The sequence below is a fragment of the Brevibacterium sp. UCMA 11754 genome, from assembly GCF_021532275.1.
Lineage (GTDB): Bacteria > Actinomycetota > Actinomycetes > Actinomycetales > Brevibacteriaceae > Brevibacterium.
Window position 1 is genome coordinate 115344 of the sequence record NZ_JACBOT010000024.1, and the last position, 57671, is coordinate 173014.

Here is a 57671-nt window from a genome sequence, read left to right on the forward strand (position 1 = left end):
CCTGAAACAGCTCCGTTGCCGTTCACTTCTCCTACGGCGGCTCCACTGGCATCCGCGGATTCTTCTCCCGGAATCTTGAAGTCCTCGCGCCGTGCGAGCACGAGTTCCACGACCAGGGTTATGATCGCAGCGAGAAGTAGGGACGAGGTTGCCGAGAAGAAATAGGTTGCCACCGGTGTGATCGAAGCGCTTGAGTCGACCGTCTGGGCCGCGGCGGACGCCAGCGAGGAGCGGATCGCATCGGACGGCGTGACGAGCGGACTCGCATTGAAACCCGCGGAGACCGAAGCGTAAGCCACCATCACGCCAAGGACTGGACTACGTCCCGCAGCCTTGAAGGCCATCGCTCCCAGCGGGATCATCACCAAGTAGGCCGCATCGCCCATAATGTGAGCGATCATTCCGCTGAAGGCGATCGCGAAGGTCACCCACCGTTTGGGCAACCTGATGATCGTCAGCCTGATGAGTGCTTCGAGGACGCCGCTTTTCTCAGCGACGCTCACACCGAGCAGGACAACGAGTACGACTGCCAGGGGCGGGAAGGATGCGAAGTTGTCCAGAGCCGATTCGATAGCGTATTTGAGTCCATCGGTCGACAGCAGGTTTTTGACCTCGACGACCTCGTTGGATTCGGGCAACGTCACTGAGACGCCATTCGTCGAGAGTATCCAACTGACGGCGCCGAGCAGCAGAGCCATGATCCAGAACAGCCAGAACGGGTGCGGAAGCAGATTGCCGATACGCTCGATGAAGCCGATCGCTCGAAATAACAGTGGGAGCCGTTCCGTGGCATCAGGGTCGGCGGTGGTTCGTGAAGTCATCGGTCTCCTTTGATCGACGTGACGAAAGTGTTATTGATCGCCGAGCAGCAATGGCAGATTTACTCCGCCAGCTGTTGACGTGGCATTTTCGAAGCGGGTTGGGCGGAAGCTCTCGAGCAAGTCCTGTTGACTATCAGCGACAAGCTCCTCGGCAGCCAGGCGGCCGAGCAAGGGTCCAAGCGTGATCCCGCTGTGTGTGACGAGGCAATAGGTGCGTGATCGACCCGCTGCGAATCCGGCGATCGTGAAACCGTCTGCGGGCAGAGATCGATAGCTCACACGTAGATCGATCAGGTCGGGCGTTGATTCGTTCGTCACCGCGGTGAATCTCTCAGCCATTACGTTGGCGACTGGCCCTTCGGCTGCTGGCGGGACCGCGGGATCGATTCGCGGGTTTAGGTCGAGAGCCTGGACGACGATCGTACCGTCCTCCCCCGGTCGCAGATTCAGCTCGGGCGTGTGCACGACCGCCCTCACCCGCGTCGAATTCGTCCTCACGTAGCCGAGTAGACCAGTCACCGCCGACCCCCGACCGATCTCGTCGTTCATTGGAGTGTCGAACCCTGAGGCCTGTGCGAGCGCCTGAGTCCAGCGTCCTGTGGCGAGTACGACCCGATCTGCTGAGAGCACCCGTCCATCACCGAGGTGGACCTCGACCTGAGCGCAACCTTCGTCCACCTCGGTGACTGTTCCCCTAATCAGCTTCGCCCCGTGTCCGACAGCGCTCGCGCGAAGGTTGCGCAGAAGCTGTCCGGTGAGCACATATCCTTCTGACGGAAAATGCGCGATCAGTTCGATGCCCTTGGGAACTGAGATGTCCCCGGCGATCTCGCCTACGTGATCGGCTGAGATCAGCTCAGACGGATAATCGAGCTCGGTGAGGCGTGCGATCTTCTCCTCCAGCTGCGGTGCCTGGTGCGCACCGGCCATTTGCAGTCCGCCCGATCGATGGTACGTGCGCGGCCCTGGCAGAGTGTTGGCGAGTCGGGAGTGCTCTTCCATTCCAGCGATGTTAAGTTCGTGATAAGCCGGGTCGAGCTTTCCATTGGCGTTCGTCCAGGCGAAGCTCGTGCCGGAGGTGCCGGCGCCCAGATCTCGAGAATCTACGAGCGTGACGTCGATTCCTGACATGACCAAATTGTCGGCGGTGCTGAGCCCGAGCATCCCTGAGCCGATGACGATGATGTGCATATGCGGTCCCCTGTGATCGTTGTTTGTCAGTTGGCGGGCAGTTCGATAAAGAATTCGGAGGTTCCCGGTCGGACCAAAGTTGCTGTCGTCTCCAGTACTTGATCGTCTGGTGCACGCAGCTCACGGCGACGCCTTAGCGCCGGTGTTCCCGCCTCGCATGTGAGCAGCTGGGCTTCACGGTCGTTGATGAGTGTCGGCTCCAGATAGACGCGAATGGTATCCACATCGACATCATGGGACTGCAAGTGGTCAAGGATGACCAGGTCTTCGAGCTTTTCCCGAAGGATCGTAGGTGCTGCGGAAAACAGGATTACGTGTGTCTCGAGCGCATGCGGACGATCGAGAGCATCGAATTTCAGGCGGACGATTTCAGTGACTGCGGCGTCGGCTTCAGCTCCGGGAAGCGGCAGCAGTGCGTCGGAAGCGACGGTCACCTGGGCCGATAGCACTTCGTGCCGTCCGGGACCACCGTGACGGGCTACGGCCGGGTTTGTGAATGACAGCAGATTGATCTGCTTCCGCGAGGTCGACACAAATGACCCACGACCCTTCTGGCGCACGACCACTCCATCGGCGGCAAGCTCATTGAGCGCACGTTGTGCTGTCGGCCGACTCACCGAGTATTGCGCGCAGAGTTCATTCTCGCTGGGGAGTTTAGCTCCTTCGGGAAGTTCTCCTGAGCGGATCTGCTGTTGAAGGTCGCGCTGGATACTCCGAAACAAATCGTCCATAAGTTGATATTACATCTATCCACTTGTCCTATCAAGTGGACAATAAAAGACGCCGGAACATCGTTACCCAATGTCAAGCAGCACCGTCTTTGCAACGGCGAGCGCTTTCGTGCAGCCCCACGGCTGAACACTGATTTGGCCGCGTACGAGTTCGAAAAGAGAACGAGTTCTGCATGGCGAGCTCGTTGTGCTGACCAGCGAATACTCGGCTAGTGTGAATTGATTCGAACAACTCAAAGGCGAGTGCGCCGATCAATTCCGAGTTCCCTAGGAGACCACCGATGACGTTTGGATCCCAAGCTCAAATTCCTTCCACCGACAGAGCATCAGGCACCGGACCCTACCCCAGGCTCATCCTCCGCGATGCCATGATCGTCGACGGAACCGGCGCTGCCCCATACGGGCCGGCAGACATCCTGATCAAAGACGACAGGATCACCGGAATCTGGGAACCGAACGGTGCGAGTAGCCTCACCGAACGCCCCTCGTCCGACGGCGCGAAAGTCATGGACCTCAACGGCTCCTACGTCTTGCCGGGGCTTATCGACTCCCACGCCCACATCGGCAAACCCGAGCAGGCACCGAACGCCGACTATGTCTACAAACTCTGGCTCGGCCACGGCGTGACCACCATCCGCGAACTCGGTGCGTTCAACGGCCTCGACTGGACCATTTCCGAGGCCCGACGAGCCGCAGCCAACGAAATCGCGGCCCCGCGCCTGCACATCTATCCCGCACTGCGTGCCGGAACCCTCGACGGACCCACCCCGGTCACCGCTGACCAAGCAACCGCGTGGGTCAATGAGGTCGCCGACCGCGGAGCAAACGGAGTGAAGTTCTTCGGCACCTCCCCCACTGTGTTCGGCGCCGCCGTCGAAGCGGCACAAGCACGTGGTCTACGGACCGCATGCCACCACGACCAGCGTCGAGCCGCGCAGGTCAACGCCCTCACCTCGGCGAGGTGGGGACTGAACAGCATCGAACACTGGTACGGCATCCCCGAAGCGATGTTCCGCGACCGCACCCTCCAGCACGTACCCACCGACTACAACCACAACAGCGAACCCCAGCGCTTCAGCCAAGGCGCCCACCTGTGGCTGCAGACCGCCGAGCGCGGCAGCAACGCCTGGCAGGAGACACTCGAGGAGCTCCTCGAACTCGGAACCGCATTGAGCCCGACATTCAACATCTACATCGGGTCCCGCGACGCCGCACGAGTGCGCACCTCCGAATGGCACTCCGACTTCACCTCCCCCACCCTGTGGGAATTCTTCCAGCCCTCGGCCGACAAACACGGCTCCTACATGGGCGACTGGACAAGCGAGGACGAGATCGCCTGGCGCCACGCCTACGTCAAATGGATGTCCTTCGTCAACGACTACAAGAACCTTGGCGGCTTGGTCACGGCCGGATCGGACTCCGGATTCATCTACAAGGTCTTCGGATTCGGCCTCATCGAAGAACTTGAACTCCTCCTCGAAGCGGGGTTCCACCCCCTCGAAGTCGTCCGCGCCGCCACGCTGAGCAGCGCCGCGCTTCTCGGCATCGACGACGAGCTCGGCTCCGTCGAACCCGGCAAGATCGCCGACCTGCTCATCGTCAAGGACAACCCCCTCAGCAACTTCAAGGTCCTCTACGGCCACGGTCATCTCCGCGCCGAGGAGTCCGGCGTCAACCGCGTCGGCGGAGTCGACTTCACTCTGCGCTCCGGCATCGTCTACGACGCCCGGGAACTCCGCGAGCACGTGAAGTCAATGGTCGCCGAGGAGCGAGCGGAGCAGCACTGAGCGACATGGCTCGACTCCGGTCGGACTGAGATCCGACCGGGGTCGAGGTTGTGAGAGACGAAGTCCTCAGTGGCCGGCGGCCGCCTGAGTATGCCGCTCTGCAGCAACCGCGCGGATGTGTCCGCGCACGTGTGCCTGCAACACGGTGAGCGGGACGCTGCCCATCCCGAGCACCGTGTCGTGGAAGTCCCTGATCGAGAAGTCGCCACCCAGCGTCTCCTCGGCCTCCTGCCGCAGCTGCTGAATCGTCAACTGCCCCAGGTAGTAGGCAGTGGCCTGCCCGGGCCAGGAGATGTAGCGATCAATCTCCGTGACGATCTCGTGTTCGGCGATCGCCGTATTGTCCCGCAGGAAGTCCTGCGCCTGCTCCCGGCTCCACCCCAGCGCATGTATGCCCGGATCGACGACGAGGCGCACGGCCCGCCACATCTGGAACGAGAGCATACCCATGCGTTCGAACGGCGTCTCGTACATCCCCATCTCATCGCCGAGTCGTTCGGTGTAGAGGCCCCAGCCCTCGCCGAAGGCCGAGATGTAGAGCCGCCGGAAGTCGGCGAGTTCGAGCTCCTCGGCCAGCGAGATCTGGAACGAATGTCCGGGCGCAGATTCGTGCAGGGTCAGTGCCGGCAGGGAATACAGTGGTCGGGCCGGCAAGTTGTACGTGTTGAGCAGGTACCGGTCGGGAGCACCTCGGCCGAACGTGTCGAATTTCGCGATCTCCGCCGGTGTCTCCATGATGGCGAAGCGCTGCTGTGGCAGACGCCCGAAGTACTGATGGACCATCCGGTCGAAGGCCTTGCACGTGTATGCGGCTTCGGACAGCAATTGACGAGGAGTCGTTGCATAGAACTGCGGACCCGTGCGCATGAACTCGAACAGGCCCGACAGGTCGTCGGGATAGCCGAGTTCGACGGCGACGTCCTCCATCTCCTCCCGGATCTTCTTCACTTCGACCTGTCCGAGGTCGAAGATCTGCTGCGGGCTGAGGTCCGTCGTCGAATACTCCCTGATCTGGGACCGGTAGAACTCGAGACCATCCGGCTGGTCGACCGCTGCGATCGACTCCGGCAGATTCGGCAGATACTCCGTTGTCAGGAAGTCAAGAAGTTTCCGGTAAGCGGGCACGACCTCAGCCGAGAGCACCTGAGCGGCCGCCGCGTGGAGTTCGGTTCGAACCTGTTCGGGCACGACCGCCGGGATTCTTCGGAACGGTCCGAAGAACGACAGCTCGGTGACATCCTCGGCCTTGGCGACGACCCGCACCGGTTCCTCGCGTCCGCTCATGCACACTCTGGCCGGCCCAAAGCCTCGAGCCACCCCGGCCCTCATGTTCTCGATCTGCTGATCGAAGAACCGTGGGATGTCGCCGAGCAAGCTGATGTATGCCCGAGCCGAACCGACGTCTTCGAGCACTAGACGGTAGGCGTCGAAGGCGAGCGTGCGCCAGAAGGCAGAATCCGCCGTGGCAGGTCTTTCCCATATCCTGTATCTCTGCGCCTCGACCAAGGTGACCAACTGTTGGCGGTAGACATCGAAGTCGATAGTCTCTTCCACGGTGAGAGCATCGGTACTGACCGAATCGAGTTTGCCGAGTGTGTCCTCCCACATCTGCTGCCGCCGCAGTTGCGAGGCCTCACCGACATCCGGCAAGAAGTCGACGACGGAGGCCTTCTGAGACAATGATCCGAATTCGGCCTCTCTCCACGTCCACTCCGCATTGATGATGTCGGCGAGCTTCCTGCCTTCGGCTGAAGCCCTTGCATGTGAGCTGCCTCGATGATGGCTCTCGGGCACGTCGATTCTCCTGTTCTCGATGATGATCGTCTTGGTGTGTTGCCGACCAGCTCAGTACGCGTGAGTGTCCGGCTCAGATGGGTTGGTTCGACTCAGGCTTGTCACCGTCTCCGATCGACCAAGCAACGAAGTCTGCGATATCGCGCAGCTGCTCGACCCGGACCTGCTGGTCGACATACATCATGTGCCCGGCCGGGTAGTAGCGACGAACAATCTGATCATGGGACTCATCGGCAATGCGCAGGTGCGCAAGCACATGCTCCGAGGCGGCGAACGGCGTCGCTGAGTCGTGATACCCGAAAGCCACGTAGACCTTGAGATGCGGATTCATACGCATCGCGAAAGCGAGATCTTCGGCAGTGTTGACGGTGGAGTTCTCGAACTCCTTGTACGACCATGGATGGACTCTGGATGTCAGCACCTCGTAGGTGAGGTCCGATTCGTATCCGAGTTCGGCACGCAGCAGATGATTGATTCCCACTGTGTAGGGATACTGGATCGCCGGATACGAAGGGTCGTCGCCAAGCACTTCGGAGGCGACCTTCCCCGGATGCGCGGTGAAGCGAGAGTCCAAACGACCGATGCGCAGTCGCTGATCTCGGAGCAGTTCTGTGAAGAAGGTGAACTCGTCGATGCGAAGGTCGGCCAGTCGGACGAACTTCTCATCGATCCCGATGAGTTCGGCCAGCTTCGCAGCTATCCGGGAGTGTTCGGAGGCCTCGAGTCGGTGTCCGCGCGCAAGCGCTTGGCTGAAGTCCTCATGGGCAAAATCCGTCGCCTCTGCGACCACATCTTCGAGCTCGCGCCCTGGATGTTTGCCGTGATAGTGCGCGATGGCGGCAAACGTCGGCAGGTAGTGGATGTAGGGAGCTTCGTTGCCTTCCGCGAAATCGATCGTGGCGAAATCGAGGACGGCCGAGATGAGGAGGATGCCGTTGAAGGCGATGCCGTGGCGTTTGGCCAGATGTCCGGCCAGGGCCGCGGCACGGGTGGTTCCGTAGGACTCCCCGGCGAGGAACTTCGGTGAGATCCACCGATTGTTCCGTGTCAGCCACAGCCGGATCGCCTCGCCGACGACGTCGCGATCCCCAGTGAACCCGTGGAAGTCCTCCGGCTTCTCCCCCTCTGCGGTGCGGGAGTATCCCGTGGTCACCGGGTCGATGAAGACCAGATCGGCGTGAGCCAGAGTGGTCTCAAGATTGTCGACGAGACCGTAGGGCGGCGGGGTGCGATCATTGACGTCGTTGGCCACCACCCGCCGTGGACCGAAGAGGCCGATGTGCATCCAGGCCGATGACGATCCCGGGCCTCCGTTGAAGACGAAGACGACAGGACGTTGAGCATCCTGACCGTCGTCGGCACCCTCAGCGATGGCGGTGTAGGAGGTGAGGAAGATCTGTGCCTTGGGCTTGAGTCCGGCGAACACGCCTTCCTCGACGATTTCGGAGCCGATGACTATCCGGCCCGCCTGGGCCCGATACCGGAGCAGACCGGCGGGCAGCTGAAGTTCATGGACAGTGGTGACGAAGTCATCGACCGGCTGCGGTAGGTCTGCCGGCTGATTCGTGGGCTGTGACTGAGTCTGTGCATCAGACATGATGGAGGTTAGGTCCTTCACTGTGGGTGGAGATGGTGGAGAATCGGTGGTCGGTGACGATGCTGAGCGCCGAGGTGGTTGTGTCGGTCAGGAACGCTGACCCGTGTCCCAGCGAGGATCGATGCTCGGGACCGCGGAGAGCAGGGTCTTCGTGTATTCGTGCTGTGGGTCATCGAAGATCTCGTCTCGCGGCCCTTGCTCGACGATCCTGCCCTTCTGCATCACGGCGACCTTGTGGGCGATCTGTCGCACGACCGCCAGATCGTGGGCGATGAAGATGTAGGAGATATCGCGTTCGCGCTGCAGATCGACTAACAACTCGAGCACCTGTGCCTGAACCGACACGTCGAGAGCGGAGACAGCCTCATCGCAGATGACGAGCTTCGGTTCGACGATGAGTGCGCGAGCGATGCCGATGCGCTGGGCCTGCCCTCCGGAGAACTGTCGTGGATAGCGAGTGGAGTGGTCGGGGTTGAGTCCGACTCGCTCCATCGCCGCCTTGACCATGTTCCGGTAGCCGCCTGTGGCCGTCCGCTTCTGATAGCGGAGTGGTGCCGACACCACCTCATCGACGGTGTGACGAGGGTTGAGTGAGGAGTAGGGGTCTTGGAATACCACCTGAACCCCGCTGCGAAAGTCCCGCAAGGACGCACCGGAGCGTTGGGTGATCTCCTCACCTTGGAACTCCACCGACCCGGACGTGGGATCGATGAGGCGTGCGATCATCCGCGCCGTGGTCGACTTTCCCGAACCGGACTCTCCGACGATGCCCAGTGTCTGCCGCCGGTGGACATCGAAGGAGACTCCCTCGACTGCAGTGAATTTCTCTCTGCGGCCGGTGCGGAACTCCTTGCTCAGATCATTGGCTGCCAGCAGCGGCGTGGCGATGTCGCTCATGCTCAACTGCCCCCTTTCGTGAGAATGGGCTCGGGAAGATCGACGACGTCGTCGAGGCGCGGTGTCGCTGCGAGCAGCGCTTTGGTGTAGTCGTTGCCCGGGTTCGAGAAGATCTGCTCGGCAGTGCCCTGTTCGACGGTTTGGCCGAATCGCATCACCGTCACATGGTCGGAGATCTGACTGACGACGGCCAGGTCGTGGGTGATGAACAGCATCGCCGCCTGCGTCATCTCCTGCACCTCGGCGAGCAGGTCGAGGATCTGGGCTTGGACGGTGACGTCGAGGGCCGTTGTCGGTTCGTCGGCGATGATGAGGTCGGGTTCGCACACGAGCGCCATCGCGATCATCACTCTTTGGCGCATACCCCCGGAGAACTGATGAGGGTAGTATCCGACGCGGCCGGCGGCGTCGGGGATGCGCACTCGATCCATCGCCTCGGCGGCCTTCCTCATCGCCGCTGCCTTCGTACCTCCCTTATGAGCACGGTAGGCCTCGGCGATCTGGAAGCCGACCGTGTAGTAGGGGTTGAGCGAGGACAGGGGATCCTGGAAGATCATCGCGATCTGGTCGCCGCGGGTCCGCCGCATCGAGGCATCGGACCGGTGGAGCAGTTCATCGCCGTGAAATCGGACTGATCCTGTTGTCGTCGCCTCCTTCGGCAGGAGGCCCATGATCGCCAGCGAGGTCATCGACTTGCCCGATCCTGATTCGCCGACCAGTCCCATCGTCTGGCCCCGTGCGATGTCGAATGAGCTTCCGTCGACGACGACGCCGAGCGGAAATTCGATGCGAAGATCCCGCACGGACAGGACCGGAGCCTCACTTGCCGCTCTCGACGGGTGTGCGCTCATGAGGTGCTCACTCTCACTCGGGGGTCGAGCACCCGGTAGAGCAGGTCGACCACAATGTTGGCGATGATCACGGCGAAGGCTGCCACGAGCGTGACTCCCATGATCACGGGCTGATCGTTGACGGCGATCGCGTCGTAGGCGTATCGGCCGACGCCGTTCAGTCCGAAGACCGTCTCGGTGATGAGGGCTCCGCCCAGCAGGGTGGCGAAGTCGACGCCCAGGAGTGTGACGATCGGGGTCAGTGACGGACGCAGTCCGTGCCGGATGAGGACGGCGCTGCGTCCCAGGCCCTTGGCACGGGCCGTGCGCATGAAGTTCTCTCCCATGGTGTCGATGACATTGGTCCTCGTCAGCCGCGCATACATCGACGCGTACATGAGCGCAAGCACCATCCACGGCATGAGGTAGGCCTGGAACCACTGCACTGGGCTGTCAGTGAACGGGACCACCGTCGGGAACGGCAGCCATTGGAGCTGCACGACGAGGAGGTATTGCAGCACCAGGGCCACGAAGTAGTTCGGCAGGGAGATCCCGGCCAGGGCGAACATCATCGCTCCTTTATCCCACCAGGTGCCTTCCTTCACAGCGCTGATCACGCCTGCAGCCACGCCGGAGAGCAGCCACAGGACCGCGGCACCGACGGCGATGGTCACCGAGACGGGCAGACGATCGACGATCCCCTGCAGGACATCCTGATTGGTCTGGAACGAGTACCCGATGCACGGGGCGTTGCAGTGGACCACCGAGGCACCCGAACCGTAGTCGCGGCCGACGAAGATCGCGGCGAGGAACGTGAAGAACTGAGTGAAGAACGGTTCGTTGAGTCCCAGCTGGTCCCGGATCGCCTCGATCCTCTCCGGGGTGCAGGTCTGGCCGCAGATGCTGGCGGCCGGATCCGGTGAGAGTTGGAAGAAGATGATGAAGGTGAAGAACACGACGAGCAGCATGATGATCAGAGCCGCGAACAGTCGTTTGACGAGATAGATGGCCATCAGAGTCCTCCCGCCCAGATCTTCTGGAGGTTGTCACCGAGCACTGTGAACGACAGCACTGTGAGGAACAGGAACATACCCGGTATGGCGAAGAACATCGGATCGCTGGAGTACCAGGTCACCGCCGATGCGATCATCTGCCCCCACGAGGGATCGGGTGGAGTGATGCCCACTCCGAGGAAGGACAGTCCGGCCTCAGTGGCGATGAACGTCGGCACCGCCAGCGTGGCCATGACGACGATGGTTCCCGAAAGGTTGGGAAGCACTTCCCGGAATACCAGCGGAACCCAGCCGGCACCCGATGTCCGGGCCGCCTCGACGAATTCACGATTCTTCAGTGACAGAGTCTGGCCACGGATCACGCGGGCCGTGGCCGGCCAGGAGAAGAGGCTGAGCACGAGGACGAGGAGCAGAGGACGGTTCCCCTGCGGCAGGGCCGAAAGGATCGCGATCATGAAGATCAGTGCCGGGAACGCCATGAGAAAGTCCATCACCCGGGAGATCACGGCATCGACGAACCCTCCGAGAAAACCGGCGATCACGCCCATAACCACGCCGATGACCATGGTGATCGCGGTTGCGCCGATGCCGATGAGCATCGAGACACGCGCGCCGTAGGCGATCCGAGCGAAGATGTCACGGCCGTTCTGGGGTTCGACTCCCATCCAATGCTCGGCACTGATGCCACCGAACGCGCCGTGCGGCAACCCACCCAGTGCCGGGTCCACGGCTCCTTCGTCGAATTCGTAGGGGCTGTAGCCGGAGAGCTGAGTAATGAGCGGAGCGAAGATCGCGAGGAGGACGATGAAGACGAGGAACCCGGTGGACAGAATCACTGTCGGTTTGCGCAGGATCCGCTTCAAGGTTCCCAGCCCGGGGGAAAAATCCTCCCCCGGGCTGGGCCGACCGAAGTCCTCGACCTGATTCGAAAGCGAAGTAGTCACGAGTGAACTATCCTTCCGGCTTGAGTAGCCCCAGCTGCGAGTAGTCGATGTATCCGGTCTTGGACGGATTGGCGAACGCTCCGCCGACGTTCGAGCCAACGAGCTGCAGAGGGCGCGGGCGGACCAGAGACACGACGGGAGCGAGCTCGAGGACCTGTTCGTTGATCTCGGCATAGGCCGCTGTCTTGTCGTCGAGATCGGGCATGACTGCCGCCTCGGCGAGGGCCTTGTTCAGTTTCGGATCATCGATCTGGGACTGATTGAGGTTGCCGGTCTTCGTGATTCGCTCACCGTCGAACAGGGGTCCCAACAGCGGTTCGCCGGAGAACCAGCCATTGGAGCACCAGCCGGTGATCGCAAGCTCGTTCTGCTGGCTCGGTGTGGCCAGGACCTCGTAGAACTTCGCCTGGTCGATGACGTTGAGTTTGACCTCGATGCCGACCTTCTTCAGTGACTGCTGCACCGCCTCGGCCTGCGCCTGCCACATCGGCAGCGCACGTACGTCCATGGTCAGTTTGAGGTTCTCCGCGCCTGCTTCTTTGAGCATGGCCTTGGCCTTCTCAGGATCGCCCGTGTTTCCCTCAGTGGCGTAGGGATCGGTGTCGTCGTACTGCGGAACGCTGGGAAGCAGCTGGTTCGGTGCGACATCGGCCAGCTGTGGGCCGCCGCTGGCGTTGACCACGCTCGACTTGTCCACAGCCCAGTTGATGGCTTGTCGGACCTTCTTATCTCCCAATGGCTCCTTGGCGTTGTTCATGACCATGAAGTAATTGCAGGAGGGCATGCTCTGCACTGTGCGCTCAGAGAGCTTGGGATCCTGGGTGATCTTCGCGAGGTTGGCCGCGACCACCGGGTTGGTCGACGCCGAGACCGCGTTGGCATCGTCGCCCTGGCCGGAGATCATCCGCTGATCGATCGTGTTCTGATCGAGGCTGACTGTGAACTTGTAGCCGTCTGGATAGGCTGGGCGAATGTCGTCGGTCTCGGCATCCCAGTTCTCGTTGCGGACCAACGTCAGCGACTCGCCGCGCTTGTACTCGTCGACTTTGTACGGCCCCGACGAGATCGGATCCTTCTGGATCTGGTCGACCTTGGTCACCTTGTCCTTCGGGAACGGGGCTCCCGGTGCAGTGGCAACGACATTCGGGAAGTCGGCCATCGGCTTATTCGTCTCGATCGTGATCGTCCGATCATCAACGACCTTGATCGAGTCGAGGCCTTCAGGGTCCTCGAAGACACCCTCGTAGTCCTTGGCACCCTTGACGTAGTTCTGCAGATAGTCGAGGCCGATGGCAAGCGACGGGTCGAAGGCATGTTCGAAACCGAACTTCACGTCTTCCGCCGTGATCGGCGTTCCGTCTTCGAACGTGATTCCTTCTTTGAGTTTGAAGGTCCACTCGGTGGCGTCTTCGTTTGAGGTACCCGTATCTTCGGCCAGATCGCCGACGAGTTCGAGTTCTCCGGACTCTCGGTTGTATTTGTACTGAGTGAGGTTGCGGTAGAGGAGGTTGTAGAGGTTGAGGACGTTGCCGTCGCTGCCCATAGCAGGATCCAGATGAGAGAAATCGACTCCACCCAACACTTCGACGACGCCGCCCTTATGCGGATCACCGGTGTACGAGGCGAAGCCCGTCTTATCGTCGACGACCGATTGAGCGTCCCCGCCCTTGCTCGAACTCCCATTTCCACAGGCGCTCACAAGCATCGTGGCGGCAGCGGCGATCGCAACCATCGACATAGCTCGCTTGTTCATGAAAAGTCTCCTTCGACTGTTCCGTCATGATGCGTGGTTCAGAGTCCGCGAGTGACCGCACCCCACCTCCTGCAGTGTCTGTTGCAACCTCCGCCTCCATCATTACCGCTGTTATCAGCGATAAGACCGGAACTTTAGGCGCTCCAACCGCGAAGAAGTGACCTCAACCACATCTCGTATACAATCAGATCGCAACGTTCATTGCAATAGGAGATTCATAGTGGGAATCATCGCGACATGGCTGGAACACCTCATGTCTCAGCGCAAACTGTCCCCGGGGACAACGACAGTACTCAAGGCGATTGCCGACGATCCCGAAAGAGCTTCGTACTGCAGTGCTGCAGCACTCGCCGAGGCTGCTGGGGTCAACGTCGCCACTGTTGTCCGAGCTGCGCAGGCCATCGATTTCACCGGGTGGTCGGAACTGTCGACTGAGATTCGGAATCGATTTCTCTCGTCATTGGATGCCGACAAACATTTTGTTCGCAACACGACCATCGGCACGGGTCAGGCTGTGAAGTCGATTCGCAAAGATCTCGAGCTCCTCGGTCTTCTTTCAGAGTCACTCTCCGATGCATCAATCACAACAATTGCCGAAATGATCACTTCGTCGCGATCGACCAAGGTACTTGCCACTGGCGCATACGTGGCCCCGGGCGCAGTTTTGGCTCACAATGCACAGGGCCTGGGCTATAACGTGTCGCTCAGTGATGGTTCGACAACAAGCATGATCAACGACGTTCGCCTACTGCAGCCGGGCGACTGCCTGCTGACCTTTTCCATCTGGAAGACCAGTTCAAGCATCGTTCCACTGTGTGAACTCGCCAAAGAACGGGGGGTGCGGTTGATCGTCATTGCCGACCAGCATTCGCAACTGGCCGAACTCGCCGATCAACTCGTCCTTGTCCCTTCCGAAGGCGTCGGCCCGATGGCCTCAGTGACCTGCGCGGTCAGTGTCGCCCAGAGCATCGTGGGTGCGATTGCGAACGTCGACACACAGCATTCTGCCGCGATGCTCGAGGAGCTGCAGACCATGTGGTCGCGCACCCAAGCGGTGATCAGTGACTGACTGCGCGAAGTACGCAACTCCACGATGCCTCAAGGCCTTTCCCCTCACAGACAGGTTCAGTCGTATTTCTCCCGTGACAATCGCAATCAAGAGCACAGAGAATATTGCTGACAATACTCGCCGCCATCCACCATTGCCGACGTAGCTGCCGAATTTGCGTCGCCACACTTTGCCAAGCTGTCATTAGATCCTGGGTAGGGCCATGTTTTCCGATCGCTTGAATCCTGTGAAACTATGATGGCTTGAGGAGCACACACGGAGAAGTGGTTTTATGACTGATGACGCTGGGAGCAAACGAGCCAAGCCCCGACCTAGCATCAAAGACGTCGCCGCGTTAGCCGGAGTGTCATGGCGCACAGTGTCCAACGTCATCCATGGGCACCGATACCTTAGGCCGGAGACGAAGGCCAAGGTTGAGGACGCAATTGCCGAACTGGGATACAAACCCCAGACGGCAGCACGGCAGCTGCGCACTGGACGCAGCAACCTCATCACTCTCGCCATCCCCTACATCGATCATCCCTACTTCGCCAGCCTGGCGCACGCCGTCGTCGAAGCAGCAAAGTCCTATGACTACACCGTGCTGATCGACGAGACGCGTGGTCTGGCTGAGAAGGAAGTACAGGTAGCCCGCGGCTACCAAAGCAGCCATTCCGACGGCATCATCTTCAGTCCCCTGACTCTGCCGGTCGACTCAATTCTGGCTGCCCGCGACAAGACACCACTCGTGTTGCTCGGCGAGCATACCCTCGACCCCAGGATCGACCATGTCACTGCCGACAACGTCGAATCGACACGTGAAGCGACCGAGCATCTCATCTCACTCGGTCATCGCCGAATCGCGTTCCTCGGATACCTCACCGAAGGCACACTCGGCACAGGGGATCTCCGCCTCAAAGGCTACCGCCGCGCCCTCGCCGCTGCGGAGATCGACGAGGACCCGGACCTCATCATCGGCGCCGCCACACAGACCACCGTTTCCGAACCTGCCAGTGCAGAGAGCGACTACTCCCGCGAGGAGGGCTACGCCCGCGCTCAACAGATTCTGCTCCTGCGCGAGACATCTGAGATCGATGCGGTGGTATGCGCAAACGATCTCCTGGCTATCGGCCTGCTTCGTGCATTCCGAGAAGCCGGCGTGAACGTGCCAGGCGAGGTAGCCGTCACGGGTTGGGACAACACCCCGGAAGGCGGATTCTCTGCCCCGACGCTCACGACCGTCGCGCCCGATATGGATGCAATCGCTCGGTTCGCCATTGAGGCGGTGCATCGACGCATCCTGGGCTCAAGTGATGCCCCGATCGGACGCGTTGCTCCGCACCGTCTGGTGATCCGCGAGTCAACAGCGGGCGGATTGCTCTAGCCGCCCCAACCGAGCTTCTGATTTTGCCCGTGACAGTTCGAAACTGGCTTCCTCGCGCTTTCTGACGTCGCGACCACAACGGCTCCGCCTCTTGTCGACTCCTTTCTCTCTCGTTGTCTCTGTGCTTCAATTATTGCAACGTTGCAATACGCACGATGATCTGTTTAGATTTCTTTACAGAGCACCTTCGTAGGGCCCCATAGTCTCGCCGACTCTGCTCAGACTTGTCTGTTTGTCTTCACGATCGGAAATCACCATGTGTGGGTCGTGAACAGCACTACCGCCGAATAGCGCGTTAGAAGTGAGAACTTTGACGCCTGGAATGACCAAGGAAGCTCATGCCTGTGAACAGCACTACCAGTCCGATCAAGCGGCAAGACCCCGAGAAGCCGGGCTTCGTCGAGAAACTCGGCTACGGAATGGCAGGAGGCGCCAATAACGTCGTCTGGACCGGGATCTCGACCTTCCTCGTGTACTTCTACACCGACATTGTCGGCATCGCCGCCGGACTGATCGGCACGATCTTCCTCTTCTCCCGCCTCGTCGACGGTGCCAGCGATGTGGTGATGGGCGTAGTCCTCGATAAGACCCGCACTCGGTTCGGAAAAGCACGACCATGGCTCCTGTGGATGGCGCTGCCATTCTCAGTGGTCGCGACCGCACTCTTCGCAGTTCCCGATGCGAGCGCTACCGTCCAGATCGTCTACGTCATCATCACATACAACATTGCGCTTCTCGTCTACACCGCCGTGGAGATTCCGCATGGCACGCTCGGTGCGCTGATGACCTATGACCAGCACCAGCGTTCGGTGCTCAATGTGGCGAAGATGGTCGGCGCCTATGTTGCCATCATCGCCATTACGAATATCACCTTGCCGATCGTCGACTTCTTCGGCGGTGGCCAAGCTGGCTGGGTCTACGCATTCATCCTCTTCGGACTCGTTGCCGCAGCAACGTATTTCTTCACCTTCTGGTCCACAAAAGAACGGACGGATCCAGTCGGCAGCAAGCAGAACAAGGACAGGCCAACGGTCAAAGCCAGCCTGATCTCACTGGTACGCAACAAGTACTGGTTCATCGCGACCCTGGTCCTTCTGCTCATGTACGTCTACAACGCGATCACCGCCGGAGTCGCGATCTACTACTCTGAATATGTGCTCGGGTCCCCCGCGCTGGTCGGCCTCGTCGCCACTGCGCTGACTCTCGCCACCTTGGGCGGCATGCTCCTCGTCGTGCCCATCACTCGTCGATTCGGCAAGCGCAATACGGCAATCGTAGGCTGCCTGATCGCAGTCGCCGGATCGCTCATCATCTTCTTTGTTCCCGACAGCACCGCCGTCGTCGTCATCGGACAGGTCGTCCGCGGGATCGGCAAGGCTGCGATCATGGGCGTCATCTTCGCCATGCTTGCCGACACGATGGAATACGGAGAGTGGAAGACAGGCATCCGCATCGAAGGGCTCATCTACAGCGGAGCAAGCATGGGGATCAAGGTCGGCACCGGACTCGGAAGCGCACTGATCGGCTGGGGACTTGCTGCCAGCGGGTACGTAGGAGGTCAGGAAATACAGTCCGCGGAATCGGTGACGATGATCTCGAACCTCTTCATCTGGGTGCCAACACTCGTGAGCGTGCTCATGGCTGTGCTCCTCTATTTCTTCAAGCTCGACAAGCAGTATCCGCAGATCCTTGAGGAGCTTCAGGCCATGAAGAGTGCGAAGGCCTGAGAGCCGAAGACGAGATGTACGAGACACTCCGGCAATGACCAACACGAACCGAACTACCAATCAACCAGAACCAAGGACTCAAATGGAGAAGGAACTTCACCAGCCCGTCGACATGTGCCTCAAAGACGGGACCCTCAACCAGGCAGCAATCGGGTGGAGCCGGTTCCCGCTGCACCGGGCCAATCTCAAGGGTTGGGGTCGTCGGAAACGCTTCGACTATTGGTGCGTCGTGTCCCCTGAGATGATCCTCGCGTTCTCGATCTCGGATACGGATTACAAGTCCGCTACGTCCTTGTTCTTTTTTGACAGAAAGACCCAGACGGAGACGACTGCAAGCAGCATGAAGTGGTTCAAATCCAACCCGACCTCGCGCGCTCCTTGGGGCACCCAGCAAATCCGTTCCGGCGATAAGAACGTCGACATCTCGATCACTCCCGGCGATCAAACTATCGGACTCAATGTTGCGACTGCACATGTGAATGCCGAAGTGGAAGTCAGCGTTCCGGACGATCACCAGTCGATGGGCGTTCTGGTTCCATGGAGCTCTCGACGCTTCCAATACACCCGGAAGGACAACTGCCTCACCGCAAGCGGTCGAGTTAGGGCCAACGGTGTCACCTACCAGCTGAATGAGAAGACCACAACGGCAACCATGGATCATGGACGCGGCAAATGGCCGTACGAAACCCTGTGGAATTGGGCCTCGGGCAGCGGAACGACAGACGGTGAAGAGATCGGTCTGCAGTTCGGTGCCAAATGGACCGCGGGAACCCCGGCGACCGAGAACGCGTTGCGCCTGGGTGGTCAGATCGAGAAGATCAGCGAGGAGCTCGAGTGGACCTACGACACCGAGAACTGGCTGGCCCCTTGGACGATCAAGGGGGAACGAGTCGACCTAGTCTTCACGCCTGAATACCATCGCCATTCCGAGTTCAACAAGAAGATCGTCAGCAGTCGCGAAGAACAAGTCTTCGGCCATTTCTCAGGAACTGTCTGGTCATTAAAAGGACACGGGTATCGGGTGGAGAACATTTTCGGATGGGCTGAAGAGGTCCACAGACGGTGGTGACCTCCGGGCGGATTATTGCGCTGAAATTTGACGCGATCCTCCCAGCTGGTCCGATCACACTCCGACGAACTCGCGGATTGCCGGCAGCTCACGGCGTGATTGGGAGAGCCCCATGCGATGAGCCGCGGCGAGGCGGGAGAGGTCGCGGGTGCCGTTGTCAACCAGCATGCGCTCAGGAGCGAACACGTGAGCCTTTCCCTCCGCTTCGAGAGCGAAGATGCGTTCGCGTGTTTCGTTGTACCTCGCCCACCGGGTCAGCAGCGCCTCCCCCAGCGCCGGATACCGGCGAAAGATTTGGCGGTACATCGCGGGGAACCGCTGCGGGACTTTCCGATATGAGCGCTCCTGGGTGAGCACGATGACGAACTTCTCGAAGCCCTCCCGTTGTGCCTGACTCAGCGCGATTCCACCGTCCTCGCCCATCGCCCCGTCGACATAGACATGACCGTCCAGATGGACTGGCGGCATGAGGACAGGCATCGTCGAAGATGCACGCACCCGAACCATGAGGTCCTCGATGAAAGGAGTGTCCTTCTTTGACCACACCACCTCGTCGCCGGACTCCGCGTCGAACGCGATGATCCGCATGTCCCCGATGCTCGACTGGAAAGTTTCCCAGTCGAAGGGCAGCGCCTGCTCGGGGCCACCCGCCTGCTGATAGATGTACTCCGCGTTGAACATACCCTGCCCGCGAGCGAAGGAGCGCAGACCGCCGAACTGCTCGTCGGCGGCGAAGTCGACGAACGAACGGCGGGCTCGACGGGCGTCGCCGGACAGGTAGTTGACCGCGTTCGACGCTCCGGCGCTGATACCTGCGACCCAGTCGAAGTCCAGACCGGTGCCGAGCAACGTGACGACCATGCCACTCGTCAGGGACGCCCGCATACCACCGCCTTCGAAGATGAGTGCGGTGTCGCTGATGCGCGCCGTTCCTGTCGTGTGGTCTGTGTCCGTCATGTCGATCATCCTAGCGAGTGCCATTCCGCTTGCAGTGCACCGCCGTCACTCCGCAGCTATGGGAACAAACCAGCCACACGGTGTCAGGCCGCCTTGGATTACCCCAGCCCTTCCCAAACCATCCTCTGTCGCAGCGCCGGTGCCAGTACCATAGCCGCTATGACGCTGCCGACCAGCAGCACCCAGGCCCCGAAGTACGTGAACAGCTTGAGCTCGGGCGCCAGCGGCGGACCGAAGTCCGCGGCCATGAGGATGACACCGCCGAGGATGAGCGCAGTGGACACGATCACCTGAATGAACTGCTCGACCGTTGATTTGAGCAGTCCCTTGATCATTGAAATGTTCAGACCGCTGGTGCCGACGTCGAGGGTACCGTCCTGGAGGTGGCCGGCGATGCGTGAGAGCTGCCCGGGTAGTTCTGCGATCTGCGGGGCTACGGCGGCACCGTAGAGTGCGATCTCCTGCCGATCGACGCCCAGTCCGCCGACCTCGCGCAGAAGGGTGCGTCCATTCTGAGTCACCAGGGCGAGCAGATTCAGCTCAGGGTTGAGCTTCGTGATCGACCCCTCGAGTGTGCTGATCGCACGGAAGGCAGTGGCGACCGAGGCGGGCATGGGGAAACCGAAGTCGACAACGAAGTCGATGAGCTCCCCGAACAGTGCCGCCGAGGTCGAGCCCGGCAGGCCGTCACCGTATTTGAGCAGGATCTGTCCGATTTCGCGCTGCAGCTCACGAAGGTTGACGTCACTCGGTGTTCCGAGGAGATCAAGTATTGCGGCCGTCGCCGCTTGCGAGTTCTGCGAGTCGAAGGCCATGAGCAGCAGGGCAATCGCACGACGGTCACGTTTGTCGATGCGACCGACGGCCCCGAAGTCGACGAGTCCGGCCCTTCCTGCGGGTGAAATGACAATGTTGCCCGGGTGCAGATCGGCATGGAAGATGCCCTTGCCCAGCACCTGCCGGACGACCATGAGGAAGAGGTCCTGGGCGATCTCGTTTCTGGCCAGCTCCGAAAGATTCTCGACAACCTCGGTGGCGTGTGAGAGCGGAACACCCTCGATGAGATCCATAACGATGACGTACTCACCGGAGTACTCCTTGTACACCCGTGGGATGCGCACCGTGGAGTCCGTCCCCGAGGTGGAGCGGCCCGTCTCATCGGCTGTGCGCAGAGCCTCGATATGGGACAACTCCCCGCGGTAGTCGAGCTCACCCTGCAGGGAATCGACGAAGCTGCGGGCGAGTTTTCCGATGCCGACCTTGCTGGCCCACTCGGTCGAGCGCTCAAGCCGCTCGGACAGGCTGAGGACGATATCGCAGTCGGCTCGGACCTGTTTGCGGATCTTGGGTCTTTGCACCTTGACGGCGACAACCCGGCCCTCCCACGTAACTGCGCGGTGGACTTGGGCAACCGAGGCAGCAGCGAAGGGGACCTCATCGAACTCTTCGAACACCTCGGCGACGGGCTTGCCCCACTGAGCCTCCAGCTGACCTTTGACCTCACTGAACGGCACCGGCGGGACACCGGCCTGCAAGGTCGAGAACTCTTCGACGAATTCGTGCGGGATCATGTCACCACGAGTGGCGATGAACTGGCCGAGCTTGATGAAGGTGACACCGGCCGCGGCGAGCGCGTCACGCGTGGTCGATGCGATCTCGCGCAGGGACACTCGCAAGGTCGGGATCCGGGGCTTGAGGTAGCGGGAGAGCCCGAACTGGATGAGGATCTTCTGGATCTGGGCCAGGCGATTGAGCCTGCGATACCAGGTGGGGATCTTCGGCGCCGACCGCAGCAGCGAGGTCAGCGATCCTGTCGGGAGGACCAGTTCGATGGCCAGGAGCACGAACATCTGGATGACGATGAACCAAGCGAACAGCAGGAGGAAGACCATGATGGCCGGGAAGCCCATGTCGAGGGTCGGATATTGCCCGTCCTCGGCGATGCCCAGAAGACGATACGCCTGGAGGGTGATCGGCCAGATCGAGAGCCCCATGGCGAGGGAAACGATGGTGTTGCGAGCTGCACCCGTGCCGGTGAACATCATTCGCCGGACGAGGAAGCCGACGATAAGTGCGCTGAGGACGCCCAGCCCGATGGAATAGAGGATCGTCACCCGTCAAGCCCTTCTGTCGTTCGATCAGATGCGCAGAGCGGCGCTGGTGTGCGCCGTCACCAGCCTAATTGATCAAGACCCACTGAGATTGAGAGTTTGCAGAGTATCGCCGAAGACGGCGCGGGGAGGACCTGCCCTCAGGCGGTGTCACCGAGAACGAGCCTCGTCGGAAGGACGATGCGTTGCACGCCCGAAATTGATTCAGTGACCGCTTCGTCATTACGCTGGGGCCGACCTCGTGAGTGCGCAAAGAGCATCTGCCCCGCTAGACGTCCCGCCGTATTGATCGGCTGGGTGATCGCGGTCATATTAGGTAGCCCCAAACCGATATCGGTGAGATCATCGGCAGCAGCTACCGCAAGATCATGAGGGACTGCACGACCCGCCTCTGTCGCGGCCAAGATGAGGCCGTGTGCCACGAGAGCGTTGTAGGCGATGACGGCGGTCGCCTTCACTTCTCGGACATCCGAAAAGCTGTGAGCACCCGCCTGTGCATTCGGATCAATCGGTCCCAATTTCAACGCCGTACCGCCCACCGAGCGCATCGCCGAGGAAATGGTAGCGAAGCGCGTGGCATCAGACATAGATCCCGGGGGGCCGCCTATGTAGGCGATGCGTCGATGACCGCGTTTGATCAGAAGCGCGCAGAGCTTAGTGAGGCCGGCCGTGACATCGATGCTGACAGAGCTTATGCCGGGAAGTTCACGATTGACCGTCACCAAGGGGATGCGATTGGCCACTGCGGACAGAGCCTGGGCCGTGCTGCGAGGACTGGCTAAGATGAGCCCGTCGACTCGACCGTGAAGCCTCTGAGCGATTTCCACCTCAATATCAGTCTTGCCTCGGGAATCGACGATGATCAGCTCGCAGCCAGATTCTTCGACCTCGGTCTGCACCGCGGAGATGAGTGGGGCAAAATAGGAGCTTGATAGGTCTGGAATGACCATTCCAAGCAATCCTGAGCTCCCTGTCGCCAGCGCTCGAGCGGTCGAGTTCGCGACATAACCTAGGCTCTCTGCAGCCTTCGTGACCTTCTGCCGTGTAGCTTCGCTGACCTTCTCAGGCCCCCCGAACACACGTGAAGCCGTGGCAAGTGATACACCCGCAGCCTTTGCCACGTCGGCCAACGTCGCCGCCATCAGACCTCCTGCCCCTTCTCTTCGCGCACAGGTACCCCGGGGTCAAACCTACCCGGAGTGCAAACATACCCGAGGTGAGGCTCTCGATCATCGCCTCCTCGACACTGACGCTCCAGCTCGCGACAACGAGCGCCCCGAAGAGCTCTGGTTCAAGGCAGGGTAGCCGACCCCGAGAGGGCGTTCCAAGAACTTCTCCCAAATCCTTGACGACCAGGCAGCGATGCACTCACAATAATGTAAGCGCTTACATTGAGCCGTTGCAGGTAAGTATTTGAAGGCGATGACGCCGTGTCAAGGAGATCATTGTGAACGAAAAACAAGCCGAATCCAGCAGGGTGAAGGCTCAGGGCCCACGCGTATGGACACAAATCTTTCGATTCGGCGTCGCTGCACACGGCTCAACTCCCTCACGAGAATTTATCGCGGGACTCAGCATGTTTCTTGCCACCGCCTACACCGTCGTTGTCATCCCAGGCATGCTTTCTGACGCGGGACTCCCAGTCTCAGCCGTAACAACGTGCGTGATTATCGTTGTCATCCTCGGCACCGCCGCAATGGGGCTCTTTGGCAACCTACCCATGGTTCTCGCCCCCGGATTGGGTGGCGTCTCCCTGGTCGCCTACACTCTCGTTCTCGACGGACAAGTAGCCTATCCCGTCGCGATGGGTATGGTCTTCTGGTCCGGCGTGATTTTCCTTCTATTGACGATCTTCGGGATCCGAAATCTCATCACAAAGATCATTCCGACGTCGATTCGAATGGCGATTGGCCCGGCTATCGGAATCTTCATCACATTCGTTGGATTTCGCTCGGCTGGATTGGTGGAACCAGGCGAGAGCTCCCTGGAACTCGGCAACCTGGCAAGCCCCGCCGCGTGGCTGACCCTGGCAGGCGTGATCGTTCTCGTAGCGTTGAATTCCCGCAAAGTGCCTGGCAGTTTCATCATCGTCATTGCCGCCGTCACTCTCGTGGGTATTCCACTGGGTCTCACCAAGCTCGAGGGTTCGCCCATCGCTTTGCCGACCATCGACGGTTCATTGTTTTTCCACGTCGATCTCGTTGGATCACTGGCTCCTCATTATCTGCCATTCCTCTTCGCCTTCTTTGCCTCAGAATTCTTCTCCACAACCGGCGTCATCATGACAGTCACGGACTATATGGGACGCAAAACACAGCCCGGGAAGGCAGAACCCCTCGATCCGAGACGCCCCTTCCTAGTCGATTCCTGCACGATCATTGGCGGCTCTCTCTTCGCAGCTCCTTCTGTGACGACCTATGCAGAATCCACTGCAGGCGCTGAGGCTGGCGGACGCACCGGAATCTCATCCCTGTGGGCTGCGTTATTCTTCTCGCTCCTCCTGTTCGCAACTCCACTCGCGGCAGCAATCCCTTCCGCGGCAACGGCACCTGTTGTCATCGTTGTCGGACTCACCATCACTGCAGGGTTCCGCAAGATCAGTTCAGACGATCTAACCGAATTGATCCCTGCCGTACTTGTACTGGTCTGCACACTGCTGTGGGGAAACTTCGGTACGGGCATTGCCGCGGGGCTGCTCTCCTATGTTCCGATCAAATTGCTGGCTGGAAGGTGGAAAGACATCCATCCTGGCATGTGGGTGATGTCCCCATTCCTCATCTACTTCTTTGTTGCGATCGCCTGATCGGCCCATACGCCCTGTCAGATGACAGCTCGCACACGAGCAATGGGCAAAACACCTCGTTGAAAGGTAGTCATACATGCTTCAACTGATCGATCTTCATCTTCACCTGCCCGGTACCGTCAGGGCCCACACCTTGGCCGAACTCGCAACGAAGAACGGTGTCGAACTTCCGATGCCTGCTGATCACCTCTATCCACGCATCAATTCCGATCCCACCGAAGAGGAGAAAGGGAAGGGACCGTGGTTTCCGCTATTGCGCGTGTACGAACTCATCTCCGCCAGCCTCAGAACTCGGGAGGACTTCTCTCGAGTGGTCTACGAGGCTCTTGAAGACGGCCTCAGGAACAGCAACCTGTGCTATGCGGAACTTGCCTTCAGCCCGTCCGTGCATATGCAAGCCGGCGTTGAGTACAAAGAGATGGCAGCGGGCATTTCGGACGGATTCGCTCGAGCACGTGAGACTTTGGGCGTAGATGGTCGAGCTATCGCAGCCGTGAACAGAGAAGATTCCGGGCAGGTGGCCGTGCAATTGGTTGAGACGGTCATCGAACACTCGAATGATGACATCGTGGGAATCGGTTTGGACTTCTACGAGCTGGCCGGAATGCCCGAGAAGTTTGCCGAAGCCTTCCATCTGGCCGGTGAACATGAGCTGTATCGGACAGCTCATGCCGGTGAGCACGCGCCCACCGCGGAGACAGTAGCGACGGCAATCGATCTACTTGGCTGCGACCGAATCGATCATGGCTATCAGATCCTGCGCGACCCCAAGATTGTCGAGCGCTGTGCCGAGCTGGGCACCGTGTTCAACGTCGCGTTCACCACCTCACGTCGAGCACTCATTCAGTGGCGCAAAGATTCTGTGGCCGCCATGGTCGAGGCTGGCCTTCGAATCTCGATCAACTCCGACGATCCTGCGCTGTTTCCAACCACTCTGCGACGCGAAATGGACCTGGCAAGCGAGGTCGTACCTGGCAAAAACGAAGCCTGGTTCGTATCAAATTCCATCGACGCTGCCTTCATTTCTGATGTCGACAAACGACGGCTGCGAAACCGAGTGCTTGGCGGCTGACTTTTGGTCGGAATACAATCTCAGAAGGATCGGACTGTCCAACTAACAGGACGACAAGCTTGCACGTTAAGCTCGCCGGATCGGCTGCGACCAATGCATCGCGCATGGTCACCGCGTCCTCATTCAAGGACACACGTAAAGTCAGAATCCTCGGCATCCGGCTCGATCTCCGAGCGCGTTCCGCCGACCTCTAAGCCTTCCCTCCGCACTCACTCCGGCCGATGCTCGGCCATGGCCTTCTCGAAGAGCTGCGTACCGAGCTCGTCGTAGTTCGCGTCCTCCGGGTACCACTCGTCGAGGTCGGCGAAGTCGCCTTTGTCGTCATAACCGAGCTCGGTCACGCTCTTCTGCCAGTCGGCCCCCGCGGTCTTCAACGTCGACGGCGCGTCGGGAACGCCTGCCTTCTTTGCGGTCTTGTCCGACAGCGTCTTGGCGTACTTCGCCATCTGCTTCTGCACGCCATCGTCGAAGGGCTCAACCGATCCGTCGTTGGCCTTCGCCTGTTCGACAGCCTTCGCCTTGGCACCGATGACGACCTCCATCATGGTGGAAAACGTCGTCGACATTGAGTCGAAGACGATCTGCTGATAGGCCACCGGGAGCTCCGAATACTTCTTCCCGGCTGTGATGGCACCGGCAGAGCGCGCGATTCCCGCGTCGGAGGCGACTCCGATATTCGGGGCGACTTCAAACGTTCCGGCTTCGACGTTCGGGGCGAGCTGCCCGAGATCGCAGTCCACGGTTCCGCGCTGCAGCGCCTCATAGGTTTCAGGGAACGACAGCGACACCGGAGTGGCCCCAAGATCGGTGACCTGCTTGCCGGCGGCGGCCGAACCGACACGCAGCTGCTTGCCCTTCCAATCATCGAGAGACGTCATCGGCTTCGAACACATTGTGGAATACCCACCGGCGGCGAGCATCGGGATGAGTGGCACGAGTTTCTTGTCCTCGAACTCGGCCAACACCTCGGGAGTCTCCCACGCCGCCTGGACACCGGCGGCATTCGCAGCCAGGTCGCTGGCGACCGGTGACGACGGCAGAGTCGACATGGCCGTACCGAGCGCGTCGAAGGCCGGGTATTCGGCCGGAGTGTAGGACGGCAGCGTGAAGGCGAGATCGACTCGCCCGTCGGCCAGGGCATCATCGACGTCAGCGTAGCTGGCGATCGCCTGCCCCCAGACGATGTCGACGGTGATCTTCCCGCCCGAGCGCTCCTCGATCGCCTTCTTCACATCGAGCCCGTTCGGCGCGAGGATCGACTTCTCCGACATCGCCGAAGGCTGGAACTTCAAGGTCACAGGGTCGAGATCGGCCAGAGCCTCATCGATCTCGTCCTGCGATGCGTCGTAGGCGAAGCCCTCCCCTGCGGAGGCATCCGAGTCTGAATCGTTCCCGCCGACAGATCCGGCGCATCCGGCCAAGAGCGCCAGCGACGCGACCGTCGCGACGGCGTTGAGAGGGCGGACTGACGCCGACCGAATGCGATTCATGGGACCCCTTTGAACAATGACTGAGAGTTTCCTTAGATCATAGATCTGAATGAGTCCACCCTGTTATGACTCCCCTCACATCGCCCGGAATCCCCGCAACGGCGTGTGCGACGGAACGGCAGGGCCACCTCGGCGAGGGTCAGCTACTCGCCATGCCGCCGCTGGTGCGCTCGATGAGATCCGGCAGCCATTCGGTCATGCCTGGTACTGCGACCAGGAGGACGAGGAAGACCACGGCGACGGGGAGGAACCACAGCAGGGAGATGAAGATGTCGCGCAGCGTGATGGTGTGCCCGAGGTTGACGGCTTTGTCCTTGACGATGCTGTGGATGATGTAGGGGATGATGCCGACCGGCGGGGTGATCATGCCGAATTCGCCGAGGAGAACGACGAAGACGCCGAACCAGAGTGGGCTGACCCCCATGGTCTCGAGTGTCGGCAGCAGGATCGGGATGGTCAGCAGCATCATCGACATGGTGTCGAAGAACATGCCCATGATGATGTAGAGGATGATGAGCACGAGCAGGAAGCCCACCCGCGAGAGCCCGAGGTCGGTGATGAATCCGGTGAGGATGGGGGCAAGCCCCGTGATCGCGAGCAGGCTGGTGAGCATCGTCGCACCGATCATGATGAAGAAGATCGCCGAGGTGGCCGACACCGTGGCCATGGCCGAGTCCGCGATCTTTCGCCAGGGATGGTCGCCCCGTTTTTCCCACAGGCACAGCAGAACGGAGCACAGTGCGGCCGCGGCTCCGGCCTCGGTGGGGGTGAAGATGCCGGAGAACATGCCGCCGAAGAGTACGACGAGGATCACGAGGAACCCCCAGGCCCCGCCGAGTGAGGTCAACCGTTGGCGCCAGGTGGGAGTCGTGCGGTCGATGGTGTCGACGCCGCGACCGACGAATTTCGGGGCGATGACCCCGATCGCGAAGATGAAGGCGGCGAAGCACAGCGCCAGGAGTATTCCGGGCAGAGCACCGGCCATGAGCGCCGGGCCCACGGGCACAGAGGCGATGCCCGCGTAGATGACCATGAGGATAGACGGTGGGATAAGGTTGCCGGTCATGCCCGAGACCATGATCGTCCCGACGGCCACGCGTTTGTCGTAACCGGCCTTGAGCATCTCGGGGATCCCGGCTCGGCCGAGCGCGTAGGTCATGCCGATGGTTGATCCGGTCACTGCTGACAGACCCGCCCCGGCAAACGTCGTGCCGATGCCGACGCCGCCGGGCAGCCAGGAGAACCAGTCGTCGGCGACGCGATAGATCTTGCCGGAGAGGCCGGATTGGGTGAGCAGCATGCCCATGAAGATGAACATCGGCAGCACGCTCAGCGTCCAGTCCGAGACCGCACTGAAGGGAGCCGTCGAGAGAATGTTCATGGTCGCGGGAATGCCGCTGACCGCGTAGACGCCGATGATGGAGGGCACGGACAAGGCGATGGCCACGGGAACGGAGAGGAACAGCAGGACAAGCATCATGGCGATGCACCAGGCGCCGCCGATGGCCGCCGAGGGGCTGGTGAAGAGGCCGACCAGGCAGATGGCGACAAGCCCGAAACCGATGGTCAGGGCGAGGAAGCCGGGGCGTTCGCGGCGGGAGCCTGATGGGAAGAGTGCGGTGGCTGGTTTCTGGGTCGTCATGCCGATGACATTCGCGGTGCTCGCGTCCTCTGGCAGCAGGGGTGCACCGGTGAAGTCGGTGTTCGCGTTCACTGCTGCTCCCCTGCTTCGGTGCGGCGACGGAGGATGGCGACGGCATCGAGGATGTAAAGCACAGCGAGGAGGACGAACACGACCGGCACGAGGTAGTACACGGGCCAGGTGATGACGGCGGAGACATCGGCGGTCGATCCGATAGCCGTGTTTTCCAGTGCCTTGCTCAGCCCGAACCAGGCGAAAGCGATCGACACGAGTGCGCCGAGGAGGCATGCGAAGACCGTAAATACCGCAGCGGTGGCGGGTTTTGCCCGCTCGATGGCCATGGTCACGGTGATGTGTTCCTTCTGCAGCTGGGCGGCGGGGATGCCGAGGAGCGCGACGATGGGCAGGTACCAGTATTCGACGATCTCGTTGGTGCCGTAGATCGGGGCGTCGAAGAGGGAACGCGTGAGCGCGTGGGTGACGATGTGGAGCATCATCACGATGATCGCCGCGGCCGTGGTGACCGTCAGCCACCTATCGAGGACTTTGGTGAACGTACTCATCAGGAGTCACTGTAGCCGTCGGTCGAGGTGCTGGTGGCGCCTGCACCGTTCGCGACTTCCATTGTTTCCACACCGGTTGCGGCGCCTGCCCCACTGCCGGTCACGTCGGCAGCTCGCAATGCATCGATCAGGTCGACAACCTCGGAGGCGTCCGCCAGCCCGTCGGGGATCATCGCGGTGACACGACGGGCGCCCGCCTCTTGAAGGGCGATGGGGTCGATGCCCGGGATTTTGGAGTAGCGGCGGGCGCTGCGAGGCAGCAGTGCGACACCGAGTCCATTGGAGACGAGTGATTGGATGGCTCCGGGGTTATCGGTGATGTGCCGGGTACGGGGCTCGAATCCGGCGGTGCGGCAGAGGCGTTCGGCAGTGGACCGGCAGCGCACGCATCCCATGATCCACGGCAGCTCGGCAACATCGTTGAGATGTTGGATCTGCCCGGCACGGTTCCAGCGTTCGGGCACGAGCAGGTCGAGGTGGTCGGCACCGAGGTCGACGGTCATGTGTCCCGCGAACTCGGGCGGGGCTTCGTCCTCGTGATGGAAGAGGAAGGCGATGTCGATAGCGCCGTCGTCGAGCAGGCTCAGCGCCTCGGGCGGTTCGGCCTCGGAGACCTCGTACGAATGGTGAAGCGGCGAGTCGGTATTTGTGCCCGCGTTTGCCTCGAGCCGACCGAGTGCTGCGGCCAGTGGGCCGATGACGAAGCTGGGGAATCCAGCGAGCCGGACATTGCGTCCGCCGAGGCCGAAGGCTTTCGCGAGGTCGCTGCGCAGTCCCTTCACCGAAGCGGCCACTTCGTTCGCGCGGATACGCGCGAGTTGGCCGGCGGTGGTCAGTCGGATGCCGCGTGGAGTGCGGTCGAAGAGGGTGACACCGAGGTCCTTTTCCAGGGCGTTCATGTGTTGTGACAGTGCTGGTTGGGACCAGCCGAGTTCACGGGCAGCGGCACCGATGCTGCCGGATTCGGCGATGGCGCCGAAGATCAGGAGGCGTTTGGGCTCGCCGAGGTCGAGAGCCTGCTCGAAGACCGTAGCCATAAGTCCAGCTTATGTCAGAGCAGAGCGATCTGGGTCTACCGGAGGCGGATGATGCGCACCACACTGGAAGTAGTCGCGTTGAAGTCATTGCCAAGTTGAGGAGTTGGAGTATGCGCAGGATCGGTCTGCTGGGTGGAATGAGCTGGCATTCGAGCATCGAGTACTACACGAAGATCAATGATGCAGTGGCCAAGCAGCTCGGTGGTCACCATTCCGCGCAGATCCTGCTCGACTCGTGCGACTTCGCCGATATCCGGGAGCTGCAGGAGGCCAACGACTGGGCGGGCAATGATGCGTCGCTCGTCTCGACGGCACAGCGTTTGGTCGATGGCGGTGCCGAGGCTGTCGCGATTGCCACGAACCTCATGCACAAGTGCGCCCCGTCAATCGAGGCGCAGGTCGATGCCCCTCTCATTCACATGGTCGATTCGATTGCGAAGTTGGCGAAGCGCCAGGGGTATTCGACGCTGGCGGTTCTCGGCACCCGATGGACGATGCTCGAAGACTTCTATACCGGCCGGCTCGAAGCACAGGGCATCAAGACTCTGGTACCGGATGAGGCAACGTGCCTCGAGGTCGATCAGATCATCTGGGATGAACTCACCCAAGGGAAGTTCACCGATGCCTCCCGAGCCCGCTACGTCGAAATCATGAACGACCTCAAGGCTCGTGGCGCTGACGCTGTGGCCCTGTCGTGCACGGAGATCGGCCTGCTAGTCCCACCGGAGACCGCTCCCCTACCGGCCCTCGACTCGGTCGATGCTCATGTTGCCGCAATCGTCGAGTGGATAATGGCGGACGAGCCTGTAACCATTCGGCATTGAACATCGGAGACTGCGACGATCGGAACGGTGATCGCCACGAGCCAAAACGCATCCGGTCAAGAACGGTGCGCCTTCAAATGGAGTCGAATCAGGACTGATTCCTATTTATGCCTCAATCTGTGACACATCAGATACAAACTCATAGTCCCATTCATAGCCTTCATCATCACAAATATCCAGAAGTTCGTTTCCAAAATCAGCAACTTCCTGATATCGCCCATCAGTGCCTTGACCTAGAGTGATGTCCAGTTTGAGCCCTGCGACCTCATAATTGAGATTTGCGATCTGCTGATAGCCATCCCACACCGGTAAGGATTCGGGCTATGCCATATCTGCAAATTCGTCGCCCGTCTCCAGCAAATCGTCAACATACCCCTGTTGGTCTACTGCGCCCCGAGCAGCCACGACGGACGTCCAAGCCAAAGAATCGGGCTCTTCCCAGATGAGGGTGTAGGTCGGCCGGGCGCGTCGGTCCGCAGATAGACGTCGAGATCTCCCGACGACGGAGGTTCCTACGCCATCCATCCGAAAGACCTCGACGTGTCCGACGCTACCCCGCCGGCCGGCTTCGGCCGCCCTGACCTGACCGCCTTCGCGTCTTATCCCAATCGACTCTGATCGGGTCTGCTGATCCTCTCGACGAGAACGCAGCGACATCACAGCCACCCAACCCCGACCGTCCGGGAAGCCGGGACACGTCACATGGCCTGTGCTGCGGGCGTGTCGAGTTGGTCGTCCAGGGGCGACGCAGGAGCGTCGACGCGACGTGCTGAGAGCTGGTTCCAGTCGAGCACTAGCACACCGGCTACAGGCATGGCGATAGGTCAGGAACGGCGTCGCTCCCTACGCAGGAGGGAGCGCAGAGTCTCGGCGTTCGCGTAGCCGACCCGTAGCGCGATCTCGGCGGAGGTGAGGTCCGTGGTTACTGAGAGGTGCCGAGCTCGCTCGATGCGAAGCCGTTGAACGAAGCCGAGCGGAGTGAGGTTGAGCGCCGCACGGACTCGTCGTTCGAGGGTGCGCCGGCTGGTGCCGAGCGACTGCGCGACGAAGGCGACGTTGAACGGTTCGTCCAGTCGGGCGCGCACGAAGCGTTCGAACTCGACGACGATCGGGTCCTCGTGCCGGAGATGTTCGTAGGCGACGAAGGCCGCCTGCGACGGGCGCTCGTCGATGATGAGGAGCTTGGCGACATGTTGGGCCAGGTCGGGGCTGATCGATCGCACGAGTGAGAGCGCGAGGTCGATGTGGGCGAACGCGGCGCCGGCGGTGACGAGGTTCCCGTCGACCACGACCATGGTGTCGAGATCGAGGGCGACGGTCGGATAGCGCTTCAGGAACTCCGGCCCCAGGAACCAGCTGGTCGTCGCCCGCCGATGATGCATCCGTCCGGTCTCGGCGACAGCGAACACGCCGGTGCACGCCGCGGCGATCCGGGTGGTCGCCTCGTCGAGGCGCCCGAGCGAGGCGATGACCGAACGAGCATCTCGGCTCTGGAGGGCGTCGTTGGTAGCGGCGGCCGTAAGGGTTCCAAGCGCAGGGACGACGACCACGTCGAACTCTGCGGACTCCGACAGCGGGTGGTCCACCGACAGGGTCATCGATGCCGTCGTGGTCACTCGCCGTTTCGGTCCGAGGATGGCGAGTTCGATCGGGTCGATCCGCGGGTCGACATCGCCGCGGGCTCCGTCGGCCACCCGCACGATGTCGATGATCGACGCGATAGCCGAACCGAAGCAGCCGTCGATCGCGATCAGTCCGATACGCATGACGTAAACAATAGCAATACTGCCGTATACGCCACTACCCACCGGCCCTCGCTCGTCATACGCTGAACTCGTCACACGAAGAATCACGACTTCAAGGAGAGTCCCTCATGTCAACACCCGCATCACTTCCGTATGCCTTCGTCGCCAAGATCGTCGCGGCCGATGGACAGCACGACGCGCTCGCCGATCTGCTCGCCGGCGCTGTCGCACTCGCCAACGAAGAAGTAGGAACGATTGTCTGGTTCGCGGTCAGGACCCACGCCGACACCTTCTGGATCTTCGATGCATTCCACGACGAGGCCGCTCGCGACGCCCACGCCAACGGCGCCATCGTCGCAGCCCTGATGGCCAACCAGCACCTCCTCAGCGCAGCACCCGAGATCCTGGCGGCCGACGTCCTCGCGTCCAAGCTCCCGTAGTCCGCCAACGCACGAGACGATCGCGCCCCGCCGAGCCGTCGCCAGGTCGCGACGCAACGCCATGCTGCGTTGCCGAGCGGTGCGAGGCCTATCGGCACACGGACAGGATGCCGGCCGCGAGCGCTCAGCCGGCGAGGGGTCCGTCGCAGAGGAGAGCGACGTCGGTGTCGGGCAGAGCCGTGAGGCCAGCGCATCGCGCGACCACCAGAACCGAACAGCCCCTGCCCTGCGTTTCCGCAGGGCAGGGGCTGTTCGCCGGAGCCGCCTGTCGGAATCGAACCGACGACCTAATCACGTCGGCTTTGCGTCTATCGCTTGATGCGCCCACTGGGCGAACGAGCCGCTGACCTGAGCAAACGCCGAGCGTGGGGGACGCCGCCATCCGGTGGTGACCGACGACGACCGACCAGTACCGACCGTTTCACCGGAGCTTGCGGCGGCGTCGAAGCCGAGCAAGCTCCATTCCTTTAGCTCACCGCGCCCTCCTCCTCGCCGGTCCCGTCGTCGAAGACGTTTCAGGGGTCTTCTCAGATGACGGTGTAGGTCGGCCGGGCGCGTCGGTCCGCAGATAGGCGTCGAGGTCTCCCGACGACGGAGGTTCCTACGCCATCCATCCGAAAGACCTCGACGTGTCCGACGCTACCCCGCCGGCCGGCTTCGGCCGCCTTGACCTGACCGCCTTCGCTCGACTCGACGGCCTCGGTCTGAGCGTGATCGGGCAACGACTTGAACCGGATCGTGCGGTCCTCGCGTGCCGCGTGGTGGAACCAGATCAGTGGTGCCGACGGTGCGGCAGCGAAGGCGCTGCTCGTGACACCGTGATCCGGCGGTTGGCCCACGAGCCGCTGGGCTGGCGACCGACCGTGCTGGAAGTTGTAGTGCGCCGCTACCGCTGTGCAGACTGCGGACACGTGTGGCGCCAAGACACCAGCGCCGCGGCGGAGCCACGCGCGAAGCTCTCGCGCACCGGGCTGCGGTGGGCGCTGGAAGGGATCGTGGTCGCACACCTCACCGTCGCCCGTGTCGCCGAGGGACTCGGGGTCGCGTGGGACACCGCCAACAACGCGGTCCTGGCCGAAGGCAAGCGGCTGCTGATCAACGACCCCACGCGGTTCGAGGGCGTGAAGGTCATTGGCGTCGATGAGCACGTCTGGCGCCACACCAGGCGTGGCGACAAGTACGTCACCGTGATCATCGACCTCACCCCGGTCCGCGATGGCGCCGGCCCAGCAAGGCTGCTGGACATGGTCGAGGGCCGGTCGAAGGCGGCGTTCAAGACCTGGCTCGCCGACCGCGACGACGCCTTCCGTGACGCGGTCGAGGTGGTCGCGATGGACGGCTTCACCGGGTTCAAGACCGCCGCTGCGGAGGAGATCCCGGACGCGGTCACGGTGATGGATCCCTTCCACGTCGTGCGCCTGGCCGGTGACGCCCTCGACAGGTGCCGGCGCCGGGTCCAACTCGCGATCCACGGGCACCGTGGGTTCAGGGACGACACGCTCTACAAGTCGCGGCGCACGCTGCACACCGGCGCGGACCTGCTCACCGACAAGCAGAGAGACAGGCTACGCGCGCTGTTCGTTGATGACGCTCACGTCGAGGTCGAGGCGGCCTGGGGTGTCTACCAGCGGATGATCGCCGCCTATCGCCACGAGGACCGGCAACGTGGCCGCGAGCTCATGGAGAAGCTGATCACCGACCTCAGCGCCGGCGTCCCCAAGGTGCTCACCGAGCTCACCACCCTGGGCCGGACCCTGAAGAAGCGAGCCGCTGACGTGCTCGCCTACTTCGAACGACCCGGCACCAGCAACGGGCCGACCGAGGCGCTCAACGGACGGCTCGAACACCTGCGCGGTTCCGCACTCGGGTTCCGAAACCTGACCAACTACATCGCCCGGAGCCTTCACATGCCCGGAGCGACCCTATTCGTTTCCAACCATTCACGCCAACGGCCGAGCCGGACCGCATCCGCATGGGGCCCGCTTCTTCGCTTAGTCCAAGCTTGATTCGGCTCATCGCCGCGCTGCACGCTGTCGTGAAAGTCACGCCCGTCAACGAGTTCGCTCACTCGCCGAATCCCGTGGAGCGCGTTGACGAGCCATGCTTCGTGCTCGATAAGCTCCTCGAGCCGCACTCGCCGCAACTCGATCGGAACCGACCGAGCGCGAGCCTCCTCGAGGATCACCGCCGAGGTGACTCCCGGCAGTGCGCCCAACTCCGGATCCTGTGCACAGAGCGTCTCTTCATCCCACCACAGCAGGCTCGTCGTCGCTCCCTCGATGACGTACCCGTCCCCATTGATGAGCAATACCTCGTCACAGCTGTACTGCTCACCGGCGTCCTCCCGCACACGCTCAAGCAATGCGATGTCCGGGCCTTTCCGATTCGGAGTGATTCGCGGGTCGGAATATGGCGGGATGAGAACCTTCAACTCCTGTTTCCGAGTCGGTGCTGGTCGCAACCGGAATGCCAACTCACGTTCGGCGTCAGGAGAAACATCGAGGACATCTACGCGCGGGAACCACTCCCCCTTCGCCGGGATCTTCTCGACCACTGCCGCCCAAAAATCGTCGGTGATCACATCACCCATCCCGACCTGCGCAGCAGCATCACCGAACCGTGTCCGATGGAGGTCGAACGCTCGTACCCGCCCGTCTTCAACAAGCCACGAATCGGCGGCCATCAGCTTCGATGAGCTGATGTCCGTCGTAGGCTCCTCGAAACGGTGATCCTGTTGATTCCACAGCCACACGTTCATCGCTCAACTCCACCCGAGTATTCGGCCACAGCGGTATCGGTCGGTCCGGCCTCCTCGGCGGGGATCATGGTGTGGACGTCAACATCGCCTATCTGCTCAGTCAAATGGATATGTGTCCTCAGTTCGGACGGGTCGTTCGCATGAACGACAACCTCGCCGGGGAACTCCACTCCACCGAGCAACCTCAGCACCGGAGCCGCCTTCACCACTGTCTCCTCGTACTCCTCCTCGGAATCCGAGAGCGCAACGATCGCTCCGCCGACCCCGTAACTCAGAGTCTCACCCTGAACGACGAGCGTGCGGATGACGACGCTGAGATCGACGGCACCGCCAAGCGAGAAATACCCGACTGCTCCGCTGTACACCCCACGCGGGCCGGCCTCGAGCTCTTCGATGGTCGTCATCGTCCGCAGCTTCGGCGCCCCGGTCATCGACCCTGGTGGGAACGCCGCCCGCACACACGCCACCGGACTGGCGTCCTCAGCCAAGCGTGAACTCACCGTCGAGACCATCTGATGCACCGTCGCATACGACTCGATCCCGAACAGCGTGTCCACCTGCACCGACCCCAAACTGGCCGTACGCCCGAGGTCGTGCCGAACGAGATCGACAATCATGAGATTCTCCGACCGGTCCTTCACCGAGGCGGCCAGCTCAGCCTTGATTGCCTCGTCTTCCTCGAGAGTGTCCCCGCGGGGACGCGTGCCCTTGATTGGCTTCGACTCCACTCGACCATCGGCATCAATGCGCAGAAATCGTTCCGGGGACGTGCTGAGAATCGTTGCATCCCGGGTCCGGATGAACGCCCCGAACGGCGTCGGATTGTCGTCGCGCAGACGCAGGTACATCGCCAGTGCGTCCTCGTCTGAGTCGACCGTAGCCTCAAGCATGTTCGTCAGGCACACCTCGTACGTTTCGCCGTCGGTGATCTCTCGCTGTACTCGATCAATGAGGGTCAGGTACTCATGTCGGCCATGCCGGGCCGACAAGTGTGAGCGTGAGAGGCCGGAGGAAGGTGTGTCCTCAATCCGCGCCGAGGCGGCGCCCGGCTGAACGAGTTCACCGACGTCGTCAGCCGGGATTGCTTCGATCTGTGCACGGATGTCATCGAACCATTCTTGAGACACGGCAGTGCCCGAAGGATCTTCAGGTTCGCGCAGTGCGAGCAGGTGGATGCGGTCGGCGTCGTGATCGATGACGAGAGCACGATCGAGGAACATCATCACGGCGTCGGGCAGGTCCGACTGATGCTGGTTCGGCGAGCCCACCTCGGCTTTGAGCTCATAGCCGAGGTACCCGACCCACCCGAGTCGAAACTCGAACGGAAGGCCTTGGATGCCCGCGCGCATGCCGGGGATTTCGGATCCGGCCCTGGGCGGTTCAACCCCTGTACCTGACACTGAGACAGTCGTGCCAGCGAGCTCGGCATCGAGCCAGTCGAAGAATCCGGACGACTGAATGAAGTTCTCTGATTCGCCACCGGTTGAGCGAACTTCGACAGTCCCTTCCGGCACCGAGGCGGTCGCTATTTTGCTAAGCGGACCGGACGGCGCACCCATGATTGAGAACCGGGACAAGTAGTTTCCAGGTAGGTTTCCGTCGAGCCAGACGGCTTCGGGCTCATCACCGAAGAGATCTGCAAAGAGACGTTCGTCGGAGATCGTCTGCGGGAGTACATCAGTGTCAAGAGTGTAGTGGCGCCGAGCGTCGAGAGGGCCGGTACTCGCTTGGGTGGAAACAAGAGATGCGCACGTCCCCGCGGGGACGTCGTCATCGGAGTCGACGTCCTTCTCAACCCAACCTTCGCTGGCCGGTAGGTCATTCTTGTACTGTTCCTGCCGGTTGCACGCCTCAGTCAGCTCGGCGAAGTTCTGCAGCAGCGTCCGTGCTTCCTCGGAGGCAATCGATTCTGGGTGGAATTGGACTCCCCACTGAGGCCTCGTCCGATGTTGCAACGCCATGATGACGCCGTCTTCGGACCACGCCGTCGCATAGAGAGACTCGGACAGTTCCGTGACCGCGAGCGAGTGATACCGCACCGCCGAGAACGGCGACGGCAGACCCGCAAAGAGCCCGGTACCGGAATGCCTGATCGGAGACACCCGACCGTGCCGAGGTTCTGGCGCATGCGCCACAACACCCCCGTGCACATGCGCGATGCCTTGATGGCCGAGGCACACGCCGAGCACCGGAATCGGGGAATGCTCGATCACCTCGGCGCAGATGCCGAAGTCGGCCGGCCGCTCCGGAGTGCCCGGTCCTGGTGGGATGACGACATTGTCGAACTCGTCCAGCACGCTCAGCTCGAACTCGGCCCAATCGTTGGGCACAAGAGTCGGCGCGCACCCATTCACCTCGGCGAGGAGGTGGAAGAGGTTGAGCGTGAACGAATCGGCGTTGTCGATGAGCAGAGTTCGAAGCGGCTTCGTTGTCGCCGACGCTCCGTCTGGAACCATCTCAGCCGAGCACGATCCGGCGGGTCGAATCCGACAACCCGCTGGCCGCCTCGGCGAGCAGTGACTCTTCGGAGTCCGCACCCGCACGGACGTACCGTCCAGTGAACGCGTCCAAAGTCCCCGACGCCAACGCCAACGCGAGGTCCGTGACCTGCGCGGGCGAGGTCCAATCATCGCCCTGTCGGAAATCATGCACGGGCATCGACTTCGTCATCGCGGTCTCGACGACACCGGGTGCCATCTCGAAGATGCGCAGTCCCTTATCGTGCCCGAAGTGGACAACGGAATCGGCCAGACGGAACAGTGACGCCTTCGACGCCGAATACACGGCATACGCCGGTGTTCCCTTCGCTCCCGACCCCGAGTTGAGGTCGATAATGCGGCTCGGTCGACCGGTCGCCTCGGCGCCGGCCATGAGCACCGGTGCGAAGACGTTGATCATCAGCGCAACCCCGGTGACGTTCGCGTCGACAACGGCTTTGAGGCTCTCCGGGTCGGCGTCCCACAGCGGACCCTCGGACGACTCGATGCGCCCCGCATTGTTGATGAGCACCTGCAGGCGCTTGCCCGTCTCGGCCTCGAGCGCGACCACCGACTCACGCAGCGCCTTCACCGCAGCAATGTCATCGGTGCGCAGCCCAACACCGGTCACCCCTCCCCCGGTCGCTTCAGCGATCTCGTCGGCCGCAGCCTCCGCATTGCTCGCCGAGGTAGCCGTCACGATCACGTGATATCCGGCACCAGCGAATGCCTCCGACAGATGGCGTCCGATTCCGCGCGCACCGCCGGTTATGAGCGCAATCGTCTCGGACGGGACCGCAGTCGCCTCAGGGGTTCCGTCGGTGGTCGGCATGTTTGTTCCGTAGGGCAGTTTCTCGGACATGGTTGGGACTCCTCAGCGGTGATCGGGTACGAGTGGTCAGGTGTCGTGGTGCGCAGCACAGATCCTCACACCAACGTGTTCGGATGTTCTTGTGCGCTCTACCGTGATGCTTCGAGCGGACACGGCAAAGCCCGGTCGAACCACTGTATCGGTCGACCGGGCTCTGCAACGCACTGTTCTCAGCTGCGGACTTCAGCGCCGTGACGTTCGGCGGCCAGCTTCGTCGCCGCCTCGCGCATCGCCGAGGCCTCATCGGCCTTGAGCGTACGATCCGGGGCGCGGAACGTCAGGCGGAACGCCAGCGACTTCTTGCCTGCGGGCAGCTGGGCGCCGGTGTAGAGGTCGAAGGTCTCGAGCAGTTCGAGCTCCTCCCCTGCACCTTCGCGCAGCGTCGCGGCCAGAGTCTGCGTCGGCAGCTCGGCATCGACGATGAGCGCAACGTCCTGACGCGACACCGGATAGGTCGACAGCGCACCGTCCCAGGCACGCAGATCCTCCTGAGCCAGCAATGCGTCAAGATCGATCTCGAATCCGACCGTCCGTGCCGGCAGGCCGAGGTTCTCGCACACCTTCGGGTGCAGCTCACCGGCATGGCCAAGAGTCTGCCCATCGGCGAGGACGAACTTCGCAGCCCTTCCCGGATGCCACGGGGCAATCTGATCGGCCTCGACGGTGACTTCAAGGCCGTTGACTGATGCGATCCGGCGGACGGTGTCGATGACATCCGTCGCCTCGGCCTTACGGCCCTTGCCCCAGACGCCGGGCATCTCCGCATTGCCGGAGATGATGCCGGCATAGTGATAAGGCTGATGCGGCACCGAGGCGTAGATCGCCTCGAGCTCGTCATCGCTCGGGTGGTATCCGGGCAGGTGACGCGGCCCGGGACCCTCCGGCATTCCCGCTGAGGTGGACACCAGTCCCGCCTCGAAGAGTGCGACGTCCTTCGCCCCGCGGCCCTGGTTGCGAACCACGAGGTCGACGAGAGTCGAGAGCAGGGTGGTGCGCATGAGCGGCAGGTCTTCGGACATCGGGTTGGCCAGGCGCACGTGCTTGCGGCGCACATCATCGGCCTCGAGCCGCAGCTGATCGTCCCGCTTGTCGTTCGTGAACGGGTACGACAGCACCTCGGTGAACCCGTCGGCAGCCAGCAGATTCGAGATCCGACGCCGCGCTTTCTGCGCGGTGGTCAGTCCGTTGCCGGCCCGAGCGGCGGGCTGAACGGACGGAATCCGGTCATAGCCGCCGGTGCGGGCGACTTCCTCGATGAGGTCGACGTCGTCGGTGATGTCCGTGCGCCAGCTGGGCACGGTCACCGACACGGTCTCCTCATCCTTAGTCGACACTGTTGCGCCGATGCCCTCAAGAAGTGAGGTCACCTCGGCGACGGTGTAATCGACACCGACCAGCGACGCGACACGAGCGACCTTGAAGTCGAGCACCGTCGCCTCGGGAGCCTGCCCGACCTGCGTGGTCGCAGGGCTGAGCGTTCCGCCGCCGAGTTCGACGAGCAGGTCCGCGCACCGACGTGCGGCCACAGGCCCGAGCCTCGGGTCGACGCCGCGTTCGAAGCGACGCGAGGCCTCCGAGGACAGTTTGTGGCGACGGGAAGTGCGGGCAATCGAGATCGGGTCGAAGTGAGCGGCCTCGATGACGACATCGGTGGTCCCAGCATGAACTTCGACATCGGCCCCGCCCATGACTCCGGCCAGGCCGATGATCTTTCCACCCTTGCCAGAAGCACCAGCACCGCGGTCGGTGATGAGCAGGTCTTCGGAGCTGAGTTTCCGCTCGACATCGTCGAGAGTCGTGAACTTCTCCCCCGCGGTGGCGCGGCGGACGACGATTTCGTCGCCGAGCAGCGAGGTGTCGTAGGCGTGCAGCGGCTGGCCGAGTTCGAGCATGACGTAGTTCGTGACATCCACGGTCAGGCTGATCGGGCGCATGCCCGCCTGCTCCAGGCGACGCTGCATCCAGAACGGAGTCTTCGCCTGAGGATCAAGACCGGTGACCTGAAGGGCGGTGAACTGGTCACAGCCGGCCACCTCGTTGATGGGGTTCGCATCCTCAACCGACACCGGGAAGCCATCGTCGGTGGCCGCGTTGGTGGGAGTCACCTCGGCGGATCCGATATCGGTGAAAGTCTGACCCTTCATCTGCGCGTATTCGCGGGCGATGCCGCGCATCGACAGCTGGTAGCCGCGGTCGGGGGTGACGTTGACGTCAAGGGTGACCTGGTCGAGGCCGAGCAGCTTGATCGCGCCATCGCCGGGCTCACCCGTCAGCCCAAGGTCGGACAAAACGATGATGCCGGAGTGGTCCGCGCCGAGCCCGAGCTCCTTGGCCGAGCAGATCATGCCGTCGGATTTGTGTCCGTAGGTCTTGCGGGCAGCGATCTGGAAATCACCGGGCAGGACGGCTCCAGGCAGGCAGGCGACGATGAGGTCACCGACGACGAAGTTATGTGCACCGCAGATGATGCCGCGGCTCGGTCGTTCCTCGCCAGGCTGCGGGTCCTTCGGGTCATCGGCATCTTCATTGTGCTCAGGCCCGACGTCGACCCGGCACCAGTTGACGGTCTTGCCGTTCGAGTGCTCTTCCTTGATCAGTTCAAGGACGCGACCGACGACGAGGGGGCCGGTGATCTCGGGGCCGAAGAAGTCCTCTTCCTCGAGTCCGATCGAGGCGAACTCCGCGGCCAGGGCATGGGGATCCGTATCGGCCGGGAGATCGACGTAGTCGGCCAGCCAGTTCAGTGGGACGCGCATATCAAGCCTTCATTCCGAAACGAGCCGAGAAGCGCACATCGCCCTCGACCATGTCATGCATATCGTTGATTCCTTCGCGCAGCATCAGGGTGCGCTCGATGCCCATGCCGAAGGCGAAGCCCTGGTAGACATCGGGATCGATGCCCGCAGCCTTGAGCACATTAGGGTGGACCATGCCGCAGCCGCCCCATTCGATCCAGCCGGGGCCGCCGACCTTCTTCGGGAACCAGAAGTCCATCTCCGCGCTCGGTTCGGTGAATGGGAAGAAGCTGGGGCGCAGGCGGGTCTTCGACTCAGGGCCAAACATCTCACGGGCGAAGCCGTCGAGGGTGCCCTGCAGGTTGGCCATGGTGAGGCCCTTGTCGATGGCGATGCCTTCGATCTGGTGGAACACAGGCGTATGGGTGGCATCGAGTTCATCGGTGCGGAAGGTCTTGCCCGGGCACACGACGTAGAGCGGGACACCACGCTGCAGCAGTGAGCGCGACTGGACCGGTGAAGTGTGGGTGCGCAGGACGAGTCCGGCGTCGGCGGGGTCTACGAAGAAGGTGTCCTGCATCTGGCGGGCAGGATGGTCGGGCCCGAAGTTGAGGGCATCGAAGTTCAGCCATTCGGATTCGATTTCGGGGCCTTCGGCGACTTCCCAGCCGAGGCCGATGAAGTAGTCCGCGGCCTGTTCCTGGATGAGGCTGAGAGGATGACGGGCGCCGAGGCGGTTGCGGTCAGTGGGCAGAGTGACGTCGATGGACTCTTCGATGAGAACGGCTGCGTCGCGCTCGGCTTCGAGCTCGGCCTGACGAGCGTCGAGGGCCTTCTTGACCTGACCTCTGGACTTGCCGACGATCTTGCCGGCGACGGCCTTATCGGCCTTGTCGAGTCCGCCGATGGCTCGGTTGGCCAGCGCCAGCGGGGCCTTGTCGCCCGTGAACTCGATCTTCGCGGCCTTGAGATCGTCTAGGGTGCGTGCGTCCGCGAATGCCCTCAGTGCCGCGTCAACGGCCGCATTCACGGCCGACTCGTCCAATGGGTCGAGCTGGTCAGTCATCAATGTCCTTTACGTGCCTGCGTAGGTCCTGTTCGTCTACCGCGGACAAGTCTATCGTCTGTGCCGCCACGCCTGGTCACGCGTGGTCGATAATGTCCCAGACACCGCGGGGGTAATGCCCCAGTCGCTGCCGTTGCGGATCTCTGTGACCTGGCTCATCGAGACCTGTTGCCAGAAGATGTAGTGTCGAAGAATGACGACTCAGCGAGCTTCCGATGTCATGGTGAAGGCCCTGGAGAACGAGGGAGTCGAACGCATCTTCGGCATCCCCGGTGAGGAGAATATCGACTTCATCGATTCTCTGCGCCAGTCCTCCATCGAATTCGTCCTCACCCGCCACGAACAGGCTGCCGCGTTCATGGCAGCGACCTATGGGCGTCTGACCGGCAGACCCGGAGTGTGCCTGACGACCTTGGGCCCGGGCGCTCTCAACCTCACCACCGGTGCCGCCTACGCCCACCTCGGCGGGATGCCCATGATCATGATCACCGGGCAAAAGGGCATCCGCACCGCGGAGCAGGCCCGGTTCCAGATCGTCAACCTGGTTTCCACGATGGCTCCGCTGACGAAGTCGAGTCAGCAGATCACCTCGACGAGGCGGATCCCCACCATGATCAGTGAGGCCTTCCGAACCGCCAAGGCTGAGCGACCAGGTCCAGTCCACTTGGAACTGCCCGAGGACATCGCAGCTATGCCCGTCGACTCCTTCGACCTGGTGGCGCCCCACACCAACGGTCGAGCCGTGGCCAACGAGGATTCCATCGAAGCCGCAGCGAAGGTGATCCGGGATGCTAAGCGGCCGCTGCTCATGCTCGGCGAGGATGCCTCACGGGCGGACTGCACCGACCTGCTCTCGCAGTTCGTTCACCGGGTGCGCATCCCCTACTTCACCACGCAGATGGGCAAGGGCTCAGTCTCGGGTTCCTCTGACCTGTATATGGGTACCGCTGCCCTGACCAGTGGCGACTATGTCCACGACGCAGTCGACAAGGCCGACGTCATCGTCACCATCGGCCACGACACCACCGAGAAGCCTCCCTTCACCATGAACGAGGACGGCCCGACCGTCGTGCATGTCGGTTACCGACCGGCCGTCGTCGAACAGGTCTATTTCCCCCAGGTCGAGGTCGTCGGCGACCTCGGACCCTCGCTTAAACGCCTCGCGGTGGAGCTGGTCGGTCATGTCCCGAATGCGGGCGCACTGCTGCCGTTGCGCGAGCCCATTCTCGAGAACCTCAAGGAAGGCTCGACGATCGACCGGTTCATCCCTCAACGCATCGTCGCCGAGGTCAGGAACGTCATGCCCGTCGACGGCATCGTCACCCTCGACAACGGCATGTACAAAATCTGGTTCGCCCGCAACTACCGCACCACCCGAGCGAACACATTGCTGCTCGACAACGCGCTGGCGACCATGGGCGCCGGACTCCCCTCGGCAATCGGAGCCAAACTGACCCACCCAGAGCGTCGGGTCATGGCCGTGGTCGGCGATGGCGGATTCATGATGAACAGCCAGGAGATGGAGACCGCGGTGCGCCTGGGTCTCGACCTCGTCGTGCTCATCCTCGAAGACTATGCCTACGGCATGATCCGCTGGAAGCAGGCCGTCGACGGAATGGAAGACTACGGTCTGACATTCGGAAACCCGGACTTCGTCAAGTACGCCGAATCCTACGGGGCCACCGGGCACCGCCTCAACGATGTCAACGAGATGCACGATGTGCTTGAGTCCGCGCTCAGCGCCGGCGGTGTCCACGTAGTTGTCGCGCCGGTGGACTATTCGGAGAACAAACGCGTCCTGATCGACGAGCTGGGTGAGCACGCGGCTGCCGAACTGGATAATCAGTAGAACCATGCGCGTCTGAGACGAGTCCGCACGTGATCGCGCAGGCGCACGGTCTGCCGGGCGTCAGGGACCAGTTGATCTCGCTGCCTGATTCGCAGCTTTGACCGCGAGGGCGGCACAGACAAGGATGAGCACCCAGCCGAGCAGGGACAGTACGTGGCCTGGAGTCCTAGCACCCGAGAGTTCGACGCACAGCAGTGCCATGGCGTGGCCGATGCTGATGACGGCCATGGCGTAGAGGTAGGGCACGCCCGCTCGATGCCCGGCTTCCCATGCGGCACCGGAAGCGAGCGTGTGCCGCGTCCGAATGCCGATCACAGAATTCCTGCCGATGAACTGTCTGCGTTGAGCGACGATGAGAAAGATGCTGACTGCTGCCACGATCAAATAGCCCGCCATAGGTGGGTAGAACATCGGTGCTCCTCACTCGACCGTGATGCCGAGTTCGCTGGCGAAGAGTTCGGCGAAGAGCATCAGCTGCATCTCATCGATGGTGGTCCCCCGCAGCGAGTGGACACCGGAGATCTTGTGCGGCTGCAGACCTCGCAGGTCCACATTGCCCAGGGTCGCACCTTCGCACTGCAGAACCCCGACGGTCGAGCCGGGGAACGATACGCGGTTGGCCTTGGCCCGGTCGAGGTCGATCTCGTCAATGACACAATCCCGGAATTCGACGTCGGTGAGTTTCGCCGCACGCAGGTTGAGATAGGAGATCCGACAGTTGCTCACGACGACCTTCTCCCAGACGTTGTCGTGAACAACTCCCGCACCAATACGTGTCCCCGAGATCTCGGTGTGGATGAGACTCCCCCGCGGCATCGTCAAAGTATCGGCTCGACAGTCCTCGATCTTGCTGCCGGAGAAACGGGCTCCGGTCAGATCCACAGGCGACTCGGCGGCACCGAAATTCACTCGGGACAGGGAACAGTCCAGGTATGTGGCCTGGGTGGAATCCACCTCGGCAAGGTCGAGTTCATTGAATTCCATGCCCTCAAGGAACTCTTCGGGACCGATATCGCCGAGGTAGCCCGGAGCCAGTTGTCCTAGTTTGATCTTCGGTGCGCGGGGAGCTTCAGTCGTCATAGGTTCACCGTATCGGGTGGGTGGGACACGTCCATATTGTCATCACTGCATCGACTATTCGACGACGAAGTTACTCAGCCCAGCCGCTTTAAGAATGAACGGGGCGATTGACATCAGCACCAGTATCGATGCAACGATCCAGAGCCACATCATTTTTCGCCGTTCGCGCCTGAATCTGGTCGACAAAGCGAACAGTGGACTCAACAACGGCAGACCGTAGAACACCGGAGTGAGAACGAACGTAAGAGCCAGGAAGCCGATGAACTTCCACTCTGTCTTCGAGAAGAAGCCTTCGCGTGGCTGGGTATCCATAAACTGTACTTCTCCCCGTTTTCAATAGGTGGATCGACCACAAGCCGGTAGGCGACGCAACCGCTGCAGCGAACTCCACCACCAAGGCAGGCTAAGCCGACGATGCCCCGGCAGGCGACGGCTGTACGAAGTCGAATCGTCTCTTTGCACGGAAGTAATCAAGAAGATCCCTGAAAATCAAAGCGGGCATCGTGACAGTCACGAGCAGGCGCGAGACCGAGGGCGAAGATCCGGCCCCGAAGTCGATGGCCCAGAACACCGCGGCGACCGCAATGCACATCAGGACAGAGCTCAGCACACTATCGACGCACTTCGCATGCACTTTCGACAGCGTCTGCGGCTGAAATTTCGTGTCAGGCACTGCATCGCTCCGTCCTGCGCCTTACCCATGAATGAACAGGTACCTTGCTTTCAACGCTAGCAGACGACGCTCTGATCGGGAATACGTGCTCGGCGCAGGCCGGTCGCACTCGGAGTCGCAGTCGCAGTCGCAGTCGCAGTCGCAGTCGCGTCACGTTCGGCTACAGAACTCGTTGAACGAGTCGCGTGCGAATCACATCCGCTGGTTGCGCGCACTCTCATAGATGCACACGCTGGCGGCAGTTGCGAGGTTAAGGCTTTCGGCCTTCCCATAGATCGGCACGGCCGCTGAGGAGTCGCAGAGCTCGAGGTCTTCCGTCCTCATTCCCCACGCCTCGTTGCCGAAGACCCATGTGGTGCGGGCGGTCAGGTCGAGTCCGGAGTCCCAGGGATGGTGGACGTCATGCGACTGGTCATTGGCATCGGCGGCGAGCACCTGCAGCCCTCGGGCACGGGCGAGTTCGGTCACCTCGGAGAGTCCGACGCCTGTGACGACTGGGACATGGAACAGTGATCCGGCGGTGGAGCGAACGGTCTTGTCGTTGTAGATGTCAACGCTCGACGAGGTGAGCACGACCGCGTCGGCTCCTGCCGCGTCGGCGAGGCGGATGATGGTGCCAGCATTGCCGGGATCGCGGACCTGGGAGAGCACGACGATGAGCTGTGCCTCCGTGTCGATGACGGAGTCCAGGTCGACGTCGATACGTTCACACACGGCGACAACGCCCTGCGAATTGACCGTCGCGGACAGCTCGGTCAGCACCTCATCGGTGATGATGTTCCAGCGGATGTCACATTCTTTGACGGTCTCGACGAACTCGGGATGCGCCTCGGCGGCCTCTTCTGTGATGAAGAGTTCGATGACAGCACCCTGCGGGTCAACACTCGAGCCCACCCAATCCGGGACGCCCGGTGCCTGACCGGGAAAATCCAGCTCTGCGTGTCGTTCCAGAGCCTCCCGCACAGCCTGGGGTCCTTCAACGAGGAACTGGCCCATCGTCTTGCGGGAATGCCGCTTGAGCAGCTTGACCGCGTTCTTGACCCGCTTCGAGTTCGGTGAGGAGATGGCGTCTGGAAGTTTCAAATTGGCTGACCCGCATTCTTGCTGAAGGAACTACTGATTGCTGGAGGGATTGGTTCTGAGAACAAATCAACGGTCCCGAACCAAGTAAGTTCGGGACCGTTGAGAGTGTGAGGACCGGCAGCTCAGGCTGCGGCGGTCTTCGCTGCGTTGACGTCAGCCGGAAGAGCTTCCTTGGCAACCTTGATCAGGGCCGCGAAGGTGGCTGAATCGTTGACGGCGAGCTCGGCGAGCATACGGCGGTCAACCTCGACACCAGCAGCCTTGAGGCCCTGGATGAAGCGGTTGTACGTCATACCGTTGGCGCGAGCGCCGGCGTTGATGCGCTGGATCCACAGGCGACGGAAGTCACCCTTGCGGGCGCGACGGTCACGGTAGCTGTAGACCAGCGAGTGGATGACCTGTTCTTTGGCCTTGCGGTACAGGCGCGAGCGCTGTCCACGGTAGCCCTTTGCCCGGTCAAGGATGACCCGGCGCTTCTTGTGAGCGTTGACCGCTCTCTTAACACGTGCCACGTGTTACTCCTTCAAAATTGGTTCAACCGGCGGAGCCGGAGTCTGGTTCAAGCTATGGGAACCACATCAGTGGCTGCCCGGGATGGAGACCCGAGAGGGTCTCACCTGCCCTTGAGCTTGCCCAGAAGCTTGCGGGCTTTGGCGCGATCTCCGCCGGTGAGGACCTGGTCCTCGGCAACGCGACGCTTACGGGCCGAGGACTTACCCTCGAACTTGTGCTGGTTGTTCACGCCTTCACGCATGATCTTGCCAGTACCCGTCACACGCATGCGCTTCTTGGCGCTGCTGTTCGTCTTCTGCTTCGGCATCGAGCCGTTCTCCTTTGCATTTCGTTGTCGGTGGCGACCACCGACAACTACTTCACACGCTGAAACCGTTCAGGCTCCAGCGAATCGGTACTTACTTCTCACGCGTCGGGCGCTGCGTGCTTCTCTGCAGCGACGCGATCGCGTCGGGATTTCACCTCGGCGACGTTGCCCTTGGCATCTGAAGATGCCTTGCGGGCCTCGGCCTTGGCGTCGGATTTTGACTTATGTGGGCCAATGACCATCACCATGTTGCGTCCGTCGACCCGTGGTGAGGATTCGACGGTGCCTAGGTCCGACACATCTTCGGCCAGGCGGTTGAGCAGCTTGATGCCCATTTCGGGGCGAGACTGTTCACGTCCGCGGAACATGATCATGACTTTGACCTTGTCGCCACCGGCCAGGAAGCGGGTCACATGCCCCTTCTTCGTCTCGTAGTCGTGTTCATCGATCTTGAGACGGAAGCGGATCTCTTTCAGCGCAGTGTTCGCCTGGTTCTTGCGGGCTTCTCTGGCCTTCTGAGCAGATTCGTATTTGAATTTCCCGTAGTCCATGAGTTTGGCTACGGGAGGCTTCGCCTGCGGCGCAACCTCGACCAAGTCGAGATCTGCCTCGCGAGCGAGGTCGAGTGCCTTGCGAATGGCAACGATACCGACCTGTTCACCGTTGGGTCCGACCAACCGGACCTCGGGAACCCGAATCCGGTCATTGATGCGCGTCTCGCTGATGTGTTCACTCCTTTTTAGCTCAAATGATGTCGTGGCAATAGAAAAGGCTCCCATTGACCACATGCCAAGGGAGCCTGCACACACATCAGAGCAACGGAATTGAAACCGCAGCACATCAAGTGAATACACCTCGATCTGAAATCTTCTGCCTCAGGCTTGCACCCAGGCTGTCGATCATCAGATCATTGGACCCGATCGCTCTACACGATCAAGGTGGGAGTCAGACCCCGCTTCGCACCACGATTCAGTGTACTACGCTTCATGACTCTTCGCACATCGAGGTCGATCGTGCAATCGTCGGGTCAATCATATGTCAAGCTAGTCCCATGAGTTCTGAAAATTCTGTACCCGCCGAGGCGGTTGCCGATGTCACTCGTGATATCGCCGAAGTTCCAGCCGTCGAGGTCATCACATCAGCAGCTGTGCACCTGATGTCCGCTGCCGCCGTCAAATGCGGACTGGCCGAAGACTCCCCCGAAGCTCCGGCAGCAGAGCTGCAGGACCTCGACGAGGCGCGTAAACTCATCACCGCCCTGGCCGGCCTGGTCACCGGAGCCGCCACCGTCATCGGCGACCACCATGCTCGCCCCCTGCGCGATGGCCTGCGCAGCCTCCAGTTGGCCTTCCGCGAAGCCTCGGCCATTCAGGACGAGCCCGGACAGGGTCCCGGCGAGAAGTTCACGGGCCCCGTTCGCTGACACAAGCCTTGATGAGTGCCGGCAGTCTCGTCGTGCACCATTCGTGGTGACTCTCCACATCCGCTGCGGCTCTCGACCATTGGTCGGGGGCCGCTTCTGTCATGTCAGTGCCGAGTGAGACCATCGTTGCATGCCTCCCGTTGAACTGCCGTACGTGAGTGCCAAGGAGCTACAGGACTACTTCGGCACCACGTTCTACGAGCGCGGGCGCAGTTATGCCAACAAGGGAATGGTCGGGCAGGCCAGCTGGGATCCAGACGTCATGACTCTCCGGGCGGATGTCGCAGGCACCGCGGCACACGATTACACAAGCACTGTTCGGCTGGAACGGCACAATCCCACTGCCAAATCGTTCACCGTAGTCTCCTCGATGTGCACCTGCCCTGTGGGCGGAGACTGCAAACACGTGGTGGCTGCGCTGATGGCGGCGTCGATCCGGCAGGTGGCACCGTTCGGTTCAACGGCGCTGCACGATCCTGACCAGCGCCGCTCCCCCGACGACGCCGATTGGTGCAGCGCCCACGTGCGCACTGCGCGCTCGAGCCCCCGAGGCCGGGCTCCTGATGGCAGCGACCCGTCATCGCACAGTCGAAGAGAATCCGACTGGAAGTCGCTTCTGTCAGGGTTCTCCTCCGACCGAGTCGACGATTCGGTATGGGCCTCCGGTCCCGGTGGCACTCTGGTCGGCAGCGCACCGACGCACCTTGCCCTCGGCTTCGAGATCTCCGAGTTGAGACGCACGGGCTTCGGGAACTTCGAAACCCACCCCATCAGACGACCCGAACTCACCGGTCGCACCGACCTCGTCGTCACCCTGAGACCACTGATGGAAGGTGCGCGCCGCAATTGGATCAAGGGGAACGTGTCGTGGTCCAACATCGCCAACAACTCAAACACTCGCGCATATGCACAGGGGCAGGCGGCCTGGTTCGCGCAGCTCTACGGCCTGTCCGCCATCAGCTCGAATCACCTGATTACGAATGACGACTCGGTCGTCCTTGACTGGTTCACTTCGCCCTTGCTCTGGCATCTCTTCGATCAGGCGAGGTCGCTGGGCATCGAACTCGTCGGCACCAGCCGCGGACTCTCAATTCGCCGAGGCGAGGAAGGGTCGACTCAATGTGATGTGGTTGCGGTCTCGGACGGGCTCGAGGCCCGCTCCCTGGTCACGATTGACGGTGAGTCGTTCGACCAGGGCCTCTGCGGCTCGATCGATGATCATGGCTTCTACGGAATCTCGACCTCCGGCGGTACGTCCCTCCTTCTGGCTCCGACCGAGGAGAGGACGAATCGTGATGTGGTTCAGATGCTGCGTCGGTGGGAACCGATCACCATCGCCGATGGCCAGATCCGTGACTTCTTCACTGACTTCTATCCCAAGCTCGCCTACGCCACCACCGTCGTCTCCTCCGACGATTCGGTGACCCTGCCTGTGCTCGTACCTCCCGATCTCGCACTCACCGTCACGTACGGTGACCATGGCGCGCACCTGACCTGGGAGTGGCATTACCACCACCCGGTGCAGACGCTCCCGGTCCGCCGCGGGCCGCTGGCCGATCGCAACCGGAGCATCGAGCACGAAGACGAGGTACTGGAGAAACTGAGCACCACCGTTGCCGCAACCGCGATGCCGCTGACACTGCCGAGCGAGGTTCGCCGGGCGGACACCGTGGGCCTCGACGACCTGCAGACAGCAGTCTTCGTCGACAAACTGCTGCCGGCTCTGAGTGACATCGACCATCTCGAGGTGCATGAGGTCGGTAATCGTCCGGACTATCGAGAAGTCACTGAAGCGCCCCTGGTCGCGATGTCGACCGACGAAGCCGAGGACAGCGACTGGTTCGACATCCGCTTCAACATCACGATCGCCGGACAGCAGGTGCGCTTCGCCGACCTCTTCGTCGCCTTGGCGCAAGGGGCTGCGATGATCGTTCTGCCCGACGGCGCCTACTTCTCACTTGAGGCACCCTTCTTCGACAAGTTTCGACAAATGCTCGCCGACTCCGATGTCATCGCGGACTGGAAGCCGGAATCACCCCGCCTCTCCCGATATCACATGGATCTGTGGGCCGAATTCGACGAGCTCGTCGACGAATCCGCTGCTGCGGCCTCATGGCGGCGCTCGGTCGAAGCGCTCAGCCACCTCGGCGAGATTCCAACTCTCGACGTGCCCGAAGGGATCGAAGCCACACTGCGGCCCTATCAGCAGGAGGGGTTCAGTTGGCTGGCAGCACTGTGGTCGAGCGGACTCGGCGGCATCCTGGCCGACGACATGGGCCTGGGCAAGACGCTGCAGGCACTGAGCCTGTTCACTCACGTCAAGAACACGAACAAGAACGCCGCTCCCATCCTCGTCGTCGCACCCACCTCGGTGATGTCGACCTGGCGAGCCGAGGCGGAGAAGTTCGCACCTGGTCTGCGAGTCGCCACAATCTCGGCCACAGAGAAAAAGCGGAAGACCACCCTGGCCGAGGAGATCGAGGAGGCGGACCTCGTCATCACCTCATACGCCATTCTGCGCCTCGACGCACTGGCTTTCATGTCGATCGTGTGGGATACGTTCGTCCTCGATGAGGCACAGTTCGTCAAGAACAGGACCGCCAAGGTCCACACTGCGGCGAAGGCGATTCAGGCCCGGTTCCGCCTGGCCATCACCGGCACACCGATGGAGAACTCGCTGACCGACCTGTGGTCGCTGTATTCGATCACCTCACCGGGACTGCTCCCGGGCTTCGAGAAGTTCCGGCGCGAGATCGTCTCCCCCATCGAATCCGGCGAGGCCCCGGAGGGAATGGCCCTGCTGCGCCGGCGGATTCGACCGTTTATGAAGCGGCGGAACAAAGAACTTGTCGCTGCCGACCTGCCGCCGAAGCAGGAACAGCTTCTCAGCGTCGAACTCAGCACCAAGCACAGGGAGCTGTACAACACGGTTCTGCAGAAGGAGAGGAAGAAGCTCCTCGGTCTCATCAACGACATGGATCGCAACCGCTTCGCGATCTTCCGCTCGCTGACACTCCTGCGGATGTTGGCCATCGACCCATATCTCATCGATGCGAAATATGAAGGCATCGGATCGAGCAAACTCAGCGCACTCTTCTCCCACCTTGACGACATCGTTGCCGAGGGCCACCGGACCATCATCTTCAGCCAGTTCACCTCGTTCCTCACCCGGGTCGGTGAGCAGCTCGAGCACCGCAATATCAATTACGCCTACCTCGACGGCTCCACGCGGAATCGCGGCGCAGTCATCGAGGACTTCAGGGCCGGGGACGCACCCATCTTCCTCATCAGCCTCAAGGCAGGTGGGTTCGGCCTGACACTGACGGAGGCCGACTATGTCTTCCTCCTCGATCCCTGGTGGAACCCGGCGGTTGAGGCTCAGGCAGTCGACCGCGCACACCGAATCGGGCAGACGAAGAACGTCATGGTCTATCGGATGGTCTCGGAGAAGACGATCGAGGAGAAGGTGCTGGCGCTGCAGGAGAGGAAGGCACAGCTCTTCGACTCCCTGGTCAATGAGGGTGAGGGCTTCTCGTCAGCGATCACGGGTGAGGACATCCGCGGGCTGCTCGACGGGTAAGTGGCTCGTCGTCACTGGCTCACTCTCCCACTCAATATCCGAGCGTCGACACGAGCCCCTGCATCAGTTCATCTTCGACTGGTTCGATCCCGGGGCCGAACTGTCCGAATCGCAGTGCGTTGATGAGGCCGATGATCGCAGCCCACACGGTCACAGTGCGCATAATCACCTGATCGTCTGGCTCCAGTCCCAGTTCTCGCAGTCCTTCACGCAGCACGTCCAATGCATGAGCCGGCGGTACCTGAGAGTTGGGGTTCCCATGCACAGAGGCCTGTGAGAGCAGGGTCGTCAGCGTCACCATGATCCTGGTCCCCGGCACCACTGTCTCGTCCCGCGGCGCCTGGTAGTCAGGGACGGGCGTGCCATAGATGAGCGCCCACCGGTTGGGATGCCTGCGCGACCAAGCCAGCATCGTCACACCGACGGTGAGAACAGATGTGTCGTGTTCGAGAGCTTCGTCCACGTCATCGGCGATCGAGGTGAATGCGTCGCGGATGAGTATGGTCAGCAGTTCGTCGCGGTTCTTCACGTACCGATAGATGGCGCTTGAGACGATTCCGAGTTCCCGTGCGATGGCCCGAAGCGAAACTCCATCGAGACCGTCGTCATCAAGCATTCGGTTCCCGATCCGGGTGATCTGCGCTTCAGTTTCCAGCCGGGCCCGCTGGCGCGGAGTCGAGTTCATCATGCCTTCACCCTAGAACGAGAGAGCAAAGATAACAATAGTGAGCACTGCTCTTGCACTTGTGCGAGCGGCGGCCTATTCTGATTCCAGAGAGCAGTGCTCTCGTTCACCGAAGGACTCGCCGATCCGCACGGCATCACGACATCACGAAACTGCGAAGGACAACCATCATGAAATCTGCACTCGTCATCGGCTATGGACAGATCGGCAGCGAGATCGCCTCCCAACTCACGGCGGCGGGAGTACACGTTGCAGTCGCAACCCGTTCGGCTCCAGCTGCCGTCCCGGTTACCGCCGCAACCGGCCCAGGATCGGCAGAGCCCGCGCACGCCGATACCGCCAACCGAGCCGACCACGCCGACCGAGCCGACCACGCCACGATCGCCCGTGTTCGCGCAGACGCATCCGACCCTGCGCAGCTGCTCGAGGCCGCTGCAGGCTGCGATGTCATCTTCGCCTGCGTTCATGCCCCCTATGACAGCCGAGTCTGGGCACAGGTTCTACCGCAGCTGGAGAAGACGATCATGGATGTCGCCGCGGAACTGGGCATTCCGGTCATCTTCCCCGAATCGGTCTACGCGTTCGCCGGCCTCCCCAGTCCGGTGACGGAGTCCTCTCCATTTGCTCCTGTTGAAGAGAAGGGACGGATCAGGCAGCAGCTCATGGAGGCGAGGCTGGAACACCCGGCCACCTCGGCGAGCGTCGTTGCCGGGGATCTGCTCGGTCGCAGCGCGCAGCCGATGTCCTCTGTAGTGAAGATGTGCATCACCGATCCGATCTCCAAAGGACGTCGGGCCATCGTGCCCGCACGCTCCGATGTCGCCCACGGCATCACCGTGATCGAAGACCTCGCTGCCGCGATGATCCGTGCGGGACAGCTGCTCGAAGACGTCCCCGCGGGGACGCATCGCCTCCTCATCGCCCCCTCGTCGAATCCGACTCTCGCCGAGATCGCGAAGTTCACTCACGAGCATCTGGGCACGAAGCCGAGAGCGCCACTCTCCCTCCCCCGCTGGACGACTCGCGTCGCCGGGATCGTCGAACGCTCAATGTACGAACTCAACCAGCTCGCCCCGATCTGGTACTCCACCTGCGTCATCGAGTCAGGGGCATTCGCTGAGGATCTCGGCGCGACCGACTGGCGCGAAGGCGTGAAGCAGATGCTCTGAAGTCACCTCGGCCTGGGCCGGGCACGTGGGAGATCGGCACGCGCCGAGCTCCGACGGTCCGCCCTTCCCCGACGTCCTACTTGAGGAAGATGCCGTTACCGGGACCCAGCGGCAGGTCGAAGAAGAACCAGATCGCCAGCAGCGCCGCCCAGGCGAGCCAGAATGGGATGACGAACGGGAACATCCGCGAGATGATCGTCCCGAGCCCGGCATTGGGTTCATACCGGCGCACGAGTCCCAGCAGCACGATCATGTACGGGTTGAGCGGGGTGATGACCTGGGTGGCAGAGTCTCCGACGCGGAACCCGGCCTGGATGAACGCCGGCTCATAGCCGAGCAGCGCGAACAGCGGAACGAACACCGCGGCCATGAGCGTCCACATCGACGAACCGGAGACGATGAAGAGGTTGAGCACGCTGGCCAGCAGCATGAAGCCGAGGACCGCGGCGAATCCGGTGAGTCCGATGGCTTCGAGACCGGAGGCACCGGCGACCGCGATCCAGGATCCGATCCCTGTCCAGTTGAACAGGGCGATGAACTGGCCGAGGATGAACGCGAGGATGAGAAAGGACATCATGTCGATGATCGACTGGCTCATCATCCTCACCAGGTCGTTCATCGACCGCACGGTACGCACGACGAAGCCGTAGACCACGCCCATGAGCATGAAGTAGGCGAAGACGATGAAGACGATCGATGACAGCAGGGGCGACTTCGGCAGAAAGCCGCCGTCCTCGTTGCGCCACGGCGAATCAGGGATGAGCACGGCGAAGAGCACCACCGCCGTCAGCAGCAGCGCGGAGCCCACTGCCCACAGCAGCCCCTTCTTCTCCTCAGGCTCCAGTTCGGCCTTGACCTCCTTCTGAGATTCCTCGACCTCTTCGGCGGACACGGAGTTCTCACCGTAGGGGTTGTCCTTCGCCTGGTATTCCTTGGCCAGGCCTGAACCCTTGGCATCCGCGTATTCGCGCGGAACGCCCTTTCGAACCATGTTCGGTTCGATGAGCTTGTCGATGATGAAACCGGCGATGACCGCCAGCACGATCGAAGCGACGATATTGAAGAAGTAGTTCGACACCGGGTTGACGGCCGAATAGTCCGTGTCGGGCAACGTCCCCATCACCGAGGTGGTGATGCCGGCGAACAGTGCATCGAGGCTCGTCGGCACGATCGAGGTCGAATACCCGGCCCCGGTGGCGGCGAATCCGCCGATGAGCCCGGCCATCGGGTGCCGCCCGGCGGCCTTGAACACGAGCGCAGCCAGGGGCGGGATGATGATGAAGGCCGAATCGGCCATAATCGACCCGACGACGCCGACGAATCCGACGGCGTAGGGCAGCAGCCAGCGAGGGCTCTTGCCGAAGGCGATCCGCACGGCCGCGGCGAGCATCCCCGACTTCTCGGCCACGCCCACCGCCAGGAGGATCGGCAGTACGGTCGCCAGCGGGGGGAAGCCGATGTAGTTGTCGCCCATCGTCGTCGTCAGCCACGACATGCCTTCCCCGGTGAACAGTCCCTTGATCGCCACGGTCTCATCGCTGCCGGGAATCTCAACCGACACGTCGGCTATGGCCATGCCGGTTGAGATCGCTCCCGTGATGAGGAACAGACCGAGGAAGAGGGTGAACGGCTCGGGCAGTTTGTTCCCCAGCCGTTCGATCCCGTCCAGCAGACGCTGGCCGATACCGACTTTCGCTGATGTCGTCGTTGACATGTGTCTTCCTTTATCTGGTTGAAGTCGTTCTGTATCTAGTTGAAGTAGTTCTCCACGTCTACCGCTCCTCCGTCACGCTCGAATTCCGCAACCGCCTCGGCGGCCAGTGCATCGTCGACGAGGAAGTCCAACGCAGTACACGCCAGTCCATATCCGGCATCATGGGCGGCATCTTCAGCAGCAGGTGTGATCGAGGCGGCCGCGAACTCGCGGGTGTGCAGCGCCACCTCGGCGTCGGCGGTCTTGATGAGTGGGTGGATGCCCGGTATCCGGTAGGAGACATTGCCGAAGTCGGTCGACGCTGCGATCGACTCATCGAGCACTCCACCTGGCAAAGGTGTTCGCCCCTGCGTCTCCTCGTGCACCGCCCACCGCTGGGTCAGCGCGGAGTTCGAGCGCACCGGCAGCGAGGGCGGAT

At 61.7% G+C, this 57671-nt stretch carries 49 protein-coding genes and 1 pseudogene (2 of these 50 cut by a window edge); 15 read left to right on the plus strand and 35 right to left on the minus strand.

Features of this window, described 5'->3' with window-relative positions; translation table 11 throughout:
• The 3 genes in view from HX613_RS12570 to HX613_RS12580 are tightly spaced (at most 30 nt apart) and all read right to left on the minus strand, a layout consistent with a single transcriptional unit that may run on beyond the window.
• Positions 1-821, minus strand: partial view of an AbgT family transporter gene (locus HX613_RS12570; RefSeq protein ID WP_193078925.1) — the 5' portion only. 796 nt of this gene lie to the left of the window's left edge; only the first 821 of its 1617 coding nucleotides appear in the window; it begins with the start codon at positions 819-821; its stop codon lies off the left edge, out of view.
• A 30-nt stretch (positions 822-851) separates the two neighbouring features.
• Positions 852-2012 carry an NAD(P)/FAD-dependent oxidoreductase gene (locus HX613_RS12575; protein ID WP_193078924.1) on the minus strand — a complete coding sequence of 387 codons (1161 nt, stop codon included), beginning with the start codon at positions 2010-2012 and terminating at the stop codon, positions 852-854.
• Positions 2013-2038: 26 nt separating this feature from the next.
• A complete protein-coding gene (locus tag HX613_RS12580) occupies positions 2039-2743 on the minus strand; it encodes a GntR family transcriptional regulator (protein WP_193078923.1) in 705 nt (234 codons plus the stop codon).
• Between the two features lie 281 nt (positions 2744-3024).
• Here HX613_RS12580 and HX613_RS12585 point away from each other — a divergent pair, with 281 nt between their 5' ends.
• Positions 3025-4530: an amidohydrolase family protein gene (locus HX613_RS12585; protein ID WP_193078922.1), complete on the plus strand. Its 1506-nt coding sequence runs from the start codon at positions 3025-3027 to the stop codon at positions 4528-4530.
• Between the two features lie 66 nt (positions 4531-4596).
• Here HX613_RS12585 and HX613_RS12590 read toward each other — a convergent pair whose 3' ends face one another.
• The 7 genes from HX613_RS12590 to HX613_RS12620 form a co-directional block, all read right to left on the minus strand.
• A complete protein-coding gene (locus HX613_RS12590; protein ID WP_235345647.1) occupies positions 4597-6324 on the minus strand; it encodes a DUF885 domain-containing protein in 1728 nt (575 codons plus the stop codon).
• Positions 6325-6397: 73 nt separating this feature from the next.
• Positions 6398-7921, minus strand: a complete 1524-nt coding sequence (locus HX613_RS12595) for a S10 family peptidase (RefSeq protein ID WP_235345648.1) — start codon at positions 7919-7921, stop codon at positions 6398-6400.
• An 87-nt stretch (positions 7922-8008) separates the two neighbouring features.
• A complete protein-coding gene (locus HX613_RS12600; RefSeq protein ID WP_235345649.1) occupies positions 8009-8818 on the minus strand; it encodes an ATP-binding cassette domain-containing protein in 810 nt (269 codons plus the stop codon).
• Between the two features lie 2 nt (positions 8819-8820).
• Positions 8821-9669, minus strand: coding sequence for an ABC transporter ATP-binding protein (locus HX613_RS12605; protein ID WP_235345650.1), 849 nt, complete (start codon positions 9667-9669; stop codon positions 8821-8823).
• Positions 9666-10661: an ABC transporter permease gene (locus HX613_RS12610; RefSeq protein ID WP_235345651.1), complete on the minus strand. Its 996-nt coding sequence runs from the start codon at positions 10659-10661 to the stop codon at positions 9666-9668. Before HX613_RS12610 ends, HX613_RS12605 begins: the two co-directional genes overlap by 4 nt.
• Positions 10661-11605: an ABC transporter permease gene (locus HX613_RS12615; RefSeq protein WP_235345652.1), complete on the minus strand. Its 945-nt coding sequence runs from the start codon at positions 11603-11605 to the stop codon at positions 10661-10663. Before HX613_RS12615 ends, HX613_RS12610 begins: the two co-directional genes overlap by 1 nt.
• Positions 11606-11612: 7 nt before the next feature.
• On the minus strand, positions 11613-13358 hold the full coding sequence (locus HX613_RS12620; protein ID WP_235345653.1) for an ABC transporter substrate-binding protein: 1746 nt from the start codon (positions 13356-13358) through the stop codon (positions 11613-11615).
• Between the two features lie 253 nt (positions 13359-13611).
• On the opposite strand from HX613_RS12620, the pseudogene HX613_RS23055 reads away from it, so the two are divergent.
• From HX613_RS23055 to HX613_RS12640, 5 genes and pseudogenes are all read left to right on the plus strand, one after another.
• Positions 13612-13791 (plus strand): annotated as a pseudogene (locus HX613_RS23055) (hypothetical protein); the annotation flags it as partial.
• A gap of 27 nt (positions 13792-13818) precedes the next feature.
• Positions 13819-14427 (plus strand): MurR/RpiR family transcriptional regulator, encoded by a 609-nt coding sequence (locus HX613_RS12625; protein WP_235345654.1) that lies wholly within the window; start codon positions 13819-13821, stop codon positions 14425-14427.
• Between the two features lie 271 nt (positions 14428-14698).
• Positions 14699-15790, plus strand: a complete 1092-nt coding sequence (locus tag HX613_RS12630) for a LacI family DNA-binding transcriptional regulator (RefSeq protein WP_235345655.1) — start codon at positions 14699-14701, stop codon at positions 15788-15790.
• Positions 15791-16134: 344 nt separating this feature from the next.
• Positions 16135-17517, plus strand: coding sequence for an MFS transporter (locus HX613_RS12635; RefSeq protein WP_235345656.1), 1383 nt, complete (start codon positions 16135-16137; stop codon positions 17515-17517).
• A gap of 82 nt (positions 17518-17599) precedes the next feature.
• Complete coding sequence (locus HX613_RS12640) at positions 17600-18586, plus strand: DUF2804 domain-containing protein (protein ID WP_235345657.1); 987 nt, start codon at positions 17600-17602, stop codon at positions 18584-18586.
• Between the two features lie 54 nt (positions 18587-18640).
• On the opposite strand, the gene HX613_RS12645 is transcribed toward HX613_RS12640, so the two are convergent.
• The 3 genes from HX613_RS12645 to HX613_RS12655 all read right to left on the minus strand — a co-directional run bounded on the left by HX613_RS12645 (position 18641) and on the right by HX613_RS12655 (position 22796).
• Positions 18641-19543, minus strand: a complete 903-nt coding sequence (locus HX613_RS12645) for a patatin-like phospholipase family protein (protein WP_235345658.1) — start codon at positions 19541-19543, stop codon at positions 18641-18643.
• A gap of 98 nt (positions 19544-19641) precedes the next feature.
• On the minus strand, positions 19642-21657 hold the full coding sequence (locus tag HX613_RS12650) for an ABC1 kinase family protein (RefSeq protein WP_235345659.1): 2016 nt from the start codon (positions 21655-21657) through the stop codon (positions 19642-19644).
• A gap of 137 nt (positions 21658-21794) precedes the next feature.
• Positions 21795-22796: a LacI family DNA-binding transcriptional regulator gene (locus tag HX613_RS12655; protein WP_328284960.1), complete on the minus strand. Its 1002-nt coding sequence runs from the start codon at positions 22794-22796 to the stop codon at positions 21795-21797.
• A gap of 335 nt (positions 22797-23131) precedes the next feature.
• On the opposite strand from HX613_RS12655, the gene HX613_RS12660 reads away from it, so the two are divergent.
• Together HX613_RS12660 and add are read left to right on the plus strand one after the other, a co-directional pair.
• Positions 23132-24457, plus strand: a complete 1326-nt coding sequence (locus HX613_RS12660) for an NCS2 family permease (protein ID WP_235345661.1) — start codon at positions 23132-23134, stop codon at positions 24455-24457.
• Between the two features lie 76 nt (positions 24458-24533).
• Positions 24534-25529, plus strand: a complete 996-nt coding sequence (add, locus tag HX613_RS12665) for an adenosine deaminase (protein ID WP_235345662.1) — start codon at positions 24534-24536, stop codon at positions 25527-25529.
• Between the two features lie 209 nt (positions 25530-25738).
• Here add and dctP read toward each other — a convergent pair whose 3' ends face one another.
• The 4 genes from dctP to HX613_RS12685 form a co-directional block, all read right to left on the minus strand.
• Positions 25739-27019: a TRAP transporter substrate-binding protein DctP gene (gene dctP / locus HX613_RS12670; protein ID WP_235345663.1), complete on the minus strand. Its 1281-nt coding sequence runs from the start codon at positions 27017-27019 to the stop codon at positions 25739-25741.
• A gap of 139 nt (positions 27020-27158) precedes the next feature.
• The gene (locus HX613_RS12675) at positions 27159-28733 is read right to left on the minus strand and encodes a TRAP transporter large permease (RefSeq protein WP_235345664.1); all 1575 of its coding nucleotides are present in this window, start codon (positions 28731-28733) and stop codon (positions 27159-27161) included.
• Positions 28730-29224, minus strand: coding sequence for a TRAP transporter small permease (locus tag HX613_RS12680; RefSeq protein WP_235345665.1), 495 nt, complete (start codon positions 29222-29224; stop codon positions 28730-28732). The genes HX613_RS12675 and HX613_RS12680 overlap by 4 nt, the downstream gene beginning before the upstream one ends.
• On the minus strand, positions 29224-30261 hold the full coding sequence (locus tag HX613_RS12685) for a LysR family transcriptional regulator (RefSeq protein WP_235345666.1): 1038 nt from the start codon (positions 30259-30261) through the stop codon (positions 29224-29226). The genes HX613_RS12680 and HX613_RS12685 overlap by 1 nt, the downstream gene beginning before the upstream one ends.
• Before the next feature lie 110 nt (positions 30262-30371).
• On the opposite strand from HX613_RS12685, the gene HX613_RS12690 reads away from it, so the two are divergent.
• Positions 30372-31085: an aspartate/glutamate racemase family protein gene (locus HX613_RS12690; RefSeq protein ID WP_101571031.1), complete on the plus strand. Its 714-nt coding sequence runs from the start codon at positions 30372-30374 to the stop codon at positions 31083-31085.
• A gap of 105 nt (positions 31086-31190) precedes the next feature.
• Here the strand turns inward: HX613_RS12690 and HX613_RS12695 are convergent, their stop codons facing one another.
• Both HX613_RS12695 and HX613_RS12700 read right to left on the minus strand, forming a co-directional pair.
• Positions 31191-31391, minus strand: a complete 201-nt coding sequence (locus HX613_RS12695) for a hypothetical protein (RefSeq protein ID WP_145997415.1) — start codon at positions 31389-31391, stop codon at positions 31191-31193.
• 518 nt (positions 31392-31909) lie between these two features.
• Positions 31910-32851 (minus strand): GlxA family transcriptional regulator, encoded by a 942-nt coding sequence (locus HX613_RS12700; protein WP_235345667.1) that lies wholly within the window; start codon positions 32849-32851, stop codon positions 31910-31912.
• 107 nt (positions 32852-32958) lie between these two features.
• Here HX613_RS12700 and HX613_RS12705 point away from each other — a divergent pair, with 107 nt between their 5' ends.
• Together HX613_RS12705 and HX613_RS12710 are read left to right on the plus strand one after the other, a co-directional pair.
• Positions 32959-33270 (plus strand): putative quinol monooxygenase, encoded by a 312-nt coding sequence (locus tag HX613_RS12705; protein WP_075846768.1) that lies wholly within the window; start codon positions 32959-32961, stop codon positions 33268-33270.
• 629 nt (positions 33271-33899) lie between these two features.
• Complete coding sequence (locus tag HX613_RS12710; protein WP_235345668.1) at positions 33900-35276, plus strand: ISL3-like element ISPfr2 family transposase; 1377 nt, start codon at positions 33900-33902, stop codon at positions 35274-35276.
• On the opposite strand, the gene HX613_RS12715 is transcribed toward HX613_RS12710, so the two are convergent.
• The 5 genes from HX613_RS12715 to pheS form a co-directional block, all read right to left on the minus strand.
• Positions 35174-36028, minus strand: coding sequence for an aminotransferase class IV (locus HX613_RS12715; RefSeq protein ID WP_092107457.1), 855 nt, complete (start codon positions 36026-36028; stop codon positions 35174-35176). The two genes, HX613_RS12710 and HX613_RS12715, sit on opposite strands and share 103 nt — an antisense overlap.
• Positions 36025-38484 (minus strand): aminodeoxychorismate synthase component I, encoded by a 2460-nt coding sequence (gene pabB, locus HX613_RS12720; protein WP_180958937.1) that lies wholly within the window; start codon positions 38482-38484, stop codon positions 36025-36027. Before pabB ends, HX613_RS12715 begins: the two co-directional genes overlap by 4 nt.
• Before the next feature lies 1 nt (position 38485).
• A complete protein-coding gene (locus tag HX613_RS12725) occupies positions 38486-39367 on the minus strand; it encodes an SDR family oxidoreductase (RefSeq protein WP_101571035.1) in 882 nt (293 codons plus the stop codon).
• Between the two features lie 179 nt (positions 39368-39546).
• Positions 39547-42132, minus strand: coding sequence for a phenylalanine--tRNA ligase subunit beta (gene pheT / locus HX613_RS12730; RefSeq protein WP_235345669.1), 2586 nt, complete (start codon positions 42130-42132; stop codon positions 39547-39549).
• Position 42133: 1 nt separating this feature from the next.
• Complete coding sequence (gene pheS / locus HX613_RS12735) at positions 42134-43177, minus strand: phenylalanine--tRNA ligase subunit alpha (protein ID WP_235345670.1); 1044 nt, start codon at positions 43175-43177, stop codon at positions 42134-42136.
• Positions 43178-43370: 193 nt separating this feature from the next.
• Between pheS and HX613_RS12740 the strand changes: the two genes are divergently transcribed.
• Entirely contained in the window at positions 43371-45026 is a 1656-nt protein-coding gene (locus HX613_RS12740) for an acetolactate synthase large subunit (RefSeq protein WP_235345671.1), read from the plus strand.
• Between the two features lie 60 nt (positions 45027-45086).
• On the opposite strand, the gene HX613_RS12745 is transcribed toward HX613_RS12740, so the two are convergent.
• The 8 genes from HX613_RS12745 to infC form a co-directional block, all read right to left on the minus strand.
• Positions 45087-45437, minus strand: a complete 351-nt coding sequence (locus tag HX613_RS12745) for an SdpI family protein (protein ID WP_235345672.1) — start codon at positions 45435-45437, stop codon at positions 45087-45089.
• 9 nt (positions 45438-45446) lie between these two features.
• Positions 45447-46106, minus strand: coding sequence for a pentapeptide repeat-containing protein (locus HX613_RS12750; RefSeq protein ID WP_235345673.1), 660 nt, complete (start codon positions 46104-46106; stop codon positions 45447-45449).
• A gap of 54 nt (positions 46107-46160) precedes the next feature.
• On the minus strand, positions 46161-46418 hold the full coding sequence (locus HX613_RS12755) for a hypothetical protein (RefSeq protein WP_235345674.1): 258 nt from the start codon (positions 46416-46418) through the stop codon (positions 46161-46163).
• Positions 46419-46509: 91 nt separating this feature from the next.
• Positions 46510-46779 (minus strand): hypothetical protein, encoded by a 270-nt coding sequence (locus HX613_RS12760; RefSeq protein WP_235345675.1) that lies wholly within the window; start codon positions 46777-46779, stop codon positions 46510-46512.
• Between the two features lie 192 nt (positions 46780-46971).
• On the minus strand, positions 46972-47862 hold the full coding sequence (locus HX613_RS12765) for a TrmH family RNA methyltransferase (RefSeq protein ID WP_235345676.1): 891 nt from the start codon (positions 47860-47862) through the stop codon (positions 46972-46974).
• A 122-nt stretch (positions 47863-47984) separates the two neighbouring features.
• Positions 47985-48374 (minus strand): 50S ribosomal protein L20, encoded by a 390-nt coding sequence (gene rplT / locus HX613_RS12770; protein WP_235345677.1) that lies wholly within the window; start codon positions 48372-48374, stop codon positions 47985-47987.
• 101 nt (positions 48375-48475) lie between these two features.
• Positions 48476-48682 (minus strand): 50S ribosomal protein L35, encoded by a 207-nt coding sequence (rpmI, locus tag HX613_RS12775; RefSeq protein WP_009885053.1) that lies wholly within the window; start codon positions 48680-48682, stop codon positions 48476-48478.
• 98 nt (positions 48683-48780) lie between these two features.
• The gene (infC, locus tag HX613_RS12780) at positions 48781-49461 is read right to left on the minus strand and encodes a translation initiation factor IF-3 (RefSeq protein WP_198398250.1); all 681 of its coding nucleotides are present in this window, start codon (positions 49459-49461) and stop codon (positions 48781-48783) included.
• Positions 49462-49733: 272 nt separating this feature from the next.
• On the opposite strand from infC, the gene HX613_RS12785 reads away from it, so the two are divergent.
• Together HX613_RS12785 and HX613_RS12790 are read left to right on the plus strand one after the other, a co-directional pair.
• Positions 49734-50105, plus strand: a complete 372-nt coding sequence (locus tag HX613_RS12785; protein WP_204232392.1) for a DUF1844 domain-containing protein — start codon at positions 49734-49736, stop codon at positions 50103-50105.
• Between the two features lie 130 nt (positions 50106-50235).
• The gene (locus HX613_RS12790) at positions 50236-53685 is read left to right on the plus strand and encodes a DEAD/DEAH box helicase (protein ID WP_235345678.1); all 3450 of its coding nucleotides are present in this window, start codon (positions 50236-50238) and stop codon (positions 53683-53685) included.
• 31 nt (positions 53686-53716) lie between these two features.
• Here the strand turns inward: HX613_RS12790 and HX613_RS12795 are convergent, their stop codons facing one another.
• Positions 53717-54373: a TetR/AcrR family transcriptional regulator gene (locus HX613_RS12795; RefSeq protein WP_235345679.1), complete on the minus strand. Its 657-nt coding sequence runs from the start codon at positions 54371-54373 to the stop codon at positions 53717-53719.
• Positions 54374-54540: 167 nt separating this feature from the next.
• On the opposite strand from HX613_RS12795, the gene HX613_RS12800 reads away from it, so the two are divergent.
• Positions 54541-55539, plus strand: a complete 999-nt coding sequence (locus HX613_RS12800; RefSeq protein ID WP_235345680.1) for an NmrA family NAD(P)-binding protein — start codon at positions 54541-54543, stop codon at positions 55537-55539.
• A gap of 76 nt (positions 55540-55615) precedes the next feature.
• Here HX613_RS12800 and HX613_RS12805 read toward each other — a convergent pair whose 3' ends face one another.
• Together HX613_RS12805 and HX613_RS12810 are read right to left on the minus strand one after the other, a co-directional pair.
• The gene (locus HX613_RS12805; RefSeq protein WP_235345681.1) at positions 55616-57253 is read right to left on the minus strand and encodes an AbgT family transporter; all 1638 of its coding nucleotides are present in this window, start codon (positions 57251-57253) and stop codon (positions 55616-55618) included.
• 35 nt (positions 57254-57288) lie between these two features.
• Positions 57289-57671, minus strand: the end of a protein-coding gene (locus tag HX613_RS12810; protein WP_235345682.1) for a M20 family metallopeptidase. 964 nt of this gene lie beyond the right edge of the window; 383 of the gene's 1347 nt are visible here — the last part of the coding sequence; the start codon falls outside the window, past its right edge; the stop codon is at positions 57289-57291.

Coding starts and splice junctions, on each gene's coding strand:
- HX613_RS12575 (WP_193078924.1), bottom strand. CDS start 2,012: ATGCACATCATCGTCATCGGCTCAGGGATGCTCGGGCTCAGCACCGCC.
- HX613_RS12580 (WP_193078923.1), bottom strand. CDS start 2,743: ATGGACGATTTGTTTCGGAGTATCCAGCGCGACCTTCAACAGCAGATC.
- HX613_RS12585 (WP_193078922.1), top strand. CDS start 3,025: ATGACGTTTGGATCCCAAGCTCAAATTCCTTCCACCGACAGAGCATCA.
- HX613_RS12595 (WP_235345648.1), bottom strand. CDS start 7,921: ATGTCTGATGCACAGACTCAGTCACAGCCCACGAATCAGCCGGCAGAC.
- HX613_RS12600 (WP_235345649.1), bottom strand. CDS start 8,818: ATGAGCGACATCGCCACGCCGCTGCTGGCAGCCAATGATCTGAGCAAG.
- HX613_RS12605 (WP_235345650.1), bottom strand. CDS start 9,669: ATGAGCGCACACCCGTCGAGAGCGGCAAGTGAGGCTCCGGTCCTGTCC.
- HX613_RS12610 (WP_235345651.1), bottom strand. CDS start 10,661: ATGGCCATCTATCTCGTCAAACGACTGTTCGCGGCTCTGATCATCATG.
- HX613_RS12620 (WP_235345653.1), bottom strand. CDS start 13,358: ATGAACAAGCGAGCTATGTCGATGGTTGCGATCGCCGCTGCCGCCACG.
- HX613_RS12630 (WP_235345655.1), top strand. CDS start 14,699: ATGACTGATGACGCTGGGAGCAAACGAGCCAAGCCCCGACCTAGCATC.
- HX613_RS12640 (WP_235345657.1), top strand. CDS start 17,600: ATGGAGAAGGAACTTCACCAGCCCGTCGACATGTGCCTCAAAGACGGG.
- HX613_RS12645 (WP_235345658.1), bottom strand. CDS start 19,543: ATGACGGACACAGACCACACGACAGGAACGGCGCGCATCAGCGACACC.
- HX613_RS12655 (WP_328284960.1), bottom strand. CDS start 22,796: ATGGCGGCGACGTTGGCCGACGTGGCAAAGGCTGCGGGTGTATCACTT.
- add (WP_235345662.1), top strand. CDS start 24,534: ATGCTTCAACTGATCGATCTTCATCTTCACCTGCCCGGTACCGTCAGG.
- dctP (WP_235345663.1), bottom strand. CDS start 27,019: ATGAATCGCATTCGGTCGGCGTCAGTCCGCCCTCTCAACGCCGTCGCG.
- HX613_RS12680 (WP_235345665.1), bottom strand. CDS start 29,224: ATGAGTACGTTCACCAAAGTCCTCGATAGGTGGCTGACGGTCACCACG.
- HX613_RS12685 (WP_235345666.1), bottom strand. CDS start 30,261: ATGGCTACGGTCTTCGAGCAGGCTCTCGACCTCGGCGAGCCCAAACGC.
- HX613_RS12690 (WP_101571031.1), top strand. CDS start 30,372: ATGCGCAGGATCGGTCTGCTGGGTGGAATGAGCTGGCATTCGAGCATC.
- HX613_RS12700 (WP_235345667.1), bottom strand. CDS start 32,851: ATGCGTATCGGACTGATCGCGATCGACGGCTGCTTCGGTTCGGCTATC.
- HX613_RS12705 (WP_075846768.1), top strand. CDS start 32,959: ATGTCAACACCCGCATCACTTCCGTATGCCTTCGTCGCCAAGATCGTC.
- HX613_RS12715 (WP_092107457.1), bottom strand. CDS start 36,028: ATGAACGTGTGGCTGTGGAATCAACAGGATCACCGTTTCGAGGAGCCT.
- pabB (WP_180958937.1), bottom strand. CDS start 38,484: ATGGTTCCAGACGGAGCGTCGGCGACAACGAAGCCGCTTCGAACTCTG.
- HX613_RS12725 (WP_101571035.1), bottom strand. CDS start 39,367: ATGTCCGAGAAACTGCCCTACGGAACAAACATGCCGACCACCGACGGA.
- pheT (WP_235345669.1), bottom strand. CDS start 42,132: ATGCGCGTCCCACTGAACTGGCTGGCCGACTACGTCGATCTCCCGGCC.
- pheS (WP_235345670.1), bottom strand. CDS start 43,177: ATGACTGACCAGCTCGACCCATTGGACGAGTCGGCCGTGAATGCGGCC.
- HX613_RS12740 (WP_235345671.1), top strand. CDS start 43,371: ATGACGACTCAGCGAGCTTCCGATGTCATGGTGAAGGCCCTGGAGAAC.
- HX613_RS12745 (WP_235345672.1), bottom strand. CDS start 45,437: ATGTTCTACCCACCTATGGCGGGCTATTTGATCGTGGCAGCAGTCAGC.
- HX613_RS12750 (WP_235345673.1), bottom strand. CDS start 46,106: ATGACGACTGAAGCTCCCCGCGCACCGAAGATCAAACTAGGACAACTG.
- HX613_RS12755 (WP_235345674.1), bottom strand. CDS start 46,418: ATGGATACCCAGCCACGCGAAGGCTTCTTCTCGAAGACAGAGTGGAAG.
- rpmI (WP_009885053.1), bottom strand. CDS start 48,682: ATGCCGAAGCAGAAGACGAACAGCAGCGCCAAGAAGCGCATGCGTGTG.
- infC (WP_198398250.1), bottom strand. CDS start 49,461: ATGGGAGCCTTTTCTATTGCCACGACATCATTTGAGCTAAAAAGGAGT.
- HX613_RS12785 (WP_204232392.1), top strand. CDS start 49,734: ATGAGTTCTGAAAATTCTGTACCCGCCGAGGCGGTTGCCGATGTCACT.
- HX613_RS12790 (WP_235345678.1), top strand. CDS start 50,236: ATGCCTCCCGTTGAACTGCCGTACGTGAGTGCCAAGGAGCTACAGGAC.
- HX613_RS12795 (WP_235345679.1), bottom strand. CDS start 54,373: ATGATGAACTCGACTCCGCGCCAGCGGGCCCGGCTGGAAACTGAAGCG.
- HX613_RS12800 (WP_235345680.1), top strand. CDS start 54,541: ATGAAATCTGCACTCGTCATCGGCTATGGACAGATCGGCAGCGAGATC.
- HX613_RS12805 (WP_235345681.1), bottom strand. CDS start 57,253: ATGTCAACGACGACATCAGCGAAAGTCGGTATCGGCCAGCGTCTGCTG.